Annotated in this window: 49 protein-coding genes (2 of these 49 only partly in view); 30 read left to right on the top strand and 19 right to left on the bottom strand. The window is 65.3% G+C overall.

Annotated features, from left to right (window positions below; all coding sequences use genetic code 11):
• The 4 genes in view from U0C82_RS12045 to U0C82_RS12030 are tightly spaced (at most 59 nt apart) and all read left to right on the top strand, a layout consistent with a single transcriptional unit that may run on beyond the window.
• Positions 1–200, top strand: the 3' portion of a protein-coding gene (locus U0C82_RS12045) for a hypothetical protein (RefSeq protein ID WP_322187366.1). 25 nt of this gene lie to the left of the window's left edge; only the last 200 of its 225 coding nucleotides appear in the window; the start codon falls outside the window, past its left edge; the stop codon is at positions 198–200.
• A gap of 59 nt (positions 201–259) precedes the next feature.
• The gene (acnA, locus tag U0C82_RS12040; protein WP_322187365.1) at positions 260–2968 is read left to right on the top strand and encodes an aconitate hydratase AcnA; all 2709 of its coding nucleotides are present in this window, start codon (positions 260–262) and stop codon (positions 2966–2968) included.
• Positions 2965–3258, top strand: coding sequence for an aldehyde dehydrogenase family protein (locus U0C82_RS12035; protein ID WP_322187364.1), 294 nt, complete (start codon positions 2965–2967; stop codon positions 3256–3258). Before acnA ends, U0C82_RS12035 begins: the two co-directional genes overlap by 4 nt.
• Positions 3258–3740 (top strand): cupin domain-containing protein, encoded by a 483-nt coding sequence (locus tag U0C82_RS12030; RefSeq protein ID WP_322187363.1) that lies wholly within the window; start codon positions 3258–3260, stop codon positions 3738–3740. Before U0C82_RS12035 ends, U0C82_RS12030 begins: the two co-directional genes overlap by 1 nt.
• Positions 3741–3883: 143 nt before the next feature.
• Here U0C82_RS12030 and gyrB read toward each other — a convergent pair whose 3' ends face one another.
• Positions 3884–6322, bottom strand: a complete 2439-nt coding sequence (gene gyrB, locus U0C82_RS12025; RefSeq protein WP_322187362.1) for a DNA topoisomerase (ATP-hydrolyzing) subunit B — start codon at positions 6320–6322, stop codon at positions 3884–3886.
• Positions 6323–6651: 329 nt separating this feature from the next.
• Between gyrB and U0C82_RS12020 the strand changes: the two genes are divergently transcribed.
• The gene (locus U0C82_RS12020) at positions 6652–8061 is read left to right on the top strand and encodes a cytochrome P450 (RefSeq protein WP_322187361.1); all 1410 of its coding nucleotides are present in this window, start codon (positions 6652–6654) and stop codon (positions 8059–8061) included.
• Positions 8062–8101: 40 nt separating this feature from the next.
• Here the strand turns inward: U0C82_RS12020 and U0C82_RS12015 are convergent, their stop codons facing one another.
• The 6 genes from U0C82_RS12015 to U0C82_RS11990 form a co-directional block, all read right to left on the bottom strand.
• Positions 8102–8929, bottom strand: coding sequence for a sulfite exporter TauE/SafE family protein (locus tag U0C82_RS12015; RefSeq protein ID WP_322187360.1), 828 nt, complete (start codon positions 8927–8929; stop codon positions 8102–8104).
• A gap of 66 nt (positions 8930–8995) precedes the next feature.
• Positions 8996–10024 carry a tRNA dihydrouridine(20/20a) synthase DusA gene (gene dusA / locus U0C82_RS12010; protein WP_322187442.1) on the bottom strand — a complete coding sequence of 343 codons (1029 nt, stop codon included), beginning with the start codon at positions 10022–10024 and terminating at the stop codon, positions 8996–8998.
• Between the two features lie 98 nt (positions 10025–10122).
• Positions 10123–10464 (bottom strand): hypothetical protein, encoded by a 342-nt coding sequence (locus U0C82_RS12005; protein WP_322187359.1) that lies wholly within the window; start codon positions 10462–10464, stop codon positions 10123–10125.
• Complete coding sequence (locus U0C82_RS12000) at positions 10464–10922, bottom strand: hypothetical protein (protein ID WP_322187358.1); 459 nt, start codon at positions 10920–10922, stop codon at positions 10464–10466. The genes U0C82_RS12005 and U0C82_RS12000 overlap by 1 nt, the downstream gene beginning before the upstream one ends.
• A gap of 364 nt (positions 10923–11286) precedes the next feature.
• A complete protein-coding gene (locus U0C82_RS11995; RefSeq protein WP_322187357.1) occupies positions 11287–12156 on the bottom strand; it encodes a prephenate dehydratase in 870 nt (289 codons plus the stop codon).
• Positions 12153–12887: a 3-deoxy-manno-octulosonate cytidylyltransferase gene (locus U0C82_RS11990; protein ID WP_322187356.1), complete on the bottom strand. Its 735-nt coding sequence runs from the start codon at positions 12885–12887 to the stop codon at positions 12153–12155. Before U0C82_RS11990 ends, U0C82_RS11995 begins: the two co-directional genes overlap by 4 nt.
• A 203-nt stretch (positions 12888–13090) precedes the next feature.
• Between U0C82_RS11990 and U0C82_RS11985 the strand changes: the two genes are divergently transcribed.
• The 8 genes from U0C82_RS11985 (at position 13091) to U0C82_RS11950 (ending at position 24825) form a co-directional block, all read left to right on the top strand.
• A complete protein-coding gene (locus U0C82_RS11985; protein ID WP_322187355.1) occupies positions 13091–14416 on the top strand; it encodes a c-type cytochrome in 1326 nt (441 codons plus the stop codon).
• 342 nt (positions 14417–14758) lie between these two features.
• The gene (locus U0C82_RS11980; RefSeq protein WP_416186674.1) at positions 14759–16681 is read left to right on the top strand and encodes an extracellular solute-binding protein; all 1923 of its coding nucleotides are present in this window, start codon (positions 14759–14761) and stop codon (positions 16679–16681) included.
• Positions 16606–18564: an extracellular solute-binding protein gene (locus tag U0C82_RS11975; protein ID WP_322187353.1), complete on the top strand. Its 1959-nt coding sequence runs from the start codon at positions 16606–16608 to the stop codon at positions 18562–18564. Before U0C82_RS11980 ends, U0C82_RS11975 begins: the two co-directional genes overlap by 76 nt.
• Before the next feature lie 165 nt (positions 18565–18729).
• Positions 18730–19857: a microcin C ABC transporter permease YejB gene (locus U0C82_RS11970; protein ID WP_322187352.1), complete on the top strand. Its 1128-nt coding sequence runs from the start codon at positions 18730–18732 to the stop codon at positions 19855–19857.
• Between the two features lie 188 nt (positions 19858–20045).
• Positions 20046–21281, top strand: a complete 1236-nt coding sequence (locus U0C82_RS11965) for an ABC transporter permease (RefSeq protein ID WP_322187351.1) — start codon at positions 20046–20048, stop codon at positions 21279–21281.
• Between the two features lie 229 nt (positions 21282–21510).
• Positions 21511–22497, top strand: a complete 987-nt coding sequence (locus U0C82_RS11960) for a cation diffusion facilitator family transporter (RefSeq protein ID WP_322187350.1) — start codon at positions 21511–21513, stop codon at positions 22495–22497.
• 28 nt (positions 22498–22525) lie between these two features.
• Positions 22526–24175 carry an ABC transporter ATP-binding protein gene (locus tag U0C82_RS11955; protein ID WP_322187348.1) on the top strand — a complete coding sequence of 550 codons (1650 nt, stop codon included), beginning with the start codon at positions 22526–22528 and terminating at the stop codon, positions 24173–24175.
• The gene (locus U0C82_RS11950) at positions 24172–24825 is read left to right on the top strand and encodes an NUDIX hydrolase (RefSeq protein WP_322187347.1); all 654 of its coding nucleotides are present in this window, start codon (positions 24172–24174) and stop codon (positions 24823–24825) included. Before U0C82_RS11955 ends, U0C82_RS11950 begins: the two co-directional genes overlap by 4 nt.
• A 25-nt stretch (positions 24826–24850) precedes the next feature.
• On the opposite strand, the gene U0C82_RS11945 is transcribed toward U0C82_RS11950, so the two are convergent.
• Entirely contained in the window at positions 24851–25519 is a 669-nt protein-coding gene (locus tag U0C82_RS11945) for an endonuclease III domain-containing protein (RefSeq protein ID WP_322187346.1), read from the bottom strand.
• Positions 25520–25922: 403 nt separating this feature from the next.
• Between U0C82_RS11945 and U0C82_RS11940 the strand changes: the two genes are divergently transcribed.
• Positions 25923–27524: an isocitrate lyase gene (locus U0C82_RS11940; RefSeq protein WP_322187345.1), complete on the top strand. Its 1602-nt coding sequence runs from the start codon at positions 25923–25925 to the stop codon at positions 27522–27524.
• A gap of 265 nt (positions 27525–27789) precedes the next feature.
• On the opposite strand, the gene U0C82_RS11935 is transcribed toward U0C82_RS11940, so the two are convergent.
• Positions 27790–28203 (bottom strand): phasin family protein, encoded by a 414-nt coding sequence (locus tag U0C82_RS11935; protein ID WP_322187344.1) that lies wholly within the window; start codon positions 28201–28203, stop codon positions 27790–27792.
• Positions 28204–28588: 385 nt separating this feature from the next.
• Here U0C82_RS11935 and U0C82_RS11930 point away from each other — a divergent pair, with 385 nt between their 5' ends.
• Together U0C82_RS11930 and U0C82_RS11925 are read left to right on the top strand one after the other, a co-directional pair.
• Complete coding sequence (locus tag U0C82_RS11930; protein ID WP_322187343.1) at positions 28589–30037, top strand: D-alanyl-D-alanine carboxypeptidase; 1449 nt, start codon at positions 28589–28591, stop codon at positions 30035–30037.
• A gap of 68 nt (positions 30038–30105) precedes the next feature.
• Positions 30106–30357, top strand: coding sequence for a hypothetical protein (locus tag U0C82_RS11925; RefSeq protein ID WP_322187342.1), 252 nt, complete (start codon positions 30106–30108; stop codon positions 30355–30357).
• A gap of 99 nt (positions 30358–30456) precedes the next feature.
• On the opposite strand, the gene parC is transcribed toward U0C82_RS11925, so the two are convergent.
• On the bottom strand, positions 30457–32709 hold the full coding sequence (gene parC / locus U0C82_RS11920) for a DNA topoisomerase IV subunit A (RefSeq protein WP_322187341.1): 2253 nt from the start codon (positions 32707–32709) through the stop codon (positions 30457–30459).
• 215 nt (positions 32710–32924) lie between these two features.
• Between parC and U0C82_RS11915 the strand changes: the two genes are divergently transcribed.
• The gene (locus tag U0C82_RS11915) at positions 32925–34190 is read left to right on the top strand and encodes a hypothetical protein (protein WP_322187340.1); all 1266 of its coding nucleotides are present in this window, start codon (positions 32925–32927) and stop codon (positions 34188–34190) included.
• Between the two features lie 88 nt (positions 34191–34278).
• Positions 34279–34869 carry a 2'-5' RNA ligase family protein gene (locus U0C82_RS11910; protein WP_322187339.1) on the top strand — a complete coding sequence of 197 codons (591 nt, stop codon included), beginning with the start codon at positions 34279–34281 and terminating at the stop codon, positions 34867–34869.
• A 90-nt stretch (positions 34870–34959) separates the two neighbouring features.
• Here the strand turns inward: U0C82_RS11910 and aspS are convergent, their stop codons facing one another.
• On the bottom strand, positions 34960–36747 hold the full coding sequence (gene aspS, locus U0C82_RS11905; protein ID WP_322187338.1) for an aspartate--tRNA ligase: 1788 nt from the start codon (positions 36745–36747) through the stop codon (positions 34960–34962).
• 200 nt (positions 36748–36947) lie between these two features.
• Between aspS and rnd the strand changes: the two genes are divergently transcribed.
• Entirely contained in the window at positions 36948–38099 is a 1152-nt protein-coding gene (rnd, locus tag U0C82_RS11900) for a ribonuclease D (RefSeq protein ID WP_322187337.1), read from the top strand.
• A gap of 201 nt (positions 38100–38300) precedes the next feature.
• Here the strand turns inward: rnd and U0C82_RS11895 are convergent, their stop codons facing one another.
• The 4 genes from U0C82_RS11895 to U0C82_RS11880 form a co-directional block, all read right to left on the bottom strand.
• Positions 38301–39815, bottom strand: a complete 1515-nt coding sequence (locus U0C82_RS11895) for a Ppx/GppA phosphatase family protein (RefSeq protein ID WP_322187441.1) — start codon at positions 39813–39815, stop codon at positions 38301–38303.
• Positions 39808–42009, bottom strand: coding sequence for an RNA degradosome polyphosphate kinase (locus U0C82_RS11890; RefSeq protein ID WP_322187440.1), 2202 nt, complete (start codon positions 42007–42009; stop codon positions 39808–39810). Before U0C82_RS11890 ends, U0C82_RS11895 begins: the two co-directional genes overlap by 8 nt.
• Before the next feature lie 244 nt (positions 42010–42253).
• On the bottom strand, positions 42254–42946 hold the full coding sequence (locus U0C82_RS11885; RefSeq protein WP_322187336.1) for an HdaA/DnaA family protein: 693 nt from the start codon (positions 42944–42946) through the stop codon (positions 42254–42256).
• Entirely contained in the window at positions 42947–44128 is a 1182-nt protein-coding gene (locus U0C82_RS11880) for an AI-2E family transporter (RefSeq protein ID WP_322187335.1), read from the bottom strand.
• A 231-nt stretch (positions 44129–44359) separates the two neighbouring features.
• On the opposite strand from U0C82_RS11880, the gene purM reads away from it, so the two are divergent.
• Both purM and purN read left to right on the top strand, forming a co-directional pair.
• A complete protein-coding gene (gene purM / locus U0C82_RS11875; RefSeq protein ID WP_322187334.1) occupies positions 44360–45421 on the top strand; it encodes a phosphoribosylformylglycinamidine cyclo-ligase in 1062 nt (353 codons plus the stop codon).
• On the top strand, positions 45418–46125 hold the full coding sequence (gene purN / locus U0C82_RS11870) for a phosphoribosylglycinamide formyltransferase (RefSeq protein ID WP_322187333.1): 708 nt from the start codon (positions 45418–45420) through the stop codon (positions 46123–46125). Before purM ends, purN begins: the two co-directional genes overlap by 4 nt.
• A gap of 156 nt (positions 46126–46281) precedes the next feature.
• Here the strand turns inward: purN and U0C82_RS11865 are convergent, their stop codons facing one another.
• Positions 46282–48225: a methyl-accepting chemotaxis protein gene (locus U0C82_RS11865; protein WP_322187332.1), complete on the bottom strand. Its 1944-nt coding sequence runs from the start codon at positions 48223–48225 to the stop codon at positions 46282–46284.
• 534 nt (positions 48226–48759) lie between these two features.
• On the opposite strand from U0C82_RS11865, the gene modA reads away from it, so the two are divergent.
• Genes modA through modC form a run of 3 tightly spaced genes read left to right on the top strand, consistent with a single transcriptional unit; the run spans position 48760 to position 51336 of the window.
• A complete protein-coding gene (gene modA / locus U0C82_RS11860; protein ID WP_322187331.1) occupies positions 48760–49512 on the top strand; it encodes a molybdate ABC transporter substrate-binding protein in 753 nt (250 codons plus the stop codon).
• Between the two features lie 52 nt (positions 49513–49564).
• Positions 49565–50245, top strand: coding sequence for a molybdate ABC transporter permease subunit (modB, locus tag U0C82_RS11855; RefSeq protein WP_322187330.1), 681 nt, complete (start codon positions 49565–49567; stop codon positions 50243–50245).
• Positions 50245–51336: a molybdenum ABC transporter ATP-binding protein gene (gene modC / locus U0C82_RS11850; protein ID WP_322187329.1), complete on the top strand. Its 1092-nt coding sequence runs from the start codon at positions 50245–50247 to the stop codon at positions 51334–51336. Before modB ends, modC begins: the two co-directional genes overlap by 1 nt.
• Before the next feature lie 120 nt (positions 51337–51456).
• On the opposite strand, the gene queC is transcribed toward modC, so the two are convergent.
• The 3 genes from queC to queE are packed head-to-tail and all read right to left on the bottom strand — an operon-like array spanning position 51457 to position 53170.
• On the bottom strand, positions 51457–52167 hold the full coding sequence (queC, locus tag U0C82_RS11845; protein WP_322187328.1) for a 7-cyano-7-deazaguanine synthase QueC: 711 nt from the start codon (positions 52165–52167) through the stop codon (positions 51457–51459).
• Positions 52168–52169: 2 nt separating this feature from the next.
• Positions 52170–52526: a 6-carboxytetrahydropterin synthase QueD gene (gene queD / locus U0C82_RS11840; protein WP_322187327.1), complete on the bottom strand. Its 357-nt coding sequence runs from the start codon at positions 52524–52526 to the stop codon at positions 52170–52172.
• Entirely contained in the window at positions 52523–53170 is a 648-nt protein-coding gene (queE, locus tag U0C82_RS11835; protein WP_322187326.1) for a 7-carboxy-7-deazaguanine synthase, read from the bottom strand. The genes queD and queE overlap by 4 nt, the downstream gene beginning before the upstream one ends.
• A 591-nt stretch (positions 53171–53761) precedes the next feature.
• Here queE and U0C82_RS11830 point away from each other — a divergent pair.
• From U0C82_RS11830 to U0C82_RS11805, 6 genes are all read left to right on the top strand, one after another.
• On the top strand, positions 53762–54226 hold the full coding sequence (locus U0C82_RS11830; protein WP_322187325.1) for a hypothetical protein: 465 nt from the start codon (positions 53762–53764) through the stop codon (positions 54224–54226).
• Between the two features lie 46 nt (positions 54227–54272).
• The gene (locus U0C82_RS11825; RefSeq protein ID WP_322187324.1) at positions 54273–54995 is read left to right on the top strand and encodes a MotA/TolQ/ExbB proton channel family protein; all 723 of its coding nucleotides are present in this window, start codon (positions 54273–54275) and stop codon (positions 54993–54995) included.
• 47 nt (positions 54996–55042) lie between these two features.
• On the top strand, positions 55043–55387 hold the full coding sequence (locus U0C82_RS11820; protein WP_416186669.1) for an ExbD/TolR family protein: 345 nt from the start codon (positions 55043–55045) through the stop codon (positions 55385–55387).
• Between the two features lie 21 nt (positions 55388–55408).
• A complete protein-coding gene (locus U0C82_RS11815) occupies positions 55409–55846 on the top strand; it encodes an ExbD/TolR family protein (RefSeq protein WP_322187322.1) in 438 nt (145 codons plus the stop codon).
• A gap of 1 nt (position 55847) precedes the next feature.
• Positions 55848–56864, top strand: a complete 1017-nt coding sequence (locus U0C82_RS11810; RefSeq protein ID WP_322187321.1) for an energy transducer TonB — start codon at positions 55848–55850, stop codon at positions 56862–56864.
• Between the two features lie 261 nt (positions 56865–57125).
• Positions 57126–57671 carry the 5' portion of a Crp/Fnr family transcriptional regulator gene (locus U0C82_RS11805; RefSeq protein WP_322187319.1) on the top strand. It continues 252 nt past the right edge of the window, so 546 of the gene's 798 nt are visible here — the first part of the coding sequence; it begins with the start codon at positions 57126–57128; its stop codon lies off the right edge, out of view.

Raw genomic sequence — 57671 nt, 5'->3', positions numbered from 1 at the left:
TGATCCACGCCACCCCGATCGCGGTCGATCCGATCCGGCAGGCCTTCGCTTCCGGATCGGCCGACGCCGAGACCGTCAATATCTTGGACGACAGCCTGTCGCTCGACCGGGCCGCCGCGCCCGGCGCCGGGTTCCGCTCCGGTTGCTGGACCGACGTCGACGCGGACGGCGTCCTCGTCTCGTCCGGCCGCCTGTCCTGACGGAGGGCACGGTGAACGGAGGCAGAGCTTCGGGAAGCCATCGAGCGTCCGACGACGATATGGCGTCGGTTGTCGCCAGCGTCATGGTGGACGGTCGCCACCATGCTCTGATCGACCTTCGTGCCGCGTTCGGTCCGGCGCTGGATCGGATGCCCTGGGTCATTCGCATCCTGGCCGAGAACGTCCTTCGCCATGCCGCGATTGCCGAAATGGAGGATTTCACCCCTGCCTTTTTAGGATGGCTCGGGCATGGACGCAGCGAAACTGAGATAGCCTTCCGACCGTCCCGCATCCTGATGCACGACACGACGTGCGTTCCCGCGCTCGTGGACATTGCCGGCATGCGCGACGCGCTGGCGGAGGCGGGCCTCGATCCCGCACTCCTTCGACCGGCGATCCCGATCGACGTGTCGGTGGACCACTCCGTCGCGGTGGACCGCTATGGCACGCCGAACGCCCTGGGGGCCAACATGGCGATCGAGCTCGAACGGAATGCCGAACGCTACCGCCTGATGAAATGGGCGACGATCGCCCTGCCCGGCCTGCGTGTGAACCCTCCTGGCACAGGCATCATGCACACGCTGAACCTGGAGCAGCTCGCCACGGTCAGCCGAACCGCCGAGATCGGGGACCGGCCCTGGGTGTTCCCCGACACGCTGATCGGCACCGACAGCCACACTCCGATGATCAACGGCATCGGGGTCCTTGGCTGGGGTGTCGGGGGTCTCGAGGCGGAGGGCGTGATGCTCGGCATGCCAGTCATGCTGCGCCTGCCGGAGGTCGTCGGCGTCCGCCTCGTCGGATCCCTGCCGGAGGGCGTGCTGTCGACCGACCTCGCGCTCGCCGTCACTCAGCGCCTCCGCGCCCATGGTGTGACGGGCGAGTTCGTCGAGTTCTTCGGGCCCGGCGTGTCGACGCTGTCGGCCGGGGACCGTGCCGTCGTCGCCAACATGGCGCCCGAATACGGCGCGACGACCGGGTTCTTCCCGGTCGACGAGCGGACGATCGACTACCTGCGAACGACAGGCCGTCCCTCGTCCGTCGTCGAACGCGCCGAGGTCGCGACAAGACGGCAAGGCCTGTGGTTCGATCCCGACGCCGTTCCGACCTACACCGCGACCGTCGACCTCGACCTTTCGACGCTGGCGCCCAGCCTCGCGGGACCTCGGCGGCCGCAGGACCTTCTGTCCCCCCGGGATGCGCGCGCGTCGGTGGAGGCGGCGATCGCCCGCCCGCTCGCCGAGGGATCGCTCCACGGCACGACGACCCCGGATGGCGCCGTCGCCATCGCGGCCATCACGAGCTGCACGAACACCACGGATCCCCGCTTGCTTCTGGCGGCCGGGTTGGTGGCTCGGAAGGCCCGTGCGCTCGGCATACGCCCTGCGCCCTGGGTGAAGACCTCGCTCGCGCCGGGCTCGCCGGCAGCCGAACGGTATCTGCGACGCGCCGGGCTCCTCGACGACCTCGCCTCGATCGGCTTCGACATTGTCGGTTTCGGTTGCACGACATGCATCGGCAATTCCGGCCCCCTGCCCGTCGCGGTCGAGGATGCACTGGACAAAGGCGGGACGGCCGTCGCCGTCCTGTCGGGCAATCGCAATTTCCCCGGACGCGTGCATCCGCGCCTGGACCTCGGCTTCCTCGCCTCGCCCCCGATGGTCATCGCCTACGCTTTGGCCGGGGACATCGTGAAGGATGTGACGAAGGATCCGCTCGCAAGGACCGCAGGCGGCACTCCGGTGTTCCTTTCCGACCTGTGGCCGACCTCGGCCGAGATCGATCGTGCCTGCGCGAACGCGATCGACCTTGCCGATTTCCCGGAAGCCTTCGCCGAGGCGGCGGCGAGCCGGGCCTGGCGTGAACTCGACGCGCCGACCGGCAAACGTTTCCCGTGGGACGACGCCTCGACTTACATTCGCCGTCCACCCTTCACGAAAGGAGCAGGACGGACCCGGCTCGGCTCCTACACCGCAGTGCCTCTTCTGGTGCTGGGCGACGACATCACCACCGACCACATCTCCCCTGCCGGCAAAATCATGCCGGGGTCCGAAGCGGCACAGCATCTCGTCGAGGAAGGTGAAGACCCCTCGGATCTCAACGTGTTCGCATCACGGCGAGGGAACTTCGAGGCCATGGTCCGCGGCCTCTTTGACAACCGCTCCGTCTCCAATGCGTTGGTTGCCGAACTGCGTGGCGCGCGGACATTGCACGCTGCCAGCGGGACACGCGTCAGCCTACGGGAAGCCGCCGAACTCTACGAGGCGGAAGGAACGTCCGTCGTGATCGTCGCGGGCGAGCGGTACGGGATGGGCTCGTCCCGGGATTGGGCTGCGAAAGGCGTCGCGCTTCTTGGCGTGCGCGCGGTGATCGCCTCGAGCTTCGAGCGGATCCACCGTACGAACCTCATCGCCATGGGCGTCCTTCCTCTCGAACTGCCGGCCGGATCGCATCCCTCCTCCCTGGGGTTGTCGGCAAAGGCCACGATCGAGATCGACGTCCCGCTCGACCGTCTGTCGCCGCGGACGGGCGTGCCGATCCGCATCGTCCGCGCCGATGGCTCGGTCCTGTGTGTCGATGCGGTCGCCGCGGTCGAGACCGGGCTCGAGGTGAGCCAGCTTGCGGCAGGCGGCATCGTTCCGCTGATCCTCGACAGGCTCGGCGCGAGCGCATCCGACGACCGGCAGCGCGGGCTGGCGGCTTCACCGACGCTCACACCTCGTCCCGACAACCTCATGTCTGCGGCCCTTCGGGGAATCGATCGATGATCACGTCCAACAACCGTGCAACCGGCGAGGAACTCGCGCGCGACGAGTTCCAGTCCGACGCGGAGATCGAGAAGTGTGCGGCGACCTGCGACGTCTACGTCGACCTCAGGGAAGCGGCCAAGGTCGCGGCGAAGGCGCGATCCATCAATGTCGGCCAGTCCTGCGTGAACGCCAGGCGCTTCAGCGTCGGGGAGAGCGTCGCGGACCGCTTCGTCGAGCTGTTCGTCGCCGGCGTGCGAGCCCTCAAGGTCGGCGACCTCACCGCGCAGACCGAACGGAAGGCGACCTGATGAGCCAGAAGCCCCACATCTTCCGCCCCGACGAGATCGAGGCACACGAGCGCGGCGGCGGAGCCCGCACGATACCCCTCGTCAATCGCGCGTCGGGGACGACGAGTTTCATCAACGGCATCACGGTGTTCGAACCGGGTGCGGCGATCCCGGTCCACAGCCATAATTGCGAAGAAAGCGTCATCCTCCTCGAGGGCAACGCCATCGCCGAGATCGACGGCGAGCGGCACGCGCTGAAGGCGCAAGACACGACCTTCATCCCTGCCAACCTGCCGCATCGCTTCATCAACGCCTCGGACACCGAACCGATGAAGATCCTCTGGATCTACGCCGACGTCGACGCGACCCGCACGATCGTCGTGACCGGCGACACGCGCACCATCGACGCCGAACACAGCGCAAGGTCCGTCACCGCGGCGAGCTCCGACGTTCCCCGGGATCGCGGGGATCCGCCCCATGCAGATAAGGCAGCCGGCCGCTGAGAGTGGTGCGCGCTCCCTGGGGCTTGGACGGCGCACGCAAGAGACGTCGCTTCGTAAAGGCGCAGGCAGCGCGATCACGCAAATCATCAACGCAACCGGGTATCGATGAGCTCCGATCACTGGAGAACACATCGACGGGCCGATCAGATGTCGAGATTGGCGACCGAAAGCGCGTTGTCTTGGATGAACTCGCGGCGCGGCGCGACCTCGTCGCCCATCAGCTGTGCGAACAGATTGTCGGCATCCGTCGCATCCTGCACCTTGACCCGCACCAGCGTGCGCGCGTCGGGATCGAGCGTCGTCTCCCAGAGCTGATCCGAGTTCATTTCGCCGAGCCCCTTGTAGCGCTGGGTCGAAATTCCCTTCCGGCCGACCTCGAACACGGTAATCAGCAACTGCAGCGGCCCGGCCATGTCGCGCACCGTATCCTTGCGGGCGAGCGTCGGGACGCCGCCGTCATAGACCTCCTTGAGGCGCGGGGCGTGACGCATCAGCGCCAGCGCATCGCCCGAATGGAGGAGCGCCGCATCGAGATTCTGGACTTCCGTCACGCCGCGCACGGTGCGCCGGAAGCGGTAGCCGCCGTCGACGGCCTCGCCCGTCCAGCCCCGCTCGGTCTCGTCGGCGATGAGGTCGAGACGCTCGGCGATGCGCTGCGCGGTCGCCGGCCCGTCCTGCGGATGATCGGCGACCTCCGGCGAAAGCGCCCCGAGGATCGAGGCCTGTTCCACCACCGAGCGGTCATAGCGTGAATGAAGACCGGACAGGATCGAGCGTATCGACAGCGCATCGTCGACGACGGCGCGCAGATCGCGGCCGGTCCTCACCTCGCCCGACGACAGGGTCAGCGAGGCATCGTCGAGACCGCCCTCGATCAGATAGTTCTCGAGCGCCTTCTCGTCCTTCAGATATTGGCTCTGCTTGCCGCGCGCCACCTTATAGAGCGGCGGCTGCGCGATGTAGATGTGGCCGCGCTCGATCAGTTCCGGCATCTGGCGGAAGAAGAAGGTGAGGAGCAGCGTGCGGATATGGGCGCCGTCGACGTCGGCGTCCGTCATGATGATGATCTTGTGGTAGCGCAGCTTGTCGATGTTGAACTCGTCCTTGCCGATCGAGGTGCCGAGGGCGGTGATCAGGGTGCCGATCTGGTCGGAGCCGAGCATGCGGTCGAACCGGGCCCGCTCCACATTCAGGATCTTGCCGCGAAGCGGCAGGATCGCCTGGTTCTTGCGCGACCGGCCGCCCTTGGCGGAGCCGCCCGCCGAATCGCCCTCGACGATGAAGATTTCGGATTTCGCCGGATCGCGCTCCTGGCAGTCGGCGAGCTTTCCGGGCAGCGAGGTGATGTCGAGCGCGCCCTTGCGGCGCGTGAGCTCGCGGGCGCGCCGTGCCGCATCGCGCGCGGCGGCGGCCTCCACCACCTTGCCGATGACGATCCTGGCCTCTTGCGGGTTCTCCTCGAACCACTCGGCCAGCGCCGAGCTGACCAGATTCTCGACCACCGGCCGCACTTCGGACGAGACCAGCTTGTCCTTGGTCTGGGAGGAGAATTTCGGGTCCGGAACCTTGACCGACAGGATGCAGGAGAGGCCTTCGCGACAGTCGTCGCCGGTCAGGGTGACCTTCTCCTTCTTCATGATGCCGGACGATTCGGCGTAGCCGGTCACCTGCCGGGTCAGCGCGCCGCGGAAGCCGGCGAGATGGGTTCCGCCGTCCCGCTGCGGAATATTGTTGGTGAAGCAGAGGACATTCTCGTTGTAGGAATCGTTCCACCACATGGCGACTTCGACCGTGATGCCGTCCTTCTCGCCGGTGAGGGCGATCGGCGCCGAGATGATCGGCTTCTTGGCCCGGTCGACATAGCGCACGAAGGCCTCGAGCCCGCCTTCATAGTACAGCTCCACCTTCTTCTCGTCGGCCGGGCGCTTGTCCGTGAGGATGATGCGGACGCCGGAATTGAGGAAGGCGAGTTCGCGCAGGCGGTGCTCGAGCGTCGCATAATCGAAGCTGGTGACGCCCTGGAACGTGTCGTGTGACGGCTGGAAGGTGATTTCCGTGCCGGTCGCCCCGCCCGAATCGCCGGTGACCGCGAGCGGCCCGTCGGCAACGCCATGGCTGAACGCCATCTCGAAGACCTTGCCCTTCTGGCGGACCTTGAGCTTCAGCCAGACCGAAAGCGCGTTGACCACCGAAACGCCGACGCCATGGAGACCGCCGGAGACCTTGTAGGAGTTCTGGTCGAACTTGCCGCCGGCATGCAGCTGGGTCATGATGACCTCGGCCGCCGAAATGCCCTCGCCGGTATGGATACCGGTCGGGATGCCGCGCCCATTGTCGGACACCGAGCAGGAACCGTCCGCGTTGAGCGTCACCGTCACGAAGTCGGCGTGACCGGCAAGTGCCTCGTCCACCGCATTGTCGACCACCTCGTAGACCATGTGGTGGAGGCCCGAGCCATCATCCGTATCGCCGATATACATGCCCGGTCGCTTGCGCACCGCGTCGAGGCCCTTCAGGACCTTGATGGAGTCGGCACCGTATTCGGCAGGAACGCCGGCGGACAGATCGTTGGCTGCGGACATGGTCTTCCTTGCATTCATTCGAAGGCGCGTGTGCGAAACGGCACGCACCCCGGCGACGAATCGCCTCTATCGACCTCTAGTATATAAAGACTTGAGGCATAGGATGAAAGCGGCTTGACACTTTCGCGGTCAGGCCGTCCACGGATCGATGACAGCTGGGCCTTGGCGTCTGGACTTGCATAGATTTCCTGCCGGGTAACGCCCTGTCCGTCCAACGCAGGCATAGGGTCCTCTCCCCGCGTCCACGCGCCCCGCTCGACGCGGCGGTGCGGCGAACCCATATTCAAGAATATCGAAACGCTCCCGCAACGAAACGGCGATTTTCCTTCATGTCCAATGCCTTGCATGCCGCCGACACGCTCGTCTCGCCGGACGTCCCGTCAAGACCCCGTCCCTTCCGGGCACCGGCGCCGGTGCCCCATTCCGAGCCGCTCGGCTTTTTCGGGTTCCTGAAGACCGCATCGCGCAATCCCATCGAAATCTGGGGCACGCGGGCCTTCAAGGAGCCGTACATCGTCGGAAGCTGGCTCGGCGTCCCGAACATCGTCGTGAACGATCCGAAGGCCGTGCGACATCTTCTCGTCGACAATGCGAAGAATTACGTCATGCAGCCCCTGCGCCAGCGCATCCTGCGGCCGCTGCTGCGCGACGGGCTCCTGACGGCGGAAGGCCAGCTCTGGCGGCGGACGCGCAAGGCGATCGCCCCGATCTTCACGCCGCGCCACATCGCCGGCTTCACCGAACCCATGGCCGCCCGCTCGCAGAAAGCGCAGGAGCGGCTGAGCGGGATGGCGGGCCAGACCGTCGACATCAGCCACGAGACGACGCTGCTGACGTTCGACATCCTGCAGGCGACGCTCTTTTCCGACGATATCGCCTCCGAACCGGACGCGTTTGCCCGCTCGACGAGTGATTTCCTCGGCTCGATGGGCCGCGTCGATCCGCTGGACCTTCTTGGTGCGCCGGACTTTCTCCCGCGTTTCCGGCGCATGCGCGGCCGCAAGTCCATGAACTATTTCCGCCAGCTGATCGCCGAGACGATCGAGAAGCGCAAGCGTCAGCTGGACCGCGACCCGGACGGCGCGCCGCCGGATCTGCTCACGCTTCTCCTCAAGGCGGACGGGCTGTCGCGCGACGAGATCGAGGACAATATCATCACCTTCATCGGCGCCGGTCACGAGACCACGGCGCGCTCGCTCGCCTGGACCTTCTATCTTCTCAGCCAGGCACCGGACGAGCGGCGGATGGTCGAGGAGGAAATCGACCGTGTGGTTCCGACGCTGGACCATCCGAGCCAATATCTCGACGCCCTGCCCCGCACCCGCGCGGTGTTCGAGGAATCCATGCGGCTCTATCCGCCCGCGCCTTCGCTGAACCGCACGGCGCTCCAGGCCGATCAGTTCAACGACCTGACGATCCCGGCGGGCTCGACGGTTCTGATCATGCCGTGGCTCATCCACCGCCACGAGATGCTCTGGGACCGGCCGGACCATTTCATTCCGGACCGGTTCATGCCCGGAAATCGCGACGCGCTCGATCGCTACCAGTACCTGCCGTTCGGCGTCGGGCCGCGCATCTGCATCGGGGCGAGCTTCGCCCTGCAGGAAGCGGTGATCGCGCTGGCGGTCCTGATGCGGGATCTGCGCTTCGATTATGACGGCCGCAACCAGCCGAACGTCGTCCAGCGCATCACCGTACAGCCCGAAAACGGCTTGCCGATGAAGATCAGCCGGCGCTGATCCGTCGGGTGCGGCTCGCCGTCGTGACGATCCCGGCGCCTCAGACGAGGCTGATGGCGAAACGGGCCGCCACGACGAGCAGGAACAGGCCGAACCCGACCTCGAGTTTCCGGCGCGACAGGCGATGGGCGAGCGAGGCACCGAGCGGCACGGCGACCAGCGAGACGGGCGCGATCAGGGCGACGGTCGCAAGACTGACGAAACCGAGGCTGTAGGGCGGCAGGTCGGGCTCGCCCCAGCCGCCATACACGTAGGTGAGAACGCCGGGTATGGCGATCAGCGCACCGACACCGGCGCTGGTGGCGACGGCCTGAATCATCGGCCGGCCGTACAGCGTCATGAACGTGTTGTTGAGCACCCCGCCGCCGATCCCGATGAGCGCCGACAGAAAGCCGATGAGCACCCCGGCCAGCGAGCGACCGGCAAGCCCCGGGAGGGCCTTCCCGATCGTCCATTCGATGCGGCCGAACAAGAGCTTGAGCGCGATCACGAAGGCAAGGACCGCGAAGATTCCCCGCAGCGTCACCGACGATGCGCTGGCGGCGAGGACGGCGCCCGCGATCGAGCCTGCGGGGACGGCGACCAGCCATTCCTTCAGGAGCGTTCGATCGACCGCGTCGCGGCTGAGATGGGCTGCGAGCGAGCGGACCGAGGTCGGGACGATGATCGCGATCGACGTTCCGACCGCGACATGCATCGCCACCGTCTCCGGAATCGCGAGCCATTGATAGGTCTGGTAGAGCACCGGCACGTAGATGGCGCCGCCTCCGATGCCGAAGAGCCCGGCGAGAAATCCCGCAAGCGCCGCGGCAAGGGCGAGCGCGCCGACGATGGCGGCAAGGCTCTGGTAATCGAACGCATCAATCATGGGGCCCGGCGCTCCGGCGGTCGATCGCTTCGCGCAGGCTCGAACGACAGCCGATGGGATCGGGTCTCACGCGGCGTTCCGGGCTGTGTCCGGCAGGCGGACGGCCGCGAACGCCTCGCGGATGACGGCGGGCGACGCACCGGCTTTCGGCGCTTCGGACGACAGGATCTGGCGCCAGCGCCGCGCGCCCGGCAGGCCGTTGAACAGGCCGAGCATGTGCCGGGTCACCTGGTTCAGCCGGCCGCCCGACGCGATGTGGCGCGCCGCATAGGCTTCCATCGCGGCAATCAGCGCCGGATAGTCGATCGGGCTGTGATCGGCGCCGTAGAACAGAGGGTCCACATCGGCCAGCACCTCCGGCGTCTGGTAGGCGGCGCGCCCCATCATGATGCCGTCGAGACCCAATTCCGCCGCGATGTTCCGGGAATCTTGCACCGATGTCAGGCCGCCGTTCAATCCGATGAACTCGCCTGGAAGCGTCGCCTTGAGGCGGGCGACCCGCCCATAATCGAGCGGCGGAATGTCCCGGTTCTCCCGGGGGCTCAGCCCCTGGAGCCAGGCCTTGCGCGCATGCACCCAGATCGCCGACACCCCGGCCCGGACCGCCTCTTGCGCCAGCCGATCCAGCGCGTCCTCGATATCCTGATCGTCGACCCCGAGCCGGCACTTGACCGTGACGGGCACCGCGCCGGCAGCATCCCGCATGGCCGCCAGGCAATCGCCGACCAGCGCCGGCTCGCGCATCAGGCAGGCGCCGAACGTGCCCGATTGCACCCGGTCCGACGGACAGCCGACATTGAGGTTGACCTCGTCATAGCCCCAGTCGCGCGCGATCGTGACGGCCGCTGCGAGCTTCTGCGGATCGGAGCCACCCAGCTGGAGCGCGACCGGATGCTCGGCCTCGCTGTAGTCGAGCAGCCGCTCGCGCGGCCCGTGGATGATCGCGTCGGCCACGATCATCTCGGTGTACAGCAGCGCGTGGCCGGTCAATTGCCGGTGGAAGAAACGACAATGGCGATCGGTCCAGTCGATCATGGGGGCAACGGCAAAGAGCGGCCCTGCGCCGTACAGCGCTGCGTCCTGCTTCCTCGGCATTTCGGCCATGGTTTCCTCGTGCTGTTTCGGCGACATCTATCGCGGACCGCGTGGCCCCTCTTACAGCGAAACCGGCCGGGTCGGCAAAGGCGGATCGGTCAGGTCCGTCGGCGATCCTTCTGGCGCAGGGTCTCGAGCTCCTCCAGATCGGATTGCAGTTTCCGGCGCTCGTTCTCGCGCCGTTCCTGATCCTCCGTCAGGACGATCCTGTGAATTTCGGCCACCTTCGCATGGATTTCGCCGATCAGCTGCTCGATCGTCGCGCGCGGGTAGCGGTCCGCCGTCGGCTGGAAGACTGCGACCTCTGCCGCGCGCGTCTGGTCCTGCGCCGCCTTCCGGCCCTTGTGGCGCTCGGCGAAATAGGTGTCGACCAGCCGCATGACGACGATCAGCCCGGTGACGCACGCCGCGACATAGCCCATGATCTCCGCCAACGGCATCAGCCTCGGCTCCCCTGACGGAACGCCCGGCCATCGTTCCAGCCGGCCTCCTTCGTCGCCCGGTACATGCCGACCATCTCGGCGAGGACGCAGGCATAATAGGCGCCGGCGCCCACGGCGTCGGTGCCCGACATTTGCAGTCCGTACGCGACAACCGCCCAGAGCGGCATGGTTGCGAGCGAGGCGAACACCCGGACATGCGGCGACTTGCGCCAGCCGCCATTGACGACGAGCAGCAACAGCCGGCAGCCACCGCCGACGAGGCAGAAGAGCTGCCACGCCTCGATGCGCGCCCAACTCGTCATGACGGAGACGGCCGGGCTTTCGAACGTTCCGCCATGGGCCAGCGTCAGGCCCCAGTCGAGAAGCCAGATCGTCAGCAGCCATTCGGCCAGCCGGTCGCACACCGAATGCCAGACGCCGCGCAGGACGTTAAGGCATCCACGCCCAACGGGCACCTTGCGAATCGTCCGCCACGGCATGCGGTCGCCGCGGCATGGAAGAGGATGGTTCATCGGCGGGACGCACCCGGCGCGTAGACGAGCGCGCAGGACGGCGTCGAGCCGCGGCCATGGCCCGGCGGACGCCGATCGTCCAGGACCATGGTCCGGAACCGGGCCGCCGATCGCCCTGCCCTGCCGCTCCTTCGTTTGACGCATGCCGTTCGCTCCCTTCCCCTATGAGACGGGTGGCGGCCGACATGTCGGCATATGCGCCCTTCATCCTCATCACCGTCTTCATCGACGCATGATGCGCCGCACGCCGGTCACCGTGAATAAGAATGGCACGACCGGGAAGGGCCGGACGGGGATTGCCGGCGCTTCAGAGCGACTTGCGGTCGGGCGATGCCTCGTAGACGCCGAGGATCTCGATATTTTCCGTGAAGAAATCGAGTTCTTCCAGCGCAAGCCTCAGATTGTCGTCGTCCGGGTGCCCCTCGACATCGGCATAGAACTGCGTCGCCACGAACTTGCCGCCGATCTGGTAGCTTTCGAGCTTGGTCATGTTGACGCCGTTCGTCGCAAAGCCGCCGAGCGCCTTGTAGAGGGCGGCCGGTATGTTGCGGACCTGGAAGACGAAGGTGGTCACGCACGGCCTCGACCGGTCGGCCCAGCCGGCTCTTGCGTCGCCGTCGGCATCCGGCAGCTCGAGGATGACGAAGCGCGTGACGTTGTCGGCCGAATCCTCGACGTTCCGCTCGAGGATTTCGAGGCCGTAATAGCCTGCGGCAAGCTCGGGCGCGAGCGCTGCGTGCGTGCGGTCCTGAAGATCGCGGACCTCGCGCGCGGCACCCGCCGTGTCACCCGCCGTCAGCGGCTTCCAGCCATTGGCCCGCAGATATTTGCGGCACTGCCCGAGGGCGTGGATATGGCTTTTGACCGCCGTGATCTCGGCGCGCTGGACCCCCGGCAGCACCATGAGCTGGAAATGGATCGGCATGTAATGTTCACCGACGATCCGCAGGCCCGATTCCGGCATCAGATGGTGGATGTCGGCGACCCGGCCGGCCAGGGTGTTCTCGATCGGGATCATCGCGCGCGCGGCCTCGCCGGACTTGACCGCCGCGAAGGCGTCGTCGAACGAGGGGCAGGCCAGCGGCGTCATCGTATCGCCGTAGACCGTGGCGCAGGCCATGTCGGAGTTCGCGCCACGCTCCCCCTGGAACGCGATGATCGGCTTTGCGGCGCTCATGACCGGACCTCGAGGATGGCGCGGGCGCGCTCCAGATGTTCGGGCGCATCCACCCCCAGCGGCACGGTCTCGACGATCTCCACATCGATCCGCATGCGTGCTTCGAGGGCGCGCAACTGTTCGAGCTTCTCGCGCTTTTCGAGCGGCGAGGCGCCGAGCGCGACGAAGCGTCCGAGGCTGGCGCGGCGATAGGCGTAGATGCCGACATGATGATAGAGCGGCCCCTCGCCCCAGGGCGCGGTGGCGCGGGTGAAGTAAAGGGCGCGCAGCCGCGTATCGAGGATCGGGGTACCGACGATCTTGACGACGTTCGGATCGCCCTTTTCGTGCGCGTCCACGATCTCGACGCCGAGGGTGGCGATATCGCAATCGCCGTCCTCGAAGGGCGCGAGCACGCTGTGGACCGAGGCCGGATCGATCGTCGGCAGGTCGCCCTGAAGATTGACGATCGTCTCGACACGGCCCTCCGGATCGAGATGACGCAGCGCTTCGAAGATCCGGTCGGACCCGGAGGGATGATCCGGGCTCGTCATCACCGCCTCGAAGCCGGCGTCGCGCACGGCCGCCGCGATGGCGTCATCGTCGGTCGCCACCGCCACGCGCCCGACATCGGCCTCGCGGGCACGCTCGGCGACATGAACGACCATGGGCCGGCCGGCGATGTCGGCGAGCGCCTTTCGCGGCAAACGCGTGGAGCCGATGCGGGCGGGGATGAGAACGAGTGTCGTCATGGCGAAATCTCTGAAACAATTTCCGTTCGGGCCGTAAAGTCTGCGCGACATGGCTTGATGATCGGCGGGTGTGGTGACAAAAGGTCCGGGCTGCAGCGCCTCATAACGCTGTTGCCTGTGTTAAGCAAAACCCATAGGTTCCGCGGCAATTCTGTGGAATGGCCGAGCGTTGACCGGCTGCTTGAGGAGGCATTACCCCGCCAATGGATTCGTTACAGTTCAACAAGATTTCCGGCGCGGTGCTCGGTACGGTGTTTCTGATGTTCGGCGGAAGCCTTGTGGCCGAAGGCATCTTCCATTCCGAGGCGCCCGAGACGCCCGGCTTCGAGATTGTCGTGGCCGAGGCCGATACGGGTGGTGAAGCCGGCGGCAGCGAAGAAGCCGCCGTCGAGCCGATCGCGGCCCGCCTGCAGACGGCGAGCGCCGAGGACGGCGCGACCCAGTTCCGCAAGTGCACCGCCTGTCATTCGGCTGAAGAAGGCGGCGCCAACAAGATCGGCCCCGGCCTTTGGTCCGTCGTCAATCGCCCGATCGCATCGCACGAGGGCTTTTCCTATTCCGGCGCGATGACCGACTTCTCCGAAGGCGGTTCGGTGGTTTGGGACTACGAGCATCTCGACGGCTTCCTCGCCGATCCGAAGGGCTATGTCAGCGGCACCGTCATGGGCTTTGCCGGCATCAAGGACCCCCAGGATCGCGCCGACACGATCGCCTACCTGCGCTCGCTCGCCAGCGAGCCCGCGCCGCTGCCCGAGGCTCCGGTCGAAGGTGAAGAGACGGGCGCCGCCGAGGGCGAACCGGCCCAGACCAGCCCGGGCACGACGACCATGACCGGCTCGGAAACCGACGACGCCAACCTGCAGGCCGCCGGTACGACCGATCCCGATACCGCCAACGCGATGCCGGGGCAGAGCCAGGCGCCGGTGCTGAGCGAGGAGAACCAGCCCGAGACGCTGTCGAACGAAATCCAGGAAAGCGGCGACGCAGCTCCTGCCGAAGCCCCGGCCGCAGCGGCCGAAGCGCCGGCACCCGCGGCAGAGGCTCCTGCGGCAGAGGCACCGGCAACCGAAGCCCCGGCAGAACCGGCATCCGAGGCACCGGCGGCCTCCGCCGACGAGGCATCGACGACGCCCGCGGGCGGCGCCGAGGTCGCGGCCGCCGATCCGGCAGCAGGCGCAGGTGTCGTCGAGGTGTCGGGCGATGCGGAAGCGGGCGCGGCCATCTTCCGCCGCTGCCAGGCCTGCCACAAGGTGGGCGAAGGCGCTTCGAACGGCATCGGACCGGAGCTGAACGGAATCATGGGCGAAAAGCCCGGGGTGGTCGAAGGCTATTCGTTCTCGGCGGCCTTCACCGAATGGGCGGCCGACAAGGATGCCTGGACCCCCGAGCTGATGACCACATGGCTCACCGATCCGCGCGGCACGGTCAGCGGCACGAAGATGGCCTTTGCCGGCCTGAAGAACCAGGACGACATCGACAATGTCATCGCCTACCTGAACCAGTACAACGAGGACGGCACGACGAAGTAGGGCCGACGCTTCACCGATTTGTCACACCGCTCGACAGCCCCGGCCGCAATGCCGGGGCTTTTTCTTTGCTACCGTGAATATCAGAGCGGCCGACATCGCGACGACATGACCGTTTCGTCACGTGACATTTCCGCCTCATCCACAGCATAAAGGCTGGAACGACCACACGCTTCACGAACAGCGACTGCAGAGGATATTGGTTTGCTCACCACGCCCGCGACCCGGCCTGCACTTCGACTTCTCCTTCTTTCCGCCGCCTCCGCCTTCTGCGTCCTGGCACCGTTCGAGGCGCAGGCGCAGGGCAATGGCGCTCCGGCCGCGACCACCGATCCCGCGGCGCCCGTGGACGGTGCCGTTGCAGGGCCGGCCGCCGTCGCATCGGACGGCGAGGCTGCCGATGCGACGGCAGCGACCGGAAGCTCCGCGGCAGAGGGAGACACGCCCGATCAGTGGCGCACGACGACATCGCTCCTCGGCGAATACAAATATCCGGACGACTTCGAGCATTACGATTACGTCAATCCGAACGCGCCCGTCGGCGGAACGCTCAATCGGGTCGCGTCGGGCTCCTTCGACAGCCTCAACCCGTTCATCATCCGCGGCACGCCGGCTGCGGGGCTGGCGACGTTCGGGGGCGGTCTCCTCTACGACACGCTGTTCGAGCAGTCGCCCGACGAGCCGTCCACCTCCCATGCGCTGATCGCCGAAGCGATGCGGTATCCGGCGGATTTTTCCTCCGTCACCTACCGGCTCGACCCCGATGCCAAGTGGCATGACGGACAGCCGATCACCGTGGAGGACGTGATCTGGAGCTTCGAGAAGCTGAAGGAGCTACATCCCCAGTGGAACGCCTATTATCGCAATGTGGAGTCCGCCGAGAAGACCGGCGAGCGCGAGGTGACGTTCAGCTTCGATGAGACCGGCAACCGCGAATTGCCGCAGATCATCGGCGACATGACCGTTCTGCCGAAGCACTGGTGGGAGGGCACGGATGCCGCCGGCAACCAGCGCGACATCTCCCAGCCGACGATCGAGCCGCCGCTCGGATCCGGTCCCTACAAGATCGGCGCGTTCCAGACCGGGCAGTCGATCACGTGGGAGCGGGTCGACGACTATTGGGGCTGGGACAATCCGGTCCGCGTCGGCCGCTACAATTACGGGCAGATCAAATACACCTATTTCCGGGACGAGAGCGCGTCCTGGGAAGCCTTCAAGAAGGGTGGCCTTGAAGATTTTCGCGTGGAAAATTCCGCCCAGCGCTGGTCCGAGGGCTACGACTTCCCGGCCGCGCAGAACGGTGAGATCATCAAGACCGAGGTGCCGGATGGCGGGGTGTCCTCCATGCAGGCCTATGTCCTCAACAACCGGCTGGAGAAGTTCCAGGACCGCAACGTCCGCAAGGCCCTCAACCTCGTCTATAATTTCGAGGAGATGAACCGGACGCTCTTCTACGGGCTCTATCAGCGCCAGAAGAGCTATTTCGACAACAGCGAACTGGCCGCGACCGGCCTTCCGAGCGAGCGCGAACTCGAAATTCTGGAACCCCTGCGCGATCAGATTCCGGCCGAAGTCTTCACCGACGAGATAGGATTTCCCGACTATTCCGAGCGCGGGGTCGCACGCACCTATCTGCGCGAGGCGCTCAGCCTGTTTCAGGAGGCCGGCTACAGGCTCGAAGGCAACCGCCTGATCGATGCGGAGACCGGCACGCAGTTCTCCATCGAGATGCTCGGCAGCGATCCGCGCGACAGCCGCGTTCTCGAGCCTTACGCCAAGGATCTTCGGCGACTGGGAATCGACGTGAACATCCGGATCGTCGATCCGAACCAGTATGTCGAGCGGATGCGCAACTTCGATTTCGAGATGGTGGGAATGGCCTACTATCCGCAATCCCTGTCTCCGGGCAACGAACAGCGCGATTTCTTCGCGAGCGATGCCGCCGATGCGCCCGGAAGCCGCAACTATGCGGGCGTCAAGAACCCGGCCGTGGACAAGCTGATCGACGCCATCGTCTACGCGGAAAGCCGCGAGGAGCTCGTGGCGGCGACGCGGGCGATGGACCGTGTCTTGCTGTGGGAATATTACGTGGTGCCCCAGTGGAACAAGGCGGACATCTGGCTGGCCTATTGGGACAAGCTCGTGCGTCCCGAAGACACGCCGGATTATGCCGGCCTCGACCCGTACTCCTGGTGGACGAAGGCGGCTGCGGCTGCGGCCGATGCCGGGGACGCCGGCGCGGCGTCGACCGGCGCGGCCGCGAACTGATGGCGCCGGGGCCGACCGCCCTCACCCGCCGCCGTTTCGGCCAGCTCGCGCTCGGCACGGCGGCGAGCCTCGCCCTGCCCCTGCGCGAGGCATTGGCGAATATCGAGACGGGCGTGCCGCTGCACGGCCTCTCGGCCTTTGGCGAGCTGAGATACGCGGCCGGGTTCGATCATTTCGATTACGCCAACCCGGATGCGCCTGAGGGGGGGCAGATCAACTTTGGCGTGCCAAGCTGGATCTTGAACCAGTCTGCAATTGCGTTCGACACGCTGAACACGTTCGTCCTTCAGGGCAACGCTCCCCCTCGCCTCGAAAGTCTGTACGACTCTTTGATGACATCGTCTCTCGACGAGCCGGACGCGATCTATGGTGGACTTGCCGAAACGGTCGAACTTTCCGCCGACCGGCTCACCTTCACATTCAGACTGAGACCTGAGGCCCGGTTTTCGACCGGCGCTCCGGTCACTGCCGACGATGTCGTGTTCTCCTATGAGACGCTTGCCGAAAAGGGCCACCCAAGCTTCGTGATCGCGCTTCGCAATGTCGAGGACGTGGTTGCCATCGACCCGCAGACAGTCCTGATCACGATGGCGAGCACCCAGAACTATCAGGATGCGTTATCCTCGCTTGGCATTCCGATCATCCCGCGTGCCTTCTTCAACGGCAAAGACTTCGCACGGGTAACCGACGAAGTGATCCCCGGTTCGGGCCAATACGGCGTCGGCCGATACAATTTCAACGGTTTCATCGAATACGAGAAACGAGCAGATTACTGGGCGCGCGACTTGGGCTTTGCGAAGGGTCTGAATCATTTCCAGACCATACGGATCGACTTCTTCCGCGATCGCCAACCGGCATTCGAGGCATTCCGCAAAGGTCTCATCCATTTCCGGGAAGAGTTCACGACCAAGGATTGGGCGACCGGCTATAACTTTCCGGCCGTTCAGAGCGGCGATGTGATCTTGAACGAGTTCGACGCAGAAAAACGCCCCAAATTCCAGTGTTGGGCGCTGAATCAGCGGCGCGAGCGGTTCGCCGATGCGCGTGTTCGACAAGCAATCAACATGTGCTTCGATTTCGAATGGACGAATGCCAACTTGCTGTTCGGCCTTCGAAATCACTCCGATTCGCCGTTTCAGGGCTCGGAGTTCATGGCGATGGGAGAGCCCGGCCCGGACGAGCTGACGTTCCTTGAGCCCTTGCGGGGCAAGATACCGGACGAAGTGTTCGGGCCAGTCTGGGTCCAACCGGTCACAGATGGCTCCGGTCAGGATCGCACAAAGCTGCGTGAGGCGATCCGGCTTTTTGGAGAGGCCGGTTGGACCTTTACGAACAACCGCATGCAAAATCAGTCCGGTGAGGTCTTCAGGCTTGAATTTCTGACCTTCGGTTCAGAACAGGAGCGCGTCTATTCCAAATTCATGGATACGCTTCGCCGCATCGGGATCGATGCCTCGATCCGGCTTGTCGATGCCGCACAATACCAAAGGCGCACGAATGCCTTCGAATTCGATATGATCCTCGCCGCTTTCGCGCTCACGCCGACGCCGACGCGCGAATCCCTGTCCGCTTTCTTTGGTTCGGACTCGGTGGATCGACAGGGGGCCAACAATTATCCGGGCATGGCCAGCGAAGCTGTCGACAGCCTGATTGCCGAGGTCGGACGCGTGCAAAGTCGGGACGAACTCGTCACTGTTCTCAAAGCGCTCGACCGGGTCTTGCGCTGGCGGCTCGACTGGCTTCCCAACATCAATGCGGACGTTCATCGGGTCGCCTATTGGGACATGTTCGGCTTTGCCGAACCCAAACCCGACTATGGCTGGCCTGTGGAAAGTCTCTGGTGGTTCGACGAAGACAAGGCGAGAGCCATCGGCAAGGCATGATGCATTCGCTCCGGCCGACCGTTGTGCGAAGCTTTACGACCGGACCCGCGTCGTTTTGCATAGGGCAAACAGGCTGCTAGAGATCGATTAACCAAGACGAGACCGCCGCGTGGGCGCCCGTTCGCCCGGCTTGGCTCGAAGAACTTCAGGAGACCGACACTCCGCATGGGCGCCTATATCCTCCGCCGACTGCTCTTGATGGTGCCGACCCTCGTCGGCATTCTGGCCATCTCGTTCCTGGTCATCCAGTTCGCGCCGGGTGGCCCGATCGAGCAGGTGCTCGCGACCCTTCAGGGCGATGCCGGTTCGGCGACCGACCGCGTCTCCGGTGGTGGTGGCGGCGACTTCGGCGGCCAGGGCGGCGAAAGCTCCAGCTATCGTGGCGCCCAGGGTCTCGATCCCGAATTCATCGCGCGTCTCGAACAGCAGTTCGGCTTCGACAAGCCTCCGCTCGAACGCTTCGGCAAGATGCTCTGGGACTTTGCGCGATTCGATTTCGGCGAAAGCTATTTCCGTTCGATCTCGGTCTGGGACCTGATTCTGGAAAAGATGCCGGTGTCGATTTCGCTCGGGATCTGGATCACGCTCCTGTCCTACCTGATCTCCATTCCCCTCGGCATCCGCAAGGCGCTGCACGATGGTTCGACCTTCGACATCTGGACCTCGGCGATCGTCATCGTCGCCTATGCGATTCCAGGGTTCCTGTTCGCCGTCCTGCTGATCGTGCTGTTTGCCGGCGGTTCCTTCTTCGACTGGTTCCCCTTGCGCGGCCTCCTGTCGGACGGGGTCAACGGCAACTGGTGCGCGCCATGGTCGGATGCGTTCGATCCGGCGCGCTGCGTGACGCAGACCATTCCCGACTATTTCTGGCACCTGGCGCTGCCGCTCATCGCCCTGTCGCTTTCGGCGTTCGCGACCACGACCCTTTTGACCAAGAACTCCTTCCTCGACGAGATCCGGAAGCAATATGTGACGACCGCTCGCGCCAAGGGCCTCACCGAGAGCCGGGTGCTCTACGGCCACGTGTTCCGCAACGCCATGCTCATCATCGTCGCCGGCTTTCCCGGCGCCTTCATCGGTGCCTTCTTCTCCGGCTCGCTCCTGATCGAGACGATCTTTTCGCTGGACGGTCTCGGCTATCTGGGTTTCCAGGCGATCTACCAGCGCGACTATCCGGTGGTCTTCGGTACGCTCTACATCTTCTCGCTGATCGGTCTCGTCACGACGCTGATTTCCGATCTCACCTATACGTGGATCGATCCGCGGATCGATTTCGAGAGCCGGGGGGTTTGAGGATGGCGTGCACTATTCCCGAGGCGCCTTGCACTCTTTCGGCCGTCCGCCGCCACGCTGGCGGCGTTCATTGCCACCCAGCCTTTGCGGCTCGTCATCCCCAGGCCCGAACGATGCGTCAAAGCGGCAACGAACCGCAGGCACTCCGCCGCCTGATCGAAACCTTCGCAAAGAGAGGTCGTTGATCCATGGATGACGCTCTCAAGGACCGCCTGAAAAACGACCCGTCTCACCAAGAGACGCTGAGCGACGATCGCGCGGCCGCGATCGCGCGCGAGGAAACGGCCGGCATCGCGCAGTCGGCGCCCGCCTCCCGGCAGGTGAAGCGCCCCGCACTGTCGCCCCTCAGCAGGCGCCGGTGGCAGAACTTCAAGGCGAACCGGCGCGGTTACTGGTCGCTCTGGATCTTCCTCGTCCTGTTCGTTCTGACCGGCGTCGCCGAACTGATCGCCAACGACAAACCCCTGCTCGTCTCCTACAATGACGAATTCTACTATCCGGTCGTCGTGGACTATCCGGAGGAGGTGTTCGGCGGCTTCCTGCCCGTGACCAATTATCGGGACCCCTTCGTCCAGGACGAGATCGAGGCCAATGGCTGGGCGATCTGGCCGGCGATCCGCTATTCCTACCAGACCGTCAACAACGAGATACCCTCGCCCGCCCCGTCCCCGCCGACATGGACGCTCAGCGACGAGGAGGCCTGCTCGCGCTATCTGGACGGGGTCGCCGACAAGAACTGCACCTTCGGCAACATGAACTGGCTCGGCACCGACGATCAGGGCCGCGACGTCGTCGCGCGGCTGATCTACGGCTTCCGCATCTCCGTTCTGTTCGGGCTGATCCTGACGGCGGCGTCCGCCGTCATCGGCGTCGCGGCCGGCGCCATCCAGGGCTATTTCGGCGGCTGGACCGACCTGATCTTCCAGCGGTTCATCGAGATCTGGTCATCGATACCCGTGCTCTATCTCCTGCTGATCATCGCCGCGATCCTGCCGCCGGGCTTCTGGATCCTTCTTGGCATCATGCTCCTGTTCTCCTGGGTGGCCTTCGTCGGCGTGGTGCGGGCCGAATTCCTGCGCGCGCGCAATTTCGAATATGTTTCGGCCGCGCGCGCCCTCGGCGTCGGCGATCTCACCATCATGTGGCGGCATCTTCTGCCGAACGCGATGGTGGCGACCCTGACCTTCCTGCCCTTTATCCTGAACGGCTCGATCACGACGCTGACCTCCCTCGACTTTCTCGGCTTCGGCCTGCCGCCCGGTTCGCCCTCTCTGGGGGAACTGCTCGCCCAGGGAAAGAACAATATCCAGGCGCCCTGGCTCGGTTTCTCCGGGTTTCTCGTGATCTCACTCATGCTATCCTTGCTGGTCTTCGTCGGCGAAGCGGTGCGCGACGCCTTCGATCCGCGCAAGAGCTTCGGATGAGCCCGCACCCTCTCGCGACACGGCCCCCGATCGGGACAGGGCCCGTCAGCCGGCCGATCCGCGCCTGCAACCGCGCCACCGGGGACCGCACCGGCGGCAGGGTGCCGGACAGGGTGCAAGGCGCGGCGGCTTGCGGGGAAGCTTGCGACACGATCGTCTCGTCGCGCGTATCGCTTCCCATGGTGTCCGGGTCGGACCCGACGCGCCTTTACGCACGCGGCGGCGCCAGATGAGCGCTCATAGCCGTCATACCGGGCATACCGGCCACGAGGAACCGGGGCACGCCCATTCCGGCCATTCCCACGATCACGGCTTCAAGGGCCACGCCCACGGCGCGAACGAAACGCGGATCGCGATCGCGGCGGCTCTCACCGGCGCGTTCATGCTGGCCGAAATCGTCGGCGGGCTCGTGTCCGGTTCGCTCGCGCTTCTGGCGGATGCCGGGCATATGCTCACCGATTTCGCGGCGCTCGGCCTCGGCTGGTTCGCCTTCCGCCTGTCGCGCAAACCTAAGGATGGGTTGCGCACCTATGGCTATGACCGCTTCGAAGTCCTCGTCGCGTTCGTCAACGGGCTCGCTCTGTTTCTCATCGCAGGCTTCATCACCTACGAAGCGATCGAACGGCTGATTGAGCCGAGCGCGGTTCTCGGCGGCACCATGCTGGCCGTCGCGGCCGGCGGTCTTGTCGTCAATATCGTCGTCTTCTTCGTCCTGCACGGCGCGGACCGGGACAATCTCAACATTCGCGGTGCCGTGCTGCACGTGCTCGGCGATCTTCTCGGATCGGTCGCGGCCATCGCCGCTGCGCTTGTCATCATCGCAACCGGCTGGACGCCGATCGATCCGATCCTCTCGGTTCTCGTGTCGGCCATCATCCTCGTGTCTGCGTGGCGGCTCGTAAAGGATGCCGGACATGTTCTCATCGAAGGCGCGCCGCTGAACATCGAGATCGCGGACATGACCACGGTCCTGGTGTCGTCCGTCGACGGGCTTGCGAACGTCCATCACGTGCATGTCTGGTCGATCACGCCGGAGCGGCCGATGGCGACCCTCCACGCCTGCCTCGACGACGGGGCCGACGGCACCACGGTCATCCGCGCCATCAAGGCCGCACTGAAGGACCGCTACGCGATCGCCCATGCGACCGTCGAGATCGAGCGGGAACGCTGCGCCGACGATCATCACGCCCATCCCGGCCAGCCCGATCATCGCTGAGCCACAGACCGAATTCGAGGACAAGAGTTTGAGCCAGACCAGGGCACATCACGACAGACCGATCCTCTCCGTCGAGGCGCTTCAGGTCGCGTTCACCCAAGGCGGGGCGACACAGCTCGCCGTGCGCGGCATCTCCTTCACGATCGCGCCGGGCGAGACGCTCGCGCTTGTCGGCGAATCGGGATCGGGCAAGTCGGTGTCGGCGATGTCGATCCTGAAGCTCCTGCCCTACCCCGCGGCCAGCCATCCGGGCGGGGCGATCCATTTCGACGGCCAGAACCTCCTCACCGCCTCGGACGAGACCCTGCGCAAGACGCGCGGCAACCGGATCTCGGTGATCTTTCAGGAGCCGATGAGTTCGCTGAACCCACTCCATACGATCGACCGGCAGGTGAACGAGGTGCTGAAGGTGCATCGCGGCATGCGCGACGAGGAGGCCCGCAAGCGCACGCTGGAACTCCTGCATCAGGTCGGCATCCGCGAACCCGAAAAGCGGCTCGGCGCCTATCCGCATCAATTGTCCGGCGGCCAGCGCCAGCGCGTCATGATCGCCATGGCGCTGGCCAACGAGCCCGATCTGCTCATCGCCGACGAGCCGACGACGGCGCTCGACGTCACGGTTCAGGCGCAGATCCTGGAGCTTCTGGCCAAGCTCCAGCGCGAGAACGGCATGGCGATGCTGTTCATCACCCATGATCTCGGCATCGTTCGCAAGATCGCCGATCGGGTGTGCGTCATGACAAAGGGCGAAATCGTCGAGGAAGGCCCGACGCAGCGGATCTTCGACGATCCGCAGCACGCCTATACCCGCCATCTCCTCGCCGCAGAGCCCAAGGGCCGGCCGCCGGTCGCCAATCTCAACGCCGCCAAGGTGATGGAAGGCAAGGACGTCAAGGTCTGGTTTCCGATCAAGACCGGCTTTTTCCGCAGGACGACCGATCACGTCAAAGCGGTCGACGGCATCGATATCACCGTGCGCGCCGGCCAGACGGTCGGCGTCGTCGGCGAATCGGGATCCGGCAAGACGACGCTCGGTCTCGCCCTGACGCGAATGATCTCCTCGCGAGGCGAGATCACATTCGACGGCGAGCGCATCGACGGAAAATCCACGAGGGATATGAAGCCCTTGCGCGAGAAGATTCAGATCGTATTCCAAGATCCGTTCGGCTCGTTGTCGCCCCGCATGCCGGTGGCCGACATCATATCCGAAGGCCTCAGGATCCATGCGCCGAACCTTTCGCGCGACGAGCGCGACGCGCGCGTGGTCCAGGCGCTGACCGAGACCGGGCTCGATCCGGCGACGCGGTTTCGCTTTCCGCACGAGTTCTCCGGCGGCCAGCGCCAGCGCATCGCGATCGCCCGCGCCATGGTTCTCAATCCCCGCTTCGTCATGCTGGACGAACCGACCAGCGCGCTCGATATGAGCGTCCAGGCCCAGGTCGTCGATCTGCTGCGCGATCTGCAGAAGAAATACGATCTCGCTTTTCTCTTCATCAGCCACGACCTGAAGGTCGTGCGTGCGCTCGCCAACGAGGTCATTGTCATGCGGAACGGAAAAGTCGTCGAACGCGGTACGGCGGACGAAATCTTCGACGCGCCGAAGACCGACTACACCAAGGCCCTGATGGCCGCGGCCTTCGATATCGAAGCGACCGGCATGGGAGCGGTATCGGAATGAACCGGCCGACCTTTCGCGACCAGCTGTCCGACCAGACGCTCGACTACACCATCAGGCACCGCGAGTTGATCGCGGACGCCTTCTGGCCGCTCGCCCGCTTCGTCGTCGATCACGCCCATATCGACGACAATACGCGCAGCGTCAGCGTCACCCGCGACGTCCTCGACACGGGCGACGTGGCGATCATCATTCCCTACGATCCGAAAAGCGATTCCATCGTCGTCATCCGCCAGTTCCGCATCGGATCGGCGCTCGCCATCGACAGGGCGGCTCCGATCGAACTGCCGGCGGGCCTCGTCGACGAGGGGGAAACGATCGAGGCCGCGGCGATCCGCGAGCTTCGCGAGGAGACGGGGCTCGAGGCGCTGGCGATCGAACATTGCTTCTCCTACGTCTCCACGCCGGGATTGACCACGGAGCATGCCAACATCTTCCTGGCGATCGTCGACGCCTCCGACCTTAAGACCAACGCAGGCAAGCCGGACGAGGACGAACATATTCGCCCGATCCTCGCACCGGTGGAGGAACTCGTTCGCGCGGTCGACGAAGCGCGCGTCGAAAACGGTTTCCTCCTCTGCTGCACGCACTGGTTCGCGCGAAAGGGCCGCGCGCGCGCGCAGGCGCTCGTCGGCACGCTGACGGAAGACTGATACGCGCCGGCCAGGACGCGGCGTTTCAAACGCGTGCGAGCGCGGAAAAAGACAGGCAGAGGTGATTGACCGGGCAGGTCTCGCATTTCGGCCTTCGCGACACGCAGACCGCCTTACCGAACTGGATGAGCCAGAAATGGCCGTCCCGCAGCGCCCACTCCGGCGCGCGTTCTTCGAGTTGCCTGGCCGTCCGGTCGGCGGATGTCGCATCGGTCAGGCCGATCCGGTTCGACACGCGATGAACATGCGTGTCGACCGCGATCACGTCCTCGTCGAAGACGAAGCTCATGACGATGTCGGCACATTTGCGCCCGACGCCCGGCAGGCTCATCAGGCCGTCGCGGGTCCGCGGCACCGTGCGGTCGTGCCGCTCGATCAGCGCCGTGCAAAGTTTCCTCAGCGATCGGGTCTTCATGTTGTAAAGGCCGCACGGCTTGATCGCCGCCGCGATCGCCGCGTCGTCGAGCGCGAGGATCGCGTCCGGCGTCGTCGCCAGCGCGAACAGCCGGTCGGTCGCAAGCTGCGTGTTCGCGTCTCGGCTTTGGGCCGACAGAACGCAGGAAACCACCGAGCGAAACGGATCGGGCTGGTCCTTCGGCCCCTTCGCCGTCGCCGTACGGCCCGGCATCGCCTGCGACAGGTGGCGGAAAACCGCCTCGACATCGTCCTCGTTCAGAAGGTTACCGCCGGTCATCGATGATCCGCATCGTCCTCATGCTCCGTTTGCCGAGCAAGCTAGCGCGCAAGCCGAGGGCTTGCGAGGTCGCGGTCGTCGCAGGTAGGCGCAGCCGCAAGGCTTCATGGCCCGCCGGCACGCGCCAGCGCCCGAGACACGGCCCTCCTGCGCTCCGGTCACGGTCCCGACCAGCCGGTCTTGTCAATCTTTTACAAGATGCGGCCCCTGCTTGTGGGGATTTACACTAGCCGAGCCGAAATCTTCGCGATCACGATACTTGTCACTGGACACCATGTCGGGCGGGGAATATTGACGGATGCAACGGTTCTTCCGTCACGACGGGCCGACATCGGCGCGTTCTGGTCCGTTCGGAAGCGTCAAAGAATTTACAACGCGATCTACGACTTTGAAGGGTGCCCCCATGAGCTCTTATCAGACCGACATTCAGCATATCATCGACCTGAAGAAGAAATTCGACTCCTGGGGCGACATCGAGCCCGAGGCCGTCGCACGCATGCGCGCCCAGAACAGGTTCAAGACCGGCCTCGACATCGCCAAGTACACCGCCACGATCATGCGCGAGGACATGGCGGCCTACGACGCCGATTCGTCCAAGTACACCCAGTCGCTCGGTTGCTGGCACGGCTTCGTCGGCCAGCAGAAGATGATCTCCATCAAGAAGCATTTCGGCACGACCAAGCGGAAATACCTCTACCTCTCCGGCTGGATGGTCGCCGCGCTGCGCTCCGAGTTCGGCCCGCTGCCCGATCAGTCCATGCACGAGAAGACGACGGTTCCCGCGCTCATCGAGGAGCTCTATACCTTCCTCCGTCAGGCCGATGCGCGCGAACTCGGCATGCTGTTCCGCGAACTCGACAAGGCCCGCGAAGCCGGTGACGACGTCAAGGCCCGGAAGATTCAGAACGATATCGACAATCACGAGACCCATGTCGTGCCGATCATCGCCGACATCGATGCCGGCTTCGGCAATGCCGAGGCCACCTATCTGCTCGCCAAGAAGATGATCGAGGCCGGCGCCTGCGCGCTGCAGATCGAGAACCAGGTCTCCGACGAAAAGCAGTGCGGCCACCAGGACGGCAAGGTCACGGTCCCGCACGAGGCGTTCATCCATAAGATCCGCGCGCTCCGCTACGCCTTCCTCGAAATGGGCGTGGACGACGGGATCGTCGTTGCGCGCACCGACAGCCTCGGGGCCGGCCTCACCAAGGAGATCGCCTATTCGAGCGAGGAGGGCGACCTGGGCGACCAGTACAACTCCTTCCTCGATTGCGAGGAGGTCTCGCTCGAGGACCTGAAGAGCTCGGACGTCGTCATCAAGCAGAACGGCAAGCTGATGCGTCCCAAGCGCCTGCCCTCCAACCTCTACCAGTTCCGGGCCGGCACCGGCGAAGACCGCTGCGTCCTCGACGGCATCACCTCGCTGCAGAACGGCGCCGACCTGCTCTGGATCGAGACCGAGAAGCCGCATGTGGCGCAGATCGGCGGCATGGTCCGCCGCATCCGCGAGGTGATGCCGAACGCCAAGCTCGTCTACAACAATTCGCCGTCCTTCAACTGGACGCTGAAGTTCCGCCAGCACGTCTACGAGACGTGGCAGAACGAGGGCAGAGACCTGTCCGCCTACGATGAGAGCAAGCTGATGGCGAGCCAGTACGACGAGACCGAACTCGGCATCGAGGCCGATCGCCAGATCCAGAGCTTCCAGGCGGATGCGGCGCGCGAGGCCGGCATCTTCCACCATCTCATCACGCTGCCGACCTACCACACCACGGCCCTGTCGACCGACAATCTGTCCAAGCGCTATTTCGGCGACGAAGCGATGCTCGGTTACGTCAAGACCGTCCAGCGCGAGGAGATCCGCCAGGGCATCGCCTGCGTCAAGCACCAGAACATGGCCGGTTCCGATCTTGGCGACGACCACAAGGAATATTTCGCAGGCGACGCGGCTCTCAAGGCCAGCGGCGAGGACAACACCATGAACCAGTTCGCCGCCGCCGAATAACCGGCACAGCATGGCCGCCGGACCTCCAGCCGGCGGCCGACGGGGTTCTCCCAGGAAAAAGGCGCGTCCAGCGATGGGCGCGCCTTTTCGCGTCGGCGCGGCGCCGGTTCGTCGTGTCGTCCCGGCCGAGGGAATGGCGGGGGGAAGCCCCCGCACCGTTCCACCCCTGGACCGCTCGGCGCACGGTCCAACAAAAAACCCCCGGCGGTGACGCCGAGGGTCGGGCAATGCCATGCGTCGCGCCGGCAAGGCGCGCCTGAATGGCTCAGTTGGCTGTCTTCGGAGCGGTCGCCTTCTCGGCCGCCGTCTCGGCCACGGTCACGCTCTTCTCGGCCACGTTCCTGCTTTTTTCCGCGACGGTCGATGCCGAGGCCTCGAGGGGCTTGTAGGCTTCCTTCGCGGTGTCGGCGTAGATCTCGCCAAGCTTCGTCGCCTGCGCGACCCATTCCTGGTAGGCGGACTTGGCAAATTCGCTCTGGATTTCCATCGACTTGTCGAGCGACTTGGCCTGCATCAGGTTTTCGAAGTAAGAGGCCTGATGCTCGTATGCGCGCTTGGTATAGTCCTGCGTCTCGGCGGCAAGCTGCTGAAACCCCTTGCTCATGATCGCGATGGACTTCAGCGAGCTGTCCATCATGTCCTTGGTCATTTTGGTGGCGTCGTCATACATATTGATCATCTGAACGTCCTCTCATGGTCTGTCGGGCCAGGATGAGCCTTCCGGCGCGTGCCTGAAACACTGGGACGAGCCCGGGTCTATCCAGATCTCCGGCCCGCGCGCCAATCTATGCTGCACCGCACAAAAACGCAAGATCGGGACAGGATGGTTTCCTTACGGAACAGACACTTCCCCATCAAAAACTCGGACATCCGTTCCTGCGAAAGATCACGATTTCAGGAAGGGTTCGGCAACCATAAACGGATTGGTAAGCTCGAATGTCTAGGCTCGGGACCAAGGATGGGCGATGCGTTCGCCTCGAAACGCCGTTGGCTTCGAGGCGCATTGGCGGATCGCTCGACAATTCATCGAGCCCAAGGGTTTTCGCGTGAGAGTATTTTCAAGTTTGCGTAAGGCTTTCGGATGCGCCCGCATCATCGGCATTGCAGCAGTCGGAGCTGGCGTCATCCTGACCGTTCCGTCGCATGCCAATGCGAATTCCCGATATGCCGGCTTCGTCATCGACGCCAATAACGGCAACGTGCTCTACGAGGACCGCGCCGACGAGTACCGCTATCCGGCCTCGCTCACCAAGATGATGACGCTCTACCTCACCTTCGACGCCCTGTCGAAGAAGCGCATCGCACTCACCGACAAGATGCCGGTCTCGCGCTACGCGGCCGGTCGCCCGCCGACGAAGGTCGGCGTCCCGGCAGGAGGCAACATCCTCGTCGAGGAGGCCATCTACGCCCTCGTCACGAAATCGGCGAACGATGCGTCGGTCGTGCTCGGCGAATATCTCGGCGGTTCGGAAGCCGAGTTCGCGGAGATGATGACGCGCACCGCGCGCAAGCTCGGCATGTCGAAGACCACCTACAAGAACCCGAACGGGCTTCCCGACAGTGGCCAGCGCACCACCGCCCGCGACCAGGCCAAGCTCGGCATCGCGCTTCGCGAGCACTTTCCTCAGTATTACAAATATTTCTCGACCCGCTCCTACAATTTCCGTGGCACGCGCCTCGGCAACCACAACCGCGTTCTCGGACGCATGGATGGTGTCGACGGCATCAAGACCGGCTACATCAACGCATCGGGCTTCAATCTCGTCACCTCGATCAAGCGCGACGGCAAGAGCGTCGTCGCGGTCGTGATGGGTGGACGGTCGGGCCGCTCGCGCGACGATCACATGATCGAGCTCCTCAAGCGCACCATGCCGATGGCGAGCCGCCGCGACGAAGGCGCGCTGATCGCAGCGCGTCCGAACACCGATGCCGGCCTTGTGGCAGTTGCCGTCGGCTCCCTGCCGGCTGCAGGTCCCGTGCCGAACGTGCGTCCCGCACTTCTCATGACGGCTGACGAGCGCATCGCGATGGCCTACGAGGATTCGGGGAGCGCCGGTCTGTCGAGCCTGCCGCAGCCATCGTCGCGTCCGATCCGTGGTCGTCAGGCTCTCGCCGCCGCGCTTCTGGGCGAAACGCCCCAGGTTCCCCTGATGCTGCCGGCAGCCTCCGCCAACGCTCTGGCCGCACCCGTCCCCGGCAATCGCAACATCGATCCGACCTTCACCGGCGCGATCGGCTCGCGTCAGGCGATGCCTGCCACGGCGAACTCGGCCTGGGTCGTCCAGATTGCCGCAACGCCCGATGCAGCGCTCGCGCAGACCATGCTGGAAGACGCCAAGCGCAAGGCCGGCGCCGATCTCGCCGCCGCACGCCCCTTCACGGAGCCGGTTACCAAGGGCTCGACGACGCTGCACCGCGCCCGCTTCGCCGGCTTCGACACCAAGGACGAAGCGTGGCGTGCCTGCGCCGCCCTGAAGCGCGTGGACTATGCCTGCTACGCCGTCGCCCACTGATCCCGCAATCGCCACCCGTTCTTCTCCCAGCCGCTCCGGTTCCTGCTTACGGAAGGGATATCTCTCAAATGTCACTTGAAAATTCCGGCGTCGGACGCGTCAATCCTCGCGCTGGAAACGTTCAGGCCCTGAACGACCTGCGCGATCTGCGATCGCTCCGTTCTCGGCTTCGTCCGAAGGAACTGGTGGACCTGCTGCTCAGCCACGGTGCACGCGCCTGGCGGGCCTCCCAGCCGGTCAGCCGCTCGCGGATCAAGGTCAGGGGGATGAGCGGCTCCACCGCGGTCCGTCTCTCCTTCGGCCGGCCCTCGAAGGGCTGAGCCCGCCGGTAAAGGACCGAAATCACAGGTCGATCGACATGAAGACGGGCGCCTCGCGGCGCCCGTTTTCACGTGTCATGCCATTTTCGGGATCGGGTGTCAGCCGGCGAACTTGTTGGTCTTCGGGAACCCCTTGGGGACGAGGCGCCCGGCCTGCGCACGATCGCCCTTCCATTCCAGAAGCTCCTCCTCGCTGCGCAGGAAGGCGCGGCCGGCACTGTCGGTCCATGTGAGGCCCTCGGCAAGCTTGAAGACCCGGGCGTCCGAGAAGCCGCCATCCTTGTAGCGCTGCAGGCGCACGCCCTTGCCCCTTGCCATCTGCGGCACCTGGGCGAGCGGGAAGACGAGCAGCTTGCGGTTCTCGCCGACGATCGCGACCGTGTCCCCCTCGCCGATCTCGCCGGCGAGCCGTACCGCGCCGCCCTTGGCGACGTTGACGAGCTGTTTGCCCTTGCGCGTCGAGGACATCATGTCGGCCTCTGTCGCGATGAAGCCGGTGCCTTCGTCGGAGACCATCAGGCGCTTGCGGTCCGGCTCGGCGGTGAAGGCGAAGACGATCTCGTCCCTGTCCTCGAGGTCGAAGGCGAGACGGATCGGGTCGCCCTGGCCGCGACCGCCCGGAAGCTTGTCGGCCTGCATCGTGAAGACGCGGCCATGCTTGGAGACGAACAGGACCTTGTCGGTGGTCATCGCGTGGAATGCGACGTTGAGGTCGTCGCCCTCGCGGAACGTCAGATTGGTGAAATCGGCGAGATGGCCCTTCAAGCCGCGCAGGAACCCCTTGTTCGACAAAACGATCGTCACCGGCTCCTTCTCGATGAAGGCGGTGGTGATGTCGTCGATATCGTGGTCCGGCGCATCGGCGAAGCGGGTGCGACGCTTGCCGAGCCTGGTCTTCTTGGAAAACGTCTCGCGAACGGCGCGCACTTCGTCGGCCACCGCGGCCCACTGGCGCTCCACGGAGCCGAGCAGGCTTTCCTTCTCCGCCTTCTCCGCGCTCAACTGGTCGAACTCGCGCCGCAGTTCGAACTCCTCCAGCTTGCGCAGCGAGCGCAGCCGCATGTTCAGCACGGCTTCGGCCTGGACCTCGGTCAGGGTGAAGAAGCGCATCAGCTCCTGCTTGGGCTCGTCCTCCTCGCGGATGATGCGGATCACGTCGTCGATATTGAGGAAGACGATGAGATAGCCGGCGAGGATTTCCAGCCGCCGGTCGATCTGGCCGAGTCGGTTGCGGGCGCGACGCTCCAGAACGGTCCGCTGGTGGGCGAGCCACTCGGCCAGCACCTCCTTCAGCGACATGACCCGCGGCACCTTGCCACCCGACAGGACGTTCATGTTGAGCGGAATGCGCGACTCGAAATCCGTCAGGCGGAACAGGGACTCCATCAGGATTTCCGGATCGACCGTCTTCGACTTCGGCTCGATCACGACGCGGATGTCCTCGGCGGATTCGTCGCGGATATCGGCCAGCAGCGGCAGCTTGCGCGCCTGCAGCAGCTCGGCGATCTTCTCGATCAGCCGGGATTTCTGGACCTGGTAGGGGATCTCCGTGACGACGACCGTCCAAAGGCCCCGCGCACCCTGTTCGACCTCCCACCGCGCCCTGACGCGGAACGAGCCCCGGCCGGTTTCGTACGCCTGGCGGATCGTCGCACGATTGTCGACGATGACGCCGCCGGTCGGGAAGTCGGGCCCCTCGACCGAACGCAAAAGCTGCTCGACGCTCACCTCGGGGTTCTCGATGATCTTCAGCGCGGCATCGCACAGTTCGGCGGCATTGTGCGGGGGAATGTTCGTCGCCATGCCGACGGCGATGCCGGACGAGCCGTTGGCCAAAAGGTTGGGGAACGCGCCGGGCAGGACGACCGGCTCCTCGTCCTCCTCGTTGTAGGTCGGGCGGAAATCGACCGCGTCCTCGTCGATCCCGCGCAGCAGGAGCGTCGCGACCTCGGTCATCCGCGCTTCGGTGTAGCGCATGGCAGCGGCGCTATCGCCGTCGATATTGCCGAAATTGCCCTGGCCGTCGACCAGCGGATAGCGGACCGAGAAATCCTGGGCAAGACGCACCAGTGCATCGTAGATCGCGGCGTCGCCATGCGGGTGGAAACGGCCCATCACGTCGCCGACGATGCGAGCGCACTTCTTGTAGCCCTGCCCGGGATCGAGGCGCAGGATGCGCATGGCATGGACGATGCGGCGATGCACCGGCTTCAAACCGTCGCGCACGTCCGGAAGCGCCCGGCCCATGATGGTCGAGAGCGCATAGGCCAGATAGCGCTCTTCCAGCGCCTCGCGGAGGTCGACCGGCTGGATGTCTCCGCCGCCCGCCGGTGGATCGACAGTCTTTCCCATGCGTGTCGTTCTGAACGATCAAAGGCACGTGAACAAGAGCGGAACAGCCGCAATGGTCATCAAAAGCGAACAATCGCGTGGCTTTTCCTCATCGGAACGGGTCCGCGGCGCGAAACCGCGCACCGCGTGCTCTTTCGCTTTCCATCCAGCGCGCTAGCTTGGCATGGGATTTACGCCGTTCCGTCACCTCGGACGGAAGTATGGAAGGTTTAACAATGCGCAGCTTTTCCGCAGGACTATCAACCGCAGCTCTCGCGACGTTTCTGACAGGCGGCACCGCGCTCGCGGCCGACGCGGATGCGTTCGCGACGCGGCTGAAGGACGCGATGGCGGCCCAGAGCATCGCGATGACGTATGAGAGCGCCCGATCGGAAGGCGACGACGTTGTTCTCGTCGGGGTCAAGTTCGGCACCGGCGCGGACATTTCCGACGCCGGCGACCTGACCTTCGAAAACGTTCAGGGCTCGACCGAACAGGGCTGGACCGCCGAGCGCCTTCCCGTCGAGGACGTCACCGGCACGGACACCTCGCAGGACGGTGGAGAGCCCGTCACCTACGCGTTCCGCGACATGAGCGTCGAGAACATCCGGATCGCGGGCACGGCCCCTTCCGAGCCGCTGCCGCAGTTCCTGCAGGCCTCGCCGCTGTTCTTCGAGAGCGCCAGCATCGGCTCGATCGCGTTCGAGAGCGGGGAGAATGAGGTCTTCACCATCGAGAACGCCGTGACGACGAACGAAATCGGCGACGACGGCACTTATGCCGGCGACTTCAAGGTCGAATCGTTCGATATCGACGTCCCCGAAACGTCCGTGGACGGCTCTGCCGAAACCATTCGCGCGCTCGGCTACGAATCGCTCACCGGTTCGATGGACGGGCGCATCGAATGGGCGCTCGAGGAGGGAACGCTTGCCCTGACGCCTCTGTCGTTCGACGTGGACGAGGTGGGCTCGTTCGACATGTCGTTCGCACTCGGCGGCTACACGTTGAGCCTCGTCCAGTCGCTGCAGCAGATGTCCGAGCAGATGGAGCAGAATCCCGAAAACAGCCAGGGCGCCGGCATGGCCATGATGGGCATTCTCGGCCAGATGAACATTCGGAACATTGCGCTGCAGTTCGAGGACGATTCGCTGACCAGGCGTCTCGTCGACTATTATGCCGAGCAGATGAACCAGTCGCCTGAGAACGTCGTCGATCTCGCGGTTCAGATCGTTCAAGGCAGCATCAACCAGATCGGCGACGAGGCTTTCCGGACCCAGTTGACCGACGCGGTCCGCACCTTTCTCGAGGATCCCGCCTTGATCCGCATTGCCAGCGAACCGGCCCAGCCGATCGCCGTGATGCAGATCGTCGGCGCGGCGATGGGAGCTCCGCAGTCGATCCCGAGCGTCCTTCAGCTCGAGGTCGAGGCCAATGGCGAGGGTTCGGGCGGAAGCGGCGGCACGACGACGCCGGATGAGCCCGGGGCGCCGACGGGGCAGTAATTCACGTTTCGACGGGCCGGTCCTTCGGGAGCCGGCCCTTTCTCTTTCGGGCGTCCTGAGAGGTCGTCGATGGCAAGGTGAGTTCGACATGTCAGACGATGCGCCGCTCATCCTCACCGTCAAGTTCGACGATCCCGGCTTCGAACGCTTCCAGCGCATGCGCAAGGCGCACTTTCCGGCCGCGAAGAACTACATTCCCGCGCACCTCACCCTGTTCCACCATCTGCCCGGCGACAGGATCGATGCGGTGATCGCGCATCTGGTAGAGGTCGCGAGCCGTCAGCGGCCGATCCCGTGCCGGGTGTCCGGTCTTCGCTTTCTCGGCAAGGGCATCGCCTACGAGGTGGATTGCCACGAGCTCGAAAGGCTGCGCGCCGATCTTGCCGGACACTTCTACGACGCGCTGACCGCGCAGGATCGGCAGCGGATCAAGCCGCATGTCACGATCCAGAACAAGGCGGACCCGGTCGCGGCGCGCACGCTTTACGACGTGCTGGAAAGCGACTTCGAGCCGTTCCCGTTCGAGGTGACCGGGCTGCTCCTGTGGCGCTATCGCGGCGGCCCGTGGGACCCGGCCGGCGAATTCAGCTTCGCCCACGGGCGGTCGGACGGGCAGACAAGGGCCGGCCGTCGCGAGGACGCGCAATCCGATGGTGACGAAAGCCGCGACCCGGCCTGAAGGCCACGGCCCGGCCGATGGTCGGCGGTTCGCCAAGATGGTCCGAGCGCGCGCCGGCGCCCGAACCGGCGCCGGCAGACCTCTCGTTCGTCAGTCCGTCGCCTTTGGCGCAATGCGCAGGCCCAGTTCGCGCAGCTGCGCCGGCTGCGCCTCGGCAGGCGCCCCCATCAACAGGTCGAAGGCCTGCTGGTTCATCGGGAACAGCGCGATCTCGCGCAGGTTCTTCACGCCGCACAGAAGCATGACGATGCGGTCGATGCCCGCGGCCATGCCGCCATGCGGCGGCGCGCCGTACTGGAACGCCCGGTAGAGACCGCCAAACCGCTCCTCCACCATCGCCTGATCGTAGCCCGCCAGTTCGAAGGCCTTGACCATGGTCTCGGGCACGGAGTTGCGGATACCGCCGGAGGCGATCTCGAAGCCGTTGCAGACGATGTCGTACTGGAACGCCTTGATCGACAGCGGCTCCTCGTTCTCAAGCGCGTCCATTCCGCCCTGGGGCATGGAGAACGGATTGTGCGCGAAATCGACCTTCTTGTTGTCCTCGTCCCACTCGTAGAACGGGAAATCGACGATCCAGGCCAGTTCGAACCGGTTGCGGTCCACGAGATCGAGCTCTTCGCCGACGCGAGTGCGGGCAGACCCGGCGAAAGCGATGAACTTCTCGGGCTTTCCGGCCACGAAGAAACAGGCGTCCCCGGCCTCGAGCCCGAGTTCGGTGCGGATCGCCTCGGTGCGCTCGGGGCCGATATTCTTGGCGAGCGGCCCGGCGCCGGACACCTCGCCCGCTTCCTCGCGCCAGAAGATGTAGCCGAGCCCCGGCTGGCCTTCGCCCTGCGCCCAGGAATTCATCCGGTCGCAGAACGCGCGCGAGCCGCCGGTCCTGGCGGGGATCGCCCAGACCTCGACCTTGTCGTCGTTCGCGATCATGTTCGCGAACACCTTGAAGCCGGAGCCGGCGAAATGGCCGGTGACCGCGCTCATTTCGATCGGGTTGCGAAGGTCGGGCTTGTCGGAGCCGTACTTGCGCAGCGATTCGGCGTAGGGAATGCGGCGGAAGGTCTGCGACACGGGCTTGCCGTCTGCGAAGGTCTCGAAGACCTCGCGAATGACCGGCTCCATGGTCTGAAAGATCTCCTCCTGCTCGACGAAGCTCATTTCCACGTCGAGCTGGTAGAACTCGCCGTAGAACCGGTCCGCGCGCGGATCCTCGTCGCGGAAGCACGGCGCGATCTGGAAATACCGGTCGAAGCCGGAAATCATCAGAAGCTGCTTGTACTGCTGCGGCGCCTGGGGCAGCGCGTAGAACATGCCGTTGTGCAGGCGCGAGGGCACGAGGAAGTCGCGCGCGCCTTCCGGCGAGGACGCCGTCAGGATCGGCGTCTGGAACTCGGTGAACTCGGCCGCCTGCATCAAGGCGCGGATCTTCGCAATGATCTTCGTGCGACGCATGATGTTCTTGTGCAGCGTCTCGCGACGCAGGTCGAGGAAGCGGTACTTCAGGCGAATGTCTTCCGGATAGTCCGGCTCGCCGAAGACCGGCAGCGGCAGTTCCTTGGCCGCCGACAGAACCTCGATCTCGCGCGCGAAGATCTCGACCTCGCCCGTCGGAAGCTTGGCGTTCACGGTCTCCGCGGAGCGGGCCTTCACCTCGCCGTCGATCCGGATCACCCATTCGCCGCGCACCCTTTCGGCCGCCGCGAAGGCGGGCGAATCCGGGTCGACCACGATCTGCGTCAGGCCGTAATGGTCGCGCAGATCGATGAAGAGGAGGCCGCCATGGTCGCGGATGCGGTGGGCCCAGCCCGACAGGCGGACGGTGTCGCCGACATTGGCGCGGCGAAGATCTGCGCACGTGTGGCTGCGATAGCGATGCATGGGTTCGGCCCTTGTTCAGTCTCGTCCGATACGGCTTCCAAGCCGTGGTTCGCGCCTGTGGGACACACGCGAGACGGCCGCCGGATCAACCTGGAAAATCGCGCCGGACAAGCGCATTTGTCGGGACATATGTCAAGTTTTCGGGGGGCAATGGCGTCGTTGCGCTTTCCCATCCGAAGCGGGCGTTCTATGAGCGGGACATGGAAACGATCAAAACGACCGATGCGCTGGCCAAGGTCTGCGAGGCCCTGGCGCGATCCGAATATGTCACCGTCGACACGGAGTTCATCCGCGAAACGACGTTCTGGCCGGAACTCTGCCTGATCCAGATGGCCTCGGACGATACCGAGGCGCTCGTCGATCCGCTGGCGCCCGGCCTCTCGCTCGATCCGTTCTTCGCGCTGATGGCGGACGAGAGCGTGGTGAAGGTGTTTCATGCCGCGCGGCAGGACCTCGAAATCGTCTACAAGCTCGGAAATATCATCCCCAAGCCGCTCTTCGACACCCAGGTCGCGGCGATGGTCTGCGGCTTCGGCGAATCGATCGCCTACGACCAGCTGGTCGCGCGGCTGGCGAACGGCCGGATCGACAAGACCTCGCGCTTCACCGACTGGCGCCGTCGCCCCTTGAGCGAGAAGCAGCTGGTCTATGCGCTGGCGGACGTCACCCATCTTCGCGACGTCTACAAGGCGCTGAAGAGCCAGCTCGAAAAAAGCGGACGCCTCTCCTGGCTCGACGAGGAGATGGCGGTGCTCGCCGATCCCCAGACCTACGACCTTCATCCCGACGACGCATGGCGGCGCATGAAGATGCGGGTGAAGAAGCCGATCGAGCTGCAGATCCTGAAGGAGATATCGGCCTGGCGCGAGCGCGAGGCGAGAGCCAGCGACAAGCCGCGCGGCCGGATCCTCAAGGACGACGCGATCTACGAGATCGCCCAGCAGCAGCCGGCGGACGATGCGGAACTCGGGCGCCTGCGCACCATTCCGCGCGGTTTCGAGCGCTCGAGCGCCGGACAGGCGATCCTCGACGCGATCGCCCGTGCGAAAGCCGTGCCGAAATCCGACCTTCCGGCGGTGCCCCGCCCGGCCCAGTTGCCCGAGGGCACCCAGGCCGCCGTCGAGTTCCTGCGCGTTCTCCTCAAGATCGTCGTCGAGGAGGAAGGCGTTGCCGCCAAGATGATCGCCAATTCCGAAGATCTCGAACAGCTCGCCGTCCACGGCAAGGACGCCCGGATCGAAGGTCTCTCGGGCTGGCGGCGCGAGATCTTCGGCGCCCGCGCCCTCAAGCTTCTGGAGGGCGAGAGTGCGCTGGTCTATCGAAACCGCAAGGTCGAGGTCATCCCCGTCTGAGACGGCCGGCCTTGGCCATTGCGACGACGAAGGGGCATGCCCCGGCGGGCCCGGACGCGAAACCCATCGTCATCCGTTCGTCGGGAAGGTAAAGATCGGCTTTCAACGCCGGAAGCGCCTTCGGAACCGGCTTTGGCGCCGAACCGCTTCCGATCCGCGCCGGACGGACCGGAGGCCGGAGCCAGCGTTCCGGACAATGGGCTAGCGGGCTTCCATGCGAAGCGGTTGGCCGACGAGCTTCGCGAACTGTTGCAGCCGGCCCTCGGGACGCTCGCCGATCAGGTTTTCGAGATCGGATGGAAGCACCAGGGTGAACCCGCCGCGCGGGTCCTGCGCCCAGCGGAAACGGTCGAGGAGGCCGGGCATCGACGCCGTCAGCAGATAGGTCACGCGAAACAAGGAGCCGAGAAGTCGCGCGCGCTGCAGCAGCCGCTCATCGACGAGGGATTCCAGATCGGGCAGCTGCGCCTGATTCATCGTCCCCTCGTGCCGGAAATAATTCGTCAGGCCGAGATAGGCCCGGCCGCGATGGTCGACCGCGGGGAACGCGGCATGGGCGATGATCGACAGCGACTGCAGCCCGCGATAGTCGGGATGGGCGCGCCAGCCGATGTCGGCCAGAAGACAGGCCGCCGTACGCAGCCGCACCTCCTCGCCGTTCTCCTCGACGCCGAGCACTTCGAAGGTCCGCGACGTCCAGCCGATGAGCTCCTCGGCATGGTCGGGCGAGCGCGATCGCAACACGGCGAGCTCGCGCGCCGCCTCGATCAGCGGATCCTTCGCCCGTTCCGCGGCGGGCAGGAGCGAGTGGAGATAGCCCTCGCGCACGCCGAGCGCGGAGACGACGATCTCGGACGGCCCGATATACCGGATGATGCTTTTCAGCGTGATCGCGCCCACGGCCAGGAGCGAGCGCCGGGATTTGGACACCGCCTCGATGCCGGGCAGCTTTTCGGGCTCGCCGCGCATCAGGCTGTCGAGGAACTTGTCGAGCTTATCGACCTGCATCGTGTAGCCGTGCATCACATGCAGCGGATAGGCGGTCTGCTGCATGTGCAGCTTCGCCAGATTGCGCCACGTGCCGCCCACGGCGATGAAGGGAAGCCCGCCGCCGGCCCCTGCGAGGGCGCACGCCTCGACATGGCTGTCCGCAATCTGCTGGGCCCGCTTCAGGTCGCCCTGGGCGGCATCCATCAACCGCAAGCCCCCGAGCGGCATGGTGAGGCCGCCCGAAAGCACCTCGCCCTCGATTCGACCGAGTTCGAGACTGCCACCGCCCAGATCCCCGACAATGCCGTTGGGCTGGTGGAAACCGCTCATCACGCCTTCGGCGGCGTAGCGCGCCTCGTCGGCACCCGACAGGATCGCGACAGGCCGACCGATGGCCCGCTCGGCCGCATCGAGGAACTCCGGCCCGTTCGTCGCTTCGCGGCTGGCGGCGGTCGCCAGCGGATAGAGATCGCCCACCCGGGCCTGATCGGCGAGCTTGCGAAACCGTCTGAGCGCCGCGAGCGCACTGTCGATCGCGCCCTGATCCAGCCGGTTCGTCTGGGCGAGGCCCTTGCCGAGACCGGACAGGATCTTTTCGTTGAACAGAACCGTGAGCGCTCGGGAGTGACCCTCGTAGATGACCAGACGAACCGAGTTGGAGCCGATATCGACGACCCCGACCGGTTTGCGCCCGATGAGGCGTCCCTGACCCAGCGGTTCATTCATCGCCGGCATGCTCTGCGCGTTGGCGGGCGATCAGGCGCGGCGCGTCGGTCTTTAGGGCCTTGCCGCGTCCGGAGAGCGACGGGTTGGTCATGAAGTAGCGCTGGGCGTTGAAGGGCTGCTCGCCATCGCTCGGCCGGATGTGGCGCGACGAGCCGTCGGCGGCGACAGACCAGCTCTGCTGGTTGTCCAGAATATTACCAAGCATGATCTGCGAAAGAACCTGACTGTGCACGGTGGGCGTCTCGATCGGGACGAGCGTTTCGACGCGGCGATCCAGATTGCGCGGCATGAGATCGGCCGAGCCCATGAGAACGATTGCTTCCTCCGACGGTAAGCCCTGCCCGTTGCCGAAGCAATAGATTCGGCTGTGCTCGAGAAAGCGCCCGACGATCGATTTCACGCGAATATTGTCCGACAAGCCCTCGACGCGGGGCCGCAGACAGCAGATGCCGCGCACGATCAGGTCGATTTCGACGCCGGCCTGGCTCGCCCGGTAGAGCGCGTCGATGATTCGCCCATCGACGAGCGAGTTCATCTTCATCCAGATCTGCGCCGGGCGCCCCGCCCTGGCATGTCGGATCTCGGCTTGGACGAGGTCGATGATCTTGTCGCGCATGGTCAGCGGCGAGACGGCAAGCTTCTTCAGGCCCGTCGGCTCGGCATAGCCGGTGATGTAGTTGAAGACCATCTGAACATCGTGCGCGATCGCAGGATCGGCCGTGAAGTAGCTGAGATCGGTGTAAATTTTCGCTGTCACCGGATGATAGTTGCCGGTTCCGATATGGCAGAAATTGACCAGCTTTCCCTCTTCGCGGCGCACGACCAGCGAGAGCTTGGCGTGGGTCTTCTTCTCGATGAAGCCGAACACCACCTGGACGCCCGCGCGCTCCAGATCCCGCGCCCACCGGATGTTGGCCTCCTCGTCGAAGCGGGCCTTCAGTTCGACGAGCGCTGTGACCGACTTGCCCGACTCGGCCGCCTCGATCAAGGCGCGCACGATGGGTGAATCATTGGATGTCCGGTAGAGCGTCTGCTTGATCGCGATGACGTTCGGATCGTTGGCCGCCTGGCGGACGAACTGCACCACCACGTCGAACGATTCGTAAGGGTGGTGAATGACGATGTCCTTCTCGCGGATCGCGGCGAAGCAGTCGCCATTATGCTCGCGGATGCGCTCCGGAAAGCGCGGAATATAGGGTTTGAACTTCAACTCGTCCCGGTCGATCTTGCAGATCTGCGACAGGGCGTCCAGCGCCAGCATCCCGTCCATGACGGAGATGCGCGCCTCCGGCGCCCCGATTTCCGCGGCGACGAAATTGCGCAAGCCATCCGGCATCGAGGAGACGAATTCGGTGCGGATGACCGACCCCCTGCGCCGCCGCTTCAGGGCGCTTTCGAAGAAGCGGACGAGGTCTTCGGCCTCCTCCTCCACTTCCATGTCGGAATCGCGAATGACCCTGAAGGTGCCGCTGCCCTCGACCGTGTAACCGGGAAAGAGCTTGCCGATGAACGTCTCGACGATGCTCTCGAGCGCCACGAAGCGAGAGACGCCATCCTCCTTCGAAGGCAGTTGCACGAAGCGTTCGAGCGCGACGGGCAGACGGATGAGCGCGTTCATCTTGTCCGCGTCGCGCGTGCGCTTCTGGTTCTCGAATTCGCGCACGCGCTTCAGCCGAAGACCGATCGAGAAACCGAGATTGGGAATGAACGGGAACGGATGGGCCGGATCGATCGACAGCGGCGTCAGCGCCGGGAAGATGGTCTCGTCGAATTCGCGCGACAGCCAGTCGCGATCGTCCTGCGAGAGCTGGTCGACCGAAACGATCTCGACCTTCTCGGCCTTCAGCAGTTCGATGAGCTCGGCAAGCGAGGCCTGCTGGTCTCCCTGGAGGATTTCCACCTCGGCCAAAATCCTGTCGAGTTGTTCCTGCGCCGTCAGGCCGTCGAGGGAGCGCACCGTGATCTTCTCGCGGACCTGGCCTTCGAGCCCGGCCACGCGGACCATGAAGAACTCGTCGAGATTGCCGGCCGAGATCGAGAGGAAGCGCAGGCGCTCCAGGAGCGGATGATTGGGGTTCCGCGATTCTTCGAGGACACGCCGGTTGAACTGCAGCCAGGACAGTTCGCGGTTCATGAACCGATCCTGCGGCAGGGGAGACAGCGCCTCTTGCGCCTCGACCTTCGTCTCGGCCATCCGCGGCGGCGCCTGCTCGAGAATCACGTCGACCTCGGGCGCGACGGCTTCGTCGGACAAGCGGGGCTCATCCGCGCCGGCCATGGGCGCCGCGCCGTCGCCGTCGGCTTTCCGTGCACTTGTTCGCGCAGGGACGCGCTTTCCCGATGAACCAGGCGCCGACGCACCGCTGCGCGTGGGTCGAACCGGAAATTTCTTCGTCTCTTCGGTCATTCGTATACCGTCCAGTGGCTTGGTTGGCGTATCAGGTTTGACGTTTTCCGGCAGGATCGGCGGTGCGATGGAGGTTGGTCTCAAGCACCTTGCGAACGAAGGGCTTGGTGATCCGGCTCTTGTCCGCGAGCGCCTGTCTGTTCAGGGCGTCGACCACTGACCTTGCGGCCGAGCCCGTCCTTTCGATCCGCTCCGCCAGATAGGTCAGGGTGCCGGGATCGACGAACAGCTGATGGTCGGAAAAGTGCTTGGCGAGGATCCCCTCGAACAGTTCGTCGTCCGGCGGATCGAGTTCGACACGCGCGGCGGCCGCAAGGCGCGAGCGCAGATCCGCCAGCCGGTTCGCCATGGCCTCCGGAGCGAGGCGCGATGTCGCGAGGACGAAGCCCTGGCCGAGCCGCGCGGCATTGATCGGCCCGAACAGCTCCGCGTCGGGGATCGTGGTTCGATCGATATCGTCGATGACGAGACGAAAGCCGTCCCGGTCCGTCATCTCCCCGCTCCGGCCGATCGCCAGCATCGAGGCGTCCGCAAGGTCGGCCCAGGCCCGTGCGAGATGGGTCTTGCCCGAGCCTTCCGGCCCGACGATCAGCAGCACGTTGTGCTGCCAGTGCGGCCAGGCATCGATCGCGCCGGCCGCCACCGCGTTCGAGTGCGAGACGATCAGATCGTCGCGCGCCAGGGATTCCAGGGGCGGCAAGTCCAGCGGAAGCTGTCTGGCCATCTAGAGATCCCGGCCGTCGATGCGGGACACCGATCCGGCTGCCGAATCGCCCGACGGGCCTTCCGCACGTTTGACGAGGTCGAGGTTGCGGGGCGGCGCAAGGCCGGTCGCCGGACCGTGATACATCTCGCTGTCGAGATATTTCGTGATGCCGAACCGCGCCAGAACGCCGACGGCGGCGGCGGCGGGAACCGCGATCAGCAAGCCGACGAAGCCGAACAGCGCACCGAACGCGAACAGTGCGAACATCAGCCAGACGGGGTGAAGACCCACCGAGGCCCCGACGAGCTTGGGCTGGAGAATGTTGCCCTCGAAGAACTGCCCGACGAAGAACACGGCGGCCGCGGCGACGATCCACGGCCAGTCCGGCCAGAACTGCACGAGTGCCACGCCCAGCGAGATCACCAGTCCGAGAAGCGATCCGATATAGGGAATGAACGAGATCAGGCCCGCGAAGAGCCCGATCAGCAGTCCGAAGTTCAGGCCGATGAGCGTCAGGCCGACCGCGTAGAACGTGCCGAGAATCAGGCACACGCTGCCCTGCCCCCGCACGAAGCCGGCGACCGAGCGATCGATGTCGTGCGCGATCCGCCGGACCTCGTCCTGATGCTGGCGCGGAAGCCAACTGTCGACCGTCTCGACCATCCGGTCCCAGTCGAGGAGAAGATAGAACGCGACGACGGGCGTGACGACGAACAGGGAGACGAAGTTCACGACGGCCAGCGAGGAGGACCAGATCGATGTCAGGAAGGTCGTCAGGAAGGTGGTCGAATCGGACACCACCTTGGCGAAGTCCTGCTCGAGCGTCGATTCGTCCGAGGTGAACAGAAAGGCGAGCGGGCCGCTGCGCGCGGCGATCGCGAAACCTTGCAGCTTGTCCAGATAATCCGGCATGCGCTGCGCGAGATTGACGACCTGGGAGGAGATGACGGGCGCGATGATGAGGATCGTCGCCACGAACGTCACGACGAAGAGCACGAGGATCAAAGTCGTTGCCATGAGACGCGACAGGCCCCGCCGCTCGAACCAGTCGGCGACCGGATCGAGAAGGTAGGCGATCACCATGCCGAGCACGAAGGGCAGGAGAATGCTCGAGAAAATCCAGATGATGAGCACGAATGCCATCGCCGCAGCGCACCAGAAATACACCTGACGCCAGAAAGGCGTGCTGCGATCGGCCATGGTCTGTCTCGTTCCTCAAACTCGGTACGCTTCCATATTACAACGGGCCTAACGCACTTGGCGAGGGTTGGCGAGCGCCTGTGCCCCGCCGTCTCTTGCAGCGAGGCCCAGTTTCGATGTGTAAGCGGGCATCAGCGGATGCCGGATGCGCGATCGATCCCTGCGCACCGACCGTCACTTGCCCGTCACGGGGCATCCATGGCACTGCAGCGTGAAACGAGGATGACGACGATGGCCGACCCGAAGCCCCTCACCTATCGCGACGCAGGCGTCGATATCGACGCCGGAAACGAGCTCGTCCGGCGGATCAAGCCGCACGTGCGCTCGACCCGTCGGCCGGGCGCCGATGGCGAGATCGGCGGCTTCGGCGGCCTCTTCGATCTGAAGGCGCTCGGCATGAGCGATCCGCTGCTGGTCGCCGCCAATGACGGCGTCGGCACCAAGCTCCGCGTGGCGATCGAAGCCGGTCGCCACGACACGATCGGGATCGATCTCGTCGCGATGTGCGTCAACGATCTCGTGGTGCAGGGGGCGGAACCCCTGTTCTTCCTCGACTATTTCGCCACCGGCAAGCTCGATCCGGCCCAGGGCGAGGCGATCGTCAAGGGCATAGCGGAGGGCTGCCGCCAGGCCGGCTGCGCGCTGATCGGCGGCGAAACCGCGGAGATGCCGGGCCTTTATGCCGGCGACGATTACGATCTCGCCGGATTTTCGGTCGGCGCCGTCGAGCGAAACCGCCTGCTTCCCGCAAGCAATCTTACCGATGGCGACGTCATTTTGGGGCTGACATCCTCCGGCGTGCACTCAAACGGCTATTCGCTGGTGCGCCGGATCGTCGAGCGGAGCGGCGCGTCCTACGCGGATGCGGCCCCGTTCGAGCCGCACCGCTCGCTCGGCGAGGCACTTCTGGAGCCGACGCGCATCTACGTGAAACCGCTGCTCGACGTGTTCGCTGCGTCACATGCCGTCAAGGGGCTGGCGCACATCACGGGCGGCGGTTTCATCGAGAACATTCCGCGCGTCCTGCCCGATCACCTCGGCGCCGATCTCGACCTTGCGGCCGTCCCGGTACCGGCCGTCTTCGGCTGGCTGGCGAGGGAAGGCGGGATCGAGACGCTGGAAATGCTGCGAACCTTCAATTGCGGGATCGGCATGGTGGTCGTCGTCGCCGACAGCGAGGCGGCGACCGTCAGCGCCCTCCTCCAGTCGGCCGGCGAAAGCGTGGTCTCGCTCGGGCGCGTTCTTCCCCGGAAGAAAGACGCCGTCACCTTCAACGGCGAGCTGTCGCTTTGAGCAACGCACCCGACAAGAAACGCGTCGCGATCATGATTTCCGGGCGCGGCACCAATATGGGCGCCCTCATCGCCGCCTGCATGGATCCGAGCTTTCCGGGCCGGATCGTCGGGGTCGTGTCAAACCGGCCGGACGCGAAAGGTCTCGAAACCGCCTCGCTCTACGACATTCCGGCAAGCGTCGTCGACCATACGACCTACGAAAGCCGCGAAGACCACGATGCCGCCGTCAAGGCGGAACTCGAGGCGATGAAGCCCGACATCGTCTGCCTGGCCGGCTATATGCGCCTTCTGACGGCCGATTTCGTTCGCCATTTCTCCGGCCGGATGATCAACATCCATCCATCCCTGCTGCCATTGTTTCCGGGGCTCGAGACCCATGCCCGCGCGCTGAACGCCGGCATGCGCCTGCATGGCTGCACGGTTCACTTCGTTTCGGAAGGGATGGATGAGGGGCCCATCATCGCGCAGGCCGCCATCGCGATCGATCCCGACGATACGCCCGAAACCCTCGCCGCCCGGCTGTTGCGGGCCGAACACCGGCTCTACCCCCATGCGCTGAAACTTATTCTCCAGAACCGGATCCGCCTGTCGAACGGCCACGTGATCGTTCGCAGCGAGGCGTCCGCGGACCAGGCGGCCGATCCGACGGCGCTTTTGGACGGGCCACCCATCCTCATTTCGCCGGACGCCCGGCGCAGTTGACGGCCCGCCTGCGAAAGGCGCAGGTTCGGCACCGATCCGAACCTTCAGCATGGCGTGTACCGATCGCCCGGCAACCGCTTCGTTGCGCCAATTGTCCGGGCGGGCCTGTCGTTCCGACATCGTCGGCGATCGGCGGCGTTCGAGGGGATGCGGCGCTCAGAACTCCTCCCAGCTCTCCTCGGCCTGCATCGGGGCGGGCTTGCGGGCCGCGCCGCCCGAGCCGGTGGTGCGCAACTGCTGGACCGCGACGGGCGTGCGTGCGGGATGGGTCTGGACGGTGGCGGATGCGCGGCTCCTGACGGGATCGGTCTTCGGCCGGCCCATGTCCGACGTGCGGAACTTGGCCATGGTGGCCGCCAGCTGGTCGGTTTCCTGCGACAAAATCTGGGCCGCCGCCGTCGATTGCTCGACCATGGCCGCGTTCTGCTGGGTGACCCTGTCCATATGGTCGGCCGCCGTCGAGACTTCCCGAAGGCTCGTCGCCTGTTCACGGGCCGACGAGGCGATCGTCGCGATGACCTGCGTCATCGAGGTGACTTCCGCGACGATCTCGTCGAGGGACTGACCGGATGCGGTGACGAACTCGACGCCGTGCCCCACCTGCTCGCGCGAGGTGATGATCAGGCTCTTGATCTCCTTGGCCGCTTCCGCCGAGCGCTGGGCAAGACCACGCACTTCCTGCGCGACCACCGCAAAGCCTCTTCCCGCTTCGCCCGCCCGCGCCGCCTCGACGCCGGCGTTCAGCGCAAGGAGATTGGTCTGGAAGGCGATCTCGTCGATGACGCTGATGATCTGGTTGATCTGGTTGGAGGAAGCCTCGATCTGGCTCATGGCCGTCACCGCCTTCCTGACGATGTCGCCGCCCTTCTCGGCCTTCTGGCGTGCGGTATCGGCCACCTTCTGCGCGTTGCCCGCGCCATCGGCGGTCTCGTTCACGGCGTTCGTCACCTGGCCGAGAGCGGCGACTGTCTGCTCGAGGCTCGCGGCTTGCTGCTCGGTCCGCTTGGCCAGATCGTTCGACGCCGTGGTGATCTCGCCAAGCCCGTCGCGAATCGAACCGACCGAGGACACCACCTGCCCGATCGCCCCTTCCAACGCTTCGACGGACAGGTTGAACTTGGCCCGGATCGGCTCGAATTCCGGTGCCACCTTGCCCTCCATGCGCACGGTCAGATCACCGCCCGACAGGCGGTCGAAACTATGGTCGACGACGCCCATGAAATTGCGCAGGTCCTCCGCCTTCGCATTCTCAAGGTCGGCCTGACGCCTGGCGCTCTCCGCCTCCGAGGCGCGCGAGGACTGCGCTTCGTGCTCGAGGCGCTCGCGCTCGACCGCCTGAACCTTGAACACCTGGACCGCGCCCGCCATCTCGCCGATCTCGTCCTTGCGGTCCACGCCCGGCACGACAACGGTCTTGTCGCCGGATGCCAGACGCCGCATGGTGCCGGTCATGGTGGCGATCGGGTGTGCGATCAGGCGGGAAAGAAGCCAGCCCATGGCCCAGGTCGAAAGTATCAGCACCGCGGTGCCGATGATGAGGGCCGCGGTCGCCGACACGCCCGCCTGAAGCTGGGTGGCCGATCCTTCGGTCAGTGCGTCGTTTTCCGTTGCCAGAACGGAATCGATGGCTTCCTCGGCCGCGTTGATCCATGCGTCCGCTTCGTCGGACCTGATCAGCCGCAAGGCGCGCTCGAGGCCGCCCTCCGTGCCGATCGCGGCCACGGCAGGGGTGACGACATTCGCGTGCCAGGCGCTCACGGTGGCCGTGATCTTGTCGAGTTCGGCGACACGCTCCGGCGCGGTCTGCCTCAGCCCCGCAAGACGGGAGGTGATGGATTCGAGCCGCTTGGCCATCGCATTGGTATAGCGGGACTCGCCCGTCAACAGGTAGCCGCGCATGCCCGCCTCCATACGGGAGAGATCCATTCTGATATCCCGCATGTCCGATGCGATCGCACGATGATGAGTCATGTTGTGGTTCGCCGACGCGATCGCGACAAGCTGCGTATAGACGATGCCGCCCATCACCATCGCGATGAGGATCAAGATTGCGAACGCGGCCGTCAACTTCCGCGAAATACTGTAATTCTGGAATAGCATGTGAACCCCAACCCCCTGGCCGATCGATCTCTCTCGACAGCGACCTTCCGTCAGCGGCGCGAGATTTTAACCAGTGATAAGAACAATGTCTTAAAAACACGTAACGGAACGGTCACCAAACCTGCATATTGTCGCCACCCCGGTCGAATCGAAGGCAAAAGATCGGCCCGACCTGTACCGGGTCTGCCGCCGCCGACCCGGCTCACGACAGACCGCCCCGCGAGAGCTGGTATCACCGGGATTCAGGCGCGATGGGCAAAACCGGTCCAACCGGTTCGACGAACCTCGATGCCGATATGTCTTGCGACGGAGACTAGGTTCGAGCCCGCCACATTCGCGGTGAGGCGGGCAGACGCGTGCCCGCTGCGGCAGGCCGCAAGGGCGGGCACGACCTCTCGCACGGTGCGCGCGGCGCTCCGATCGAGGCCTTGAGTCATCCCCCTCGAAAGGCCTCGACGGGAATGTCGCTTGCTGGGATGCCGATCCGGGGCTATCCCCATCGATATGTCTCAATGGGTATACCAGGGAAATCCCATGCTCAGAATCCTCGCCGGACCCCTATCGGCCGTCGTTCTGGTCTGCGCGACACCGGACGTTGCAAGGTCCGACACGACGAACGTGGCGGTCGCGGCGAACTTCACCGATGCCGCGAGCGAGATCGCGGCGGCATTCGCGAACGCCGGCGACCACGAGGCGGTCCTGTCGTTCGGGGCAACGGGCCAGCTCTACGCGCAGATCGCGCAGGGTGCGCCGTTCGAGGTCTTCCTCGCCGCCGACGACGAACGTCCGACGCGCGCCGTCGAAGAGGGCTACGGTGTTCCAGGCAGCGTCTTCACCTACGCCATCGGTCGCCTCGTTCTCTATTCCGGCGAGGCCGGCGTGGTGACCGGGCCGGAGACGCTCGAGGCCGGGACGTTCGACCGCATCGCCATCGCCAATCCCGACACCGCGCCCTATGGCGTTGCGGCCGTCGAGACGATGCGGGCGCTCGACGTTTACGACGCCTTGAAGTCCAGGATCGTTCAGGGCCAGAACATCGGCCAGGCCTATCAGTTCGTCGAGACGGGCAACGCCGAGGTTGGCTTCGTGGCGCTCGGGCAGGTCTCGCAAGCCGAAACAGGATCCCGCTGGATCGTACCGCGCGATCTCTATGCGCCGATCCGCCAGGATGCGGTGCTCCTGAAGACCGGCGAAGCCAATCCGGCCGCGGCCGCCTTCGTCGCGTTTCTCAAAGGCGACGAAGCCGCCGCGATTATTGAGAAATACGGCTATGCGATCGATCGATGAGCTCGGCCGCCGGGCGCTCGGCCATGGGCGTTGACGGGAGAGACAGGCGAACATGCTGACAGCCGACATCTGGTCGCCCATCCGCCTGACGCTGGAACTTGCGGCGATCACGACCGTGCTGCTTCTCGTCGTCGGCACCCCGATCGCCTGGTGGCTGGCGCAATCGACGTCCCGCTGGAAGGAGATCGTCGCGACCATCGTCGCCCTGCCGCTGGTGCTGCCGCCGACCGTTCTCGGATTCTACCTCCTCATCGTGCTGGGACCCGACGGTCTCGGCGGGCTCTTCGGCGGGCTGGTGGGCCTGCGCACCTTCGCCTTTACCTTCGAGGGGCTCGTGTTCGGGTCCGTGCTCTACTCCATGCCCTTCGTGGTCCAGCCGATCCGCAATGCGTTCGAGGCGATCGGCGAGCGGCCGCTGGAGGTGGCCGCGACCTTGAGGGCCTCGCCCGGTGATCGCTTCCTGAGCGTCGCCGTGCCGCTCGCAAAACCCGGATTCCTGACCGGGGCGGTGCTCGGCTTTGCCCATACGGTGGGCGAGTTCGGCGTCATCCTGATGATCGGCGGCAATATTCCCGGCGAGACGAAGGTGCTGTCCGTGGCGATCTACGACTTCGTCGAGACGCTGCGGTGGCGCGAGGCGCACATCCTTTCGCTGGGAATGCTGGTCTTCAGCTTCATCGTGATCCTCACCGTGTCGATGCTGACACGGCGCTCGGGCCAGCGGACGTTCTGATGCAGACGAGCGCGCAGTCCATCATGGTGAACCTTGAGGGTCGTCTCGGCAGCTTCATGCTGGATGTCGCGTTTCAGGCACCGATGCGCGGCATCACCGCACTGTTCGGACCCTCCGGTTGCGGCAAGACGACGATCCTGCGGTCCGTCGCCGGCCTCAGGCACATTCCCGGAGCGATCGCCATCGGAACCGATGTCTGGCAGAATTCGCGCAGTTTCCGCCCGCCGCACGAGCGTCCGGTCGGCTATGTCTTCCAGGAACCGAGCCTGTTTCCGCATCTGTCCGTCCGCCGCAACCTCGTCTACGGGCGCGATCGCGCGGCCGGCTCGAGCGGCGCCATACGCTTCGACGACGTGGTCGACCTTCTAGGCCTGTCCCATCTCGTCGACCGTGACCCGGCCCATCTGTCCGGCGGCGAGCGCCAGCGCGTGTCGATCGGCCGGGCGCTTCTTTCGCAGCCCCGGCTTCTGCTGATGGACGAGCCGCTGTCCGCGCTCGACCGCATGGCGAAGGACGAGATCCTTCCCTATTTCGAGGCGCTGCACGCGAACCTGTCGATACCGGTCCTGCTCGTCACCCACGACATCGCCGAGGTCGAGCGGCTCGCCGACCATCTCGTCGTGCTCAAGGACGGCCGTGTCGTCCATGCAAGCCCTCTGAACGAGGCCCTGACCGATCCGAACCTGCCCTTCGGCCGTTCGCGCGACTTCGCCGCCGTTCTCGCCGGCACGGTCACGCGCGTCGATCCGGACGGCCTTGCGGCGATCGACGTCTTCGGCACCGAGATCCTCGCGATCGGCGACGGGCTGGACGTTAACCAGACGGTCCGCGTTCGAATCGTCGCAAGCGATGTCAGCCTCGCCCGGGACCGCGCGACGCAATCGAGTATTCTCAATCTGGTACCGGCCAGGATCGTCGGTATCGACCCGATGGGCGCGGCGGAGGCCAATGTGCGCCTTTCCCTGGCCACGGACGGATCCGCGCACTTCGTCGCGCGCGTCTCCCGTCGATCCGTCGCAAGCCTCGATCTGCGCGCGGACGACCGCGTCGTCGCGCAGATCAAGAGCGTCTCGCTCGCCGCGACCCGGTGACGCCATGCGGACACGGGCTTTGCCGGCGCCGTGAACCGCCGCGTCCGTCTTGCGATCGGCAGCGGGACAGGCAGGGCCCGTGCGTCCGATCGGCCGGCCTTCAGCGCGATCTCGACCGGATCAGGAAGCTTCGGCGTTGCGGTAGGCGATCCAACCTTTGGCGCGCAGATCGCAGGCGGGACACGTGCCGCATCCATAGCCCCAGTCGTGACGATGGGTCCGGTCGTTGAGATAGCAGGTGTGGGTGTGTTCGCGCACCAGATCGACGAAGCCGGTTTGGCCGAGGCGGTACGCCAGTGCCCAGGTCTCGGCCTTGTCGATCCACATGAGGGGCGTGTGGATCACGAAGCGCTTGTCCATGCCGAGGTTCAGGGAGAGTTGCACCGCCTTGATCGTGTCGTCCCGGCAGTCGGGATAGCCGGAGAAGTCGGTCTCGCAGACGCCGGCCACGATATGCCGGGCGCCGCGCCGATAGGCGAGCGCACCGGCGAAGGTCAGGAACAGAAGGTTTCGCCCAGGCACGAAGGTGTTCGGCAAGCCGTTTTCCTGCATCTCGATCGCGGACGACTGGGTAAGCGCGGTCTCGCTGATCTGCCCCAGAACACCGAGATCGATCAGATGATCCTCGCCGAGCTTTTCGCCCCAGGCCGGAAACCGGGCCCGCATCGCGTCGAGAATCACGGGACGCACATCGAGTTCCGCCCGGTGGCGCTGGCCATAGTCGAAGCCGATCGTCTCGACATGCGCGTAGCGCTCGAGCGCCCAGGCAAGGCAGGTGGTCGAATCCTGCCCGCCCGAGAACAGGACGAGCGCGGAGGTCCCATCGGACATGGTCATCGCCCTTCGTATTCGGCCCAGCAGTGCGGGGTTTCGAAGACCTTCACGGACCGGAGTTGCGGAAGCGCGAGGCTCGCGCGCCGCCAGATCCAGACCGCGATGTTCTCGGCCGTCGGATTGTGGAGCCCCTCCACCTCGTTCAGGCAGTGATGGTCGAGCTGTTCGAGAAGCGGACCGAACCCCGCCTCCACATCGAAGAAGTCGACGACGAACCCGGTTTCGGGGTCGACGTCGCCTTCGAGACAGAGTTCGACGCGATAGGAATGACCGTGCATGCGGAAGCAGCGATGGGTCTCGGGAACCTTGGGCAGGCGGTGCGCCGCCTCGAAGGTGAATGCTTGCGTGATCTTCATCGAATTCCCAGCATCTTGTGCGTCTGGAGGGTGAGGCGCCAACGTGGGTGCGCCATGCAGTAGGCGATCGCCGCGGCCGTATTCGCCTCGACTTCGGGACCGTCCATCGGCTGCAGCAGAAAATTGTCGAAGCGCAGATGGACGTACGCCTCGGGTTCGGCGCCTGTCTGGGGATAGACGAGCTTCAGCTCGTCGCCTCGGGTGACGACGAGCCGCGCGCCCGCCTTCGGGCTGATGCAGAGCCAGTCGATCCCGCCCGGCGGATCGATCGTGCCGTTCGATTCGACCGCAATTTCGAAGCCGACCGAATGGAGCGCATCGACGAGGTCCGCGTCGACTTGAAGAAGCGGCTCCCCGCCGGTGAGGACGACAAGGGGCGTCTCGCCCGCCCCTTCGCCCCAGGCCCCCCACGCGGATCCGATGGTGGACGCCAGTTTTGCGGCGGTCTCGTATCGACCGCCGAGGCTCCCGTTCGTTCCGACAAAGTCGGTGTCGCAGAACGTGCAGACCGCGCTTGCGCGGTCCTGTTCGCGGCCCGACCACAGATTGCAGCCGGCGAACCGGCAGAACACCGCCGCCCGTCCGGCATTCCTGCCTTCGCCCTGCAAGGTGTAGAAGATCTCCTTGACGGCATACGCTCTCATCGGCCCTGGTTCTCATCGCTCGCATGGATCGGCAAGGCGTGCCTTAAACGTGAAATCCGATCGAGAACACCCGGCCGCAGACGCGACCTTGGCTTGCATCGCCGCTTCGGGCGGGCCGTTCGGACAGCCTCCATGGAAGAGGCGAGCGGCAGGGACGCCGCCCCGCGACACCGACAGGCCGGACGCCTGCGATCGACCGCTTACCTTGCATCTCGCACGCTCAGGATGCGGTGATTCGCCGCGGCATCGGGATGCGGTCTCGCGGCGCGTGCCTCCTGTGCGCCTGTGAACGGCGACCTGCGGCATCACGCCGGACGCATCGTCGACGCGCTCACGAAACTTGAACTCTGTCATCCATATTACCGTCGCAGGCCGGCGATTGAACGTCGGGCCGATGACCCGTTCGCGGCTCGACCTTTCCACCGGCTCCTCTGGCCAGGGCTACCCCTCCCTCACGGAATGGCGGTGTCGCATGTCGGAGGAGGCATCGCAAAGCCGCGAGGATCGCCCTCTGGACGCCGTATAACTTGACAATCATTATCTTCTTTATGTAGGGGCGTCACAACCCTGTTGCCTTCCGCGGAGTCCTCGATGCCGATTTCGAAATCATTGCGGCGCGCGTGCGCCATCACGTGCCTGATGGCGTTGACGCTTGCCGGACCGGTGGCGGCGCAGGAGACGACGTCGCCGCCGCGAGAACCCGCAAAGAGCGTATTGTCGATCGAACTCAACCGCGTGGTGGCGAACGAAGCCGGTTGCCGGCTCGGCTTCGTGACGCAGAACAGGATCGGCTCCGATCTCTCCAAGACGGCATTCGAGATCGTGCTGTTCAATCCCGAGGGCCTGATCGAGCGCATGCTGGTCCTTGATTTCGGAGCGATGCCGGAAGGCCGCACGAAGGTGCGTGAGTTCAATCTGCCGAACGCGCCCTGCGATTCGATCGCCCGGATTCTGGTCAACGACGTCTCGGCCTGCGAGGGCGAGGGCGTCGCGGAAGGGGCATGCGCCTCGGCCCTGTCGGCCTCCTCGCGCACCGACGTCGCCTTCGGACTCTGAGCGGCGAAAACCACGTTCCCTTCCCTCCTTTCCAGCGATGTTTCCGATGAATGCTTCCCTGCTTCTTCAGCCGGTCGCCAAGCTCTACGAGCTCGGCGGTTTCGTGGTCCTGATACTGGCGGTTCTGTCGGTGGTCGCGTTCGCGGTGGTTCTTCTCAAGCTCTGGCAGTTCGCGCGCGAGGGCGTCGGGAAACGGCGCGCCAGCGACCAGGCGGTCGAGGCGTGGGTCCGCGGCGATATGAACGGCGCGCTGACGCTTGCCGAAAGGGGGAGCGGCGTCGTGTCCGGGGTGGTCGCATCGGCGATCCGCGGCGCGATGAACCGATCGCTCGCCAGACAGACGATCGAGGAAGACGTCCAGCGGATCGCGACCGAACGGTTGCATTCACTCTCGGCGGGCTTGCGCCTTCTGGAAGCGATCGCCCAGATCGCGCCGCTGCTCGGATTGTTCGGAACGGTGCTCGGCATGATCGAGGCGTTTCAGGCAATGCAGACCGCAGGCGCCGACATCGACCCCTCTCAGCTTGCCGGCGGCATCTGGGTCGCGCTTCTGACGACCGCCGTCGGCCTTGCGGTGGCCATGCCCTCGCAGCTTCTGACGACCTGGTTCGATGGCCGCATCGAGAACGAGCGTGTGGCGATGGAGACGTCGATCGCCGCGATCTTCACGCGCCGGGCGACCGAACGGACCCCCGGAACGCGGGGCCAGTCCACCACGCCCGATCTCGCAGCGGTTCCGGCGAAGGCCGGGCTCGCACCCGGCGAGTGAACCCCATGCGGCTTGGCGTCAAACGGTCACGACGAGCGGCACTGTCGATGACGTCGCTGATCGACGTCATCTTCCTTCTGCTGCTCTTCTTCATGCTGACATCCACCTTCGTGCGTCACCAGCAGGTGGACATCGCGCCGCCCGCTCCCCGCGGCGCGGGCGCAGGTTCGGTCCCCGACGTGCTTTTGCGCGCGGGCGCCGAAGGTGCGATCACGATCAATGGCGAGAGCGTCGAGCCGGCGTCCATCGTCGAGCGCCTCAAGGTCCTGCGCGAGGCAGGCGGCACCACGCTTCTCGTCAAGGCCGACGAAGGTGCCGTCAGCCAGACCCTTGTCGGCGCCGTGGAAGCGGCGCGCCGCGCCGGTTTCGCCGCGATCTCCGTCGCCGACTGACCGCATGTCCGGATCATTGCCATGAACCTTCAAAGACCCGTCAAACGCTGCGGCCAGGATCCGACGATCGCGCTGATCAACATCGTCTTTCTGATGCTGATCTTCTTCCTCCTCGCCGGGTCGATTGCGGCCCAGGGCGACGGCGATATCGAACTGATCCGCACGAGCGAGGCCGAAGGCACCCGTCCGCCCGCTGGCCCGGTCGCGATCACCGCGCAGGGCGAAATGCGCTATGGCGGCCGAACGCTCACGCGGGACGCACTGTTCGGCGTCCTCGGGCAGACCAGCGCCGCCCCCGCGGGGAACCGTGGTTCGCAGAACGCGATGGCGACGGCCGCCCCGGTCTCGGTCGTGGCCGACCGAAACCTTCCGGCCGTGGAGCTGATCGCCTTCCTGCGCGCCATGCGCGAAGCTGGCTACGAGACCCGGATCGTCACGCGGTCCGGCGGGAGTCTTTGACATGGCCTTGTCGCGCCGCGCGTTCGCATCGGCCATCATGGCCTCTCTCGCCCTCCACGCAGGCGCGGCCCTCTGGCTGACGGCGGCCTCGAGCATGGAGGAACCGCCGATGATCGAAGGCGGGCCCGGTCTGGAACTCGCCGTCTCCGGAGATCCCTTCGACGCGCTCGCGGCGGGCGAGAATACCGGCGAGGCCGAAACGGCGACCGCCGCCGAGACGACGGAAACCCTCAAGGCTGCCGAGCCAGTCGAGACGGCCGAAGCCGTCGCCGACACCGTCCCGGCGCAAACCAACCCGGCGCAAACCGTCGTCGCCGAGACCGCGCCCGATCTTGCGCCCGCACCGAGCGAACCGGTCGCCGAGACGCCGCCGGAGGCGAGCGACGTCGCCGAGACCGCCGAGATCGCAGCCGTCGAGCCGGAGGCGCCGAGCGTCGCGCCCGTCACCGAGACGGTGGAGGCGATGGCGCCGCAGCCGGAGGGCGTGCCGCTTCCGACGCGGCGTCCGAACCCGCCGCCGCGGCGCGTTGCGCAGGAAGAGCCGGAAAGGACGCCGGAACGGCGGGAGCGGGCCCGGCGGCAGGAACGGGCCGAAGCGCCGCGCAGCGAGCGCACGCAATCGCGCAGCGGCGATCGTGGACGCCAGCAGGCGAACGCGCAGCGAGGCTCGCGCGACAACGGGCGGGCGGCCCGGTCGGGTGGGCAAGGTTCGGGCGCCAATGCGTCGGCGGCCCGGTCCAACTATTCCGGTCAGGTGCTGGCGCGCATCCGCAGCGCTCAGCGCTATCCCGCGTCCGCGCGTCGTCAGGGGGCGCAGGGCACCGCAACCGTTTCCTTCACCGTGAACGCCCGGGGCGGCGCATCCGGCATCCGGCTCGTGCGCTCATCGGGCAACGCGCTGATCGACCGGGCGGCGGTCGATACGATCGGTCGCGCCTCGCCGTTTCCGCCGATCCCGCCCGCGGCCGGTCGCAGCACGATGAGCTTCTCGGTGCCGATCCGCTTCCAGCTTCGATGACAGGTCATGTGAGAGGACGCGGCGCGGAACCAAGACCGCGCGGCGAACGCCGCCGGACCATCCGCCCGACGTTGAGCGGCCGCAACGAAAACCGCCCCTTCTTCCGCAAGGGAGAACGCGACGTTTCCTTGCGCGATGCAGGCACTTCTGCTGCCTTCGTGAAGACGATCGCGCCTCTGGGCAAGCGTTCGGGCCGCCCGGCCCGGCCTCTTGAACAGGCGATCGCTTTCAGGATCGTCCGATCTCGTCTACAAACGGGCCATGAGCACCGATAGAACCCGCACGGATCCTTTGACGGGGGCTGTCCGCTCCGGCGCGGACGCGCAGGACGGCAGGCGTCTGGATATTCACAATTCGGATATTCCATTGCTCTGCCGCGCCTGCGAAGCGCGACACAAGGGAATTTGCGGCGGCCTCGATCCCGATCAGTTGCAGCGGCTGAGCAGGCACACGCACAAGCATGTGCTGCGGGAAAATGTCGAGGTGATCGCTCCCCAGCAACCGGTCACGACCTATTCCAACATTCTTTCAGGTGTGGTGAAGCTCACCAAGCTGATGCCGGACGGGCGCCAGCAGATTGTCAGCCTGCAGTTCGCGCCCGATTTTCTGGGCCGCCCCTTCAAGGCAAGCAACGAATATTCCGCCGAGGCCGCCACCGATATCCGGGTCTGCTCGTTCCCGCGCAAGGTGCTGGAGGACATGATCGACGAATCGCCCGATCTCGGCCGCCGGCTTTACGAGCAATCGCTGAAAGAACTCGACGAAGCGCGCGACTGGATGCTGACGCTTGGGCGCCGGACGGCGGCC

The organism is Fulvimarina uroteuthidis (genome assembly GCF_034321785.1).
In the GTDB taxonomy this organism is placed as follows: Bacteria; Pseudomonadota; Alphaproteobacteria; order Rhizobiales; family Rhizobiaceae; genus Fulvimarina; species Fulvimarina uroteuthidis.
The sequence above is the reverse complement of the archived record's forward strand: the minus strand, read 5'-3'. Positions and strand labels throughout refer to the sequence as shown.

Bases quoted from the DNA above. Each gene is read 5' to 3' on its own strand.
- acnA (WP_322187365.1), top strand. From the start codon at position 260: ATGGCGTCGGTTGTCGCCAGCGTCATGGTGGACGGTCGCCACCATGCT.
- U0C82_RS12035 (WP_322187364.1), top strand. From the start codon at position 2,965: ATGATCACGTCCAACAACCGTGCAACCGGCGAGGAACTCGCGCGCGAC.
- U0C82_RS12030 (WP_322187363.1), top strand. From the start codon at position 3,258: ATGAGCCAGAAGCCCCACATCTTCCGCCCCGACGAGATCGAGGCACAC.
- gyrB (WP_322187362.1), bottom strand. From the start codon at position 6,322: ATGTCCGCAGCCAACGATCTGTCCGCCGGCGTTCCTGCCGAATACGGT.
- U0C82_RS12020 (WP_322187361.1), top strand. From the start codon at position 6,652: ATGTCCAATGCCTTGCATGCCGCCGACACGCTCGTCTCGCCGGACGTC.
- U0C82_RS12015 (WP_322187360.1), bottom strand. From the start codon at position 8,929: ATGATTGATGCGTTCGATTACCAGAGCCTTGCCGCCATCGTCGGCGCG.
- dusA (WP_322187442.1), bottom strand. From the start codon at position 10,024: ATGCCGAGGAAGCAGGACGCAGCGCTGTACGGCGCAGGGCCGCTCTTT.
- U0C82_RS12005 (WP_322187359.1), bottom strand. From the start codon at position 10,464: ATGCCGTTGGCGGAGATCATGGGCTATGTCGCGGCGTGCGTCACCGGG.
- U0C82_RS11995 (WP_322187357.1), bottom strand. From the start codon at position 12,156: ATGAGCGCCGCAAAGCCGATCATCGCGTTCCAGGGGGAGCGTGGCGCG.
- U0C82_RS11990 (WP_322187356.1), bottom strand. From the start codon at position 12,887: ATGACGACACTCGTTCTCATCCCCGCCCGCATCGGCTCCACGCGTTTG.
- U0C82_RS11985 (WP_322187355.1), top strand. From the start codon at position 13,091: ATGGATTCGTTACAGTTCAACAAGATTTCCGGCGCGGTGCTCGGTACG.
- U0C82_RS11970 (WP_322187352.1), top strand. From the start codon at position 18,730: ATGGGCGCCTATATCCTCCGCCGACTGCTCTTGATGGTGCCGACCCTC.
- U0C82_RS11965 (WP_322187351.1), top strand. From the start codon at position 20,046: ATGGATGACGCTCTCAAGGACCGCCTGAAAAACGACCCGTCTCACCAA.
- U0C82_RS11960 (WP_322187350.1), top strand. From the start codon at position 21,511: ATGAGCGCTCATAGCCGTCATACCGGGCATACCGGCCACGAGGAACCG.
- U0C82_RS11950 (WP_322187347.1), top strand. From the start codon at position 24,172: ATGAACCGGCCGACCTTTCGCGACCAGCTGTCCGACCAGACGCTCGAC.
- U0C82_RS11945 (WP_322187346.1), bottom strand. From the start codon at position 25,519: ATGACCGGCGGTAACCTTCTGAACGAGGACGATGTCGAGGCGGTTTTC.
- U0C82_RS11940 (WP_322187345.1), top strand. From the start codon at position 25,923: ATGAGCTCTTATCAGACCGACATTCAGCATATCATCGACCTGAAGAAG.
- U0C82_RS11935 (WP_322187344.1), bottom strand. From the start codon at position 28,203: ATGATCAATATGTATGACGACGCCACCAAAATGACCAAGGACATGATG.
- U0C82_RS11925 (WP_322187342.1), top strand. From the start codon at position 30,106: ATGTCACTTGAAAATTCCGGCGTCGGACGCGTCAATCCTCGCGCTGGA.
- parC (WP_322187341.1), bottom strand. From the start codon at position 32,709: ATGGGAAAGACTGTCGATCCACCGGCGGGCGGCGGAGACATCCAGCCG.
- U0C82_RS11915 (WP_322187340.1), top strand. From the start codon at position 32,925: ATGCGCAGCTTTTCCGCAGGACTATCAACCGCAGCTCTCGCGACGTTT.
- U0C82_RS11910 (WP_322187339.1), top strand. From the start codon at position 34,279: ATGTCAGACGATGCGCCGCTCATCCTCACCGTCAAGTTCGACGATCCC.
- aspS (WP_322187338.1), bottom strand. From the start codon at position 36,747: ATGCATCGCTATCGCAGCCACACGTGCGCAGATCTTCGCCGCGCCAAT.
- rnd (WP_322187337.1), top strand. From the start codon at position 36,948: ATGGAAACGATCAAAACGACCGATGCGCTGGCCAAGGTCTGCGAGGCC.
- U0C82_RS11895 (WP_322187441.1), bottom strand. From the start codon at position 39,815: ATGAATGAACCGCTGGGTCAGGGACGCCTCATCGGGCGCAAACCGGTC.
- U0C82_RS11890 (WP_322187440.1), bottom strand. From the start codon at position 42,009: ATGGCCGAGACGAAGGTCGAGGCGCAAGAGGCGCTGTCTCCCCTGCCG.
- U0C82_RS11885 (WP_322187336.1), bottom strand. From the start codon at position 42,946: ATGGCCAGACAGCTTCCGCTGGACTTGCCGCCCCTGGAATCCCTGGCG.
- U0C82_RS11880 (WP_322187335.1), bottom strand. From the start codon at position 44,128: ATGGCCGATCGCAGCACGCCTTTCTGGCGTCAGGTGTATTTCTGGTGC.
- purM (WP_322187334.1), top strand. From the start codon at position 44,360: ATGGCCGACCCGAAGCCCCTCACCTATCGCGACGCAGGCGTCGATATC.
- U0C82_RS11865 (WP_322187332.1), bottom strand. From the start codon at position 48,225: ATGCTATTCCAGAATTACAGTATTTCGCGGAAGTTGACGGCCGCGTTC.
- modA (WP_322187331.1), top strand. From the start codon at position 48,760: ATGCTCAGAATCCTCGCCGGACCCCTATCGGCCGTCGTTCTGGTCTGC.
- modB (WP_322187330.1), top strand. From the start codon at position 49,565: ATGCTGACAGCCGACATCTGGTCGCCCATCCGCCTGACGCTGGAACTT.
- modC (WP_322187329.1), top strand. From the start codon at position 50,245: ATGCAGACGAGCGCGCAGTCCATCATGGTGAACCTTGAGGGTCGTCTC.
- queC (WP_322187328.1), bottom strand. From the start codon at position 52,167: ATGTCCGATGGGACCTCCGCGCTCGTCCTGTTCTCGGGCGGGCAGGAT.
- queD (WP_322187327.1), bottom strand. From the start codon at position 52,526: ATGAAGATCACGCAAGCATTCACCTTCGAGGCGGCGCACCGCCTGCCC.
- queE (WP_322187326.1), bottom strand. From the start codon at position 53,170: ATGAGAGCGTATGCCGTCAAGGAGATCTTCTACACCTTGCAGGGCGAA.
- U0C82_RS11830 (WP_322187325.1), top strand. From the start codon at position 53,762: ATGCCGATTTCGAAATCATTGCGGCGCGCGTGCGCCATCACGTGCCTG.
- U0C82_RS11825 (WP_322187324.1), top strand. From the start codon at position 54,273: ATGAATGCTTCCCTGCTTCTTCAGCCGGTCGCCAAGCTCTACGAGCTC.
- U0C82_RS11820 (WP_416186669.1), top strand. From the start codon at position 55,043: ATGACGTCGCTGATCGACGTCATCTTCCTTCTGCTGCTCTTCTTCATG.
- U0C82_RS11815 (WP_322187322.1), top strand. From the start codon at position 55,409: ATGAACCTTCAAAGACCCGTCAAACGCTGCGGCCAGGATCCGACGATC.
- U0C82_RS11810 (WP_322187321.1), top strand. From the start codon at position 55,848: ATGGCCTTGTCGCGCCGCGCGTTCGCATCGGCCATCATGGCCTCTCTC.